Here is a 56,516-nt window from a genome sequence, read left to right on the forward strand (position 1 = left end):
TCGATCCGTATCCACCGCCGCGACGTGCAGGAGCGCGTGTTCAAGGTGATGGGGATCACCGCCGAGCAGGCGCAGGCGCAGTTCGGGTTCTTCCTCGACGCCTTCGTCTTCGGCGCCCCGCCGCACGGCGGCATCGCCTTTGGCTGGGACCGGATCTGCGCCCTGCTGGCCAAGACCGAGTCGATCCGCGACGTGATCGCGTTCCCGAAGACGGGCGGCGGCTACGACCCGCTGACCGGCGCACCGCCCCCGATCACCGCCACCCAGCGTATGTTGGCGGGCTTGCAGTTCTTCCCCACGCCCGCCGCTCCCACTCCCGCCTGACCGGACACGAAAAAAGTGGACCGTTACCGCCGAACGCGGGGGTCACGGTCCACTTTGGCGTGTGTCAGCGCAGGTCGTCGCCGTTGGGCAGGTCGTCGGTGGCGAGCAGGCCGTAGAGCTTGCGGCGGGTGTCGGCGAGCAGTCGGGACGCCGCCTCCAGCTGCGCGGGGGTCGCGTTGCGGGTGAGCTCCTTCGCCGCTCCGGCCAGGGACGCGAACTCGCGCCACATCTCGCGGACCTGGTCGGGACCCCAGCCGGACACGGCCTGGTTGACCATCTCCCACGGGGGAGTATCGACGCCGGCCGCCGCCTCCCGTCCGCTCTCGGTGAGCCGGAACGCCTTCTGGCCCTGGTTGTCGAAGGACTCGATCAGCCCCTCGTCCTCGAGTTGTGACAGTGCGGGGTAGACCGCGCCGGGGCTGGGCTTCCACACGCCCTGGGTGCGCTCCGCCAGGCTCTGCATGATCTGGTAGCCATTGAGCGGTTCGTCGGCCAGCAGCGCAAGGATCGCGCTCCGGACGTGCCCGCGGCGGCCGCGCCGCGCACCCGGACCGCCGAACGGTCCGCCGGCACCGAAGGGCCCGCCGGGGCCGAACGGGCCCCCGGGTCCGAAGGGGCCACCGGGGCCGAACGGGCCCTCGGGACCCATGGCGCCCATCGGGGGGACGCCGTGCCCGTGCCAGCCGCGGTGCCCGCCGCGACGCCGTCCCCGGGGACCGTCGCCCCAGGCCTCACTGTCATAGCGATCGTCGTTCATCATGATTCTCCCTGTATCGTCGTAACGTATTCGATATATCGATGATAGGCACACCGGTGTCGCTACGCAACACCACCGAGAGCCGGGTTAGGGTGAGCGGGTGTCCAGAACCGCCGGCGGAAGACTGGGCCCGGCGTTCACCAACCTGTGGGTGGCCAGCCTGGCCAGCAACCTCGGCGACGGCATCGCCCGCACGGCGATGCCCCTGCTGGCCGCACGCCTCACCGACGACGCGCTGCTGATCTCGGGGATCGCCGCCCTGGCGATGCTGCCGTGGCTGCTCTTCGCGCTGCCGTCGGGCATCGCCATCGACCGGATGGACCGTCGGCTGGCCCTCGCTCTGGCCCAGGCCGTCCGCGTCACTCTCGGGATCCTCCTGATCGTGCTCACGGCGAGCGGCGCGCTGACGATCTGGTGGCTGTACCTGGTGATCTTCGTCTACGGGGCGTTCGAGACCCTGTACGACGGGGCGGCCCGTGCGATCCCGCCGAGCATCGTCGACACCGCCGACCTGCCCCGCGCGAACGGACGGATCGAGGCCGGCGAGCAGGTGATGCAGAGCTTCGTGTCCGGACCGTTCACGTCGGCGCTCTTCGCCGTCTCGGTCCTCATCCCGCTCGGCACCAACGTCGCTGCGTTCGCCCTCGCCGGGGTCCTCGCCCTCCTGCTGCCGCGCGCCGCGTCCGGACGGCAGCACGTGCATCCCGACGATGCCGGCGTCGCGTGGTACCGGCAGTTCGCGGACGGCTGGCGCTTCCTGCGCGCCAACCGGATGCTGGTGGTGCTCTGGCTCACGTCCACCGCTGCGGGCATCTTCGTCCAGCTGGCCTTCGCGAGCTTCGTGCTGTTCGTGCTCGGGCCGCTGGGAGTGCCGGAGGCGTGGTTCGGCCTGTTCATGCTGAGCGGGGCCGTGGGCGGCATCGCGGGCTCGCTGGTCACCGACCGCCTCAAGCGACGCTTCCACAGCGGCCCGGTCATGGCATGGTCGACGCTGTTCACCGGGCTCGCGCTGCTGGTGATGGGCCTGTGGCCGAACGTGTGGGTGGTGGTCGCGGCCAACGCCGTCGTGGCCGGCGCGATCGTGTGCTGGAACGTCCTGGTCATCTCCCTGCGCCAGGCGATCATCCCGATCCGCCTCTTCGGACGCGTGCAGGGCACCTGGCGGACGCTGCTGTGGGGCGCGATGCCCGTGGGCAGCCTGCTCGGGGGACTCATCGGCCGCGTCGACCTGGCGCTCCCGTTCGTGGTCGGCGGGGGCCTGACGGCCGTGCTCGCGCTGGCCGCCTTCCCGTTCTACCGCCGCCTGCCCGATCCGGAGGACGTCGTCGCCGCCGGCACGGTCGGCCCGGCGGTGTAGCGTCGCAGCCGTGGACACCGACCTCTTCGGCAACCCCGTTCCCGCACCCGGCGGCGCGGGGGCGGACGCGCCCGTCCCGGGCGGATCACTGAGCACCGCGGGGCACGTCGACACCCCGCTCGCGGTGAGGATGCGTCCGCGCACCGTCGACGAGATCGTCGGGCAGGACCACCTGCTGGCTGCCGGTTCGCCGCTGCGCCGGCTGGCAGGGGGCCGGACCGCGATGTCGGTCTTCCTGTGGGGTCCGCCGGGGGTCGGCAAGACGACCATTGCCGCGGTGGTGTCCGCCTCCGGCGAGCGCCGGTTCGTGGAGCTGTCCGCGGTCACCGCCGGCGTCCGGGAGGTGCGCGCCGCGCTGGCCGACGCCCAGCGCGAGCTGGCCCGCGGGGTGGGCACGGTGCTGTTCGTCGACGAGGTGCACCGGTTCTCCAAGGCCCAGCAGGACGTCCTGCTGCCGGCGGTCGAGAACCGCCTGGTGACACTGATCGCCGCGACCACGGAGAACCCGTCGTTCTCGGTGATCTCGCCGCTGCTGAGCCGCTCGCTGCTGCTGACGCTGAAGCCGCTCACCGACGCCGACATCGGCCTGCTGCTGGACCGGGCGCTCTCCGACGAGCGCGGGCTGGCCGGGCAGTACCGGTTGAGCACGGACGCCCGGTCGGCGCTGCTGAGGTTCGCCGGTGGGGACGCCCGGCGCGCCCTCACCTACCTGGAGGAGGCGGCCGCGGGCGCCGCTGCCCAGGGAACGCAGGAGATCGGCTCCGAGACCGTGTCCGCGGCGGTCGACAAGGCGGCCGTCCGCTACGACCGCGCGGGCGACCAGCACTACGACGTCATCAGCGCGTTCATCAAGAGCCTGCGCGGGTCGGACGTGCAGGCGGCGCTGCACTACCTCGCGCGGATGATCGAGGCGGGCGAGGACCCCCGCTTCATCGCCCGCCGGCTGGTGATCCTCGCCAGCGAGGACATCGGCCTGGCGGCGCCGTCGGTGCTCCAGACCTGCGTCGCGGCAGCCCAGGCCGTCCAGCTCATCGGGATGCCCGAGGCGAGGATCAACCTCGCCCAGGCGGTGATCGCCTGCGCACTGGCGCCGAAGTCGAACGCTGTCATCACCGCCGTCGACGCGGCGATCGCCGACGTCCGGCAAGGAAGGATCGGCACGGTGCCGCCGCACCTGCGTGACGCGCACTACCCGGGCGCGCGGAGCCTCGGGCACGGCACCGGCTACCAGTACGCCCACGACGCGCCCCACGGTGTCGCAGCCCAGCAGTACCTGCCGGACGAGCTGACCGGCGCCCGCTACTACACGCCCACCGAGCACGGCAACGAGGCCGCCCTGGCCGAGCGGTTGCGGGTGCTGGAGGGCCTGCTCGGTCGTGATGGGGATGACGCCGCCACCACCGGCTGAGACCCGGCGAGGAACCGCGCGCCGTGCCTGCGAGATCGGGCCGGAATGAAACCGGCGACGCGGAGGTTGCCCGAGGACGTGACTCCTGCTTCCCGACCCTGGCCGGCCCTGTGGGCGCTGGTGGTGGGCTTCTTCATGATCCTGGTGGACACGACGATCGTCTCCGTGGCCAACCCCCGGATCATGCAGGGGCTGGACGCCGACATCAACTCCGTCATCTGGGTGACCAGCGCCTACCTGCTGGCCTATGCCGTCCCCCTCCTGGTCACCGGACGCCTCGGTGACCGGTTCGGACCCAAGCGGATCTACCTGATCGGGCTCGTGGTCTTCACCGTGTCCTCGGCGTGGTGCGGCCTGGCCGGTTCGATCGAGATGCTGATCGCCGCGCGCGCCGTCCAGGGCCTGGGGGCCGCGCTGCTGACCCCCCAGACGATGGCCGTGATCACCCGGACGTTCCCTCCGCACGACCGCGGCCGCGCGATGAGCCTGTGGGGCGCCACCGCCGCGGTGGCCACCCTCGTGGGGCCGGTGCTGGGCGGCCTCCTGGTGGACAGCCTGGGCTGGGAGTGGATCTTCTTCGTCAACGTCCCCGTGGGCATCGTCGGCTTCCTTCTGGCCTGGCGCCTGGTGCCCACCCTCGAGACGCACAGCCACCAGTTCGACATCCCCGGGGTCGTGTTGTGGGCGATCGGCATGTCCTGCCTCGTCTTCGGCATCCAGGAGGGTGAGACCTTCGACTGGGGCACGATCTGGGGCCCGGTGAACGTGTGGAGCCTGATCGGCCTCGGCGTCGCCGTGCTCGGGGTGTTCCTGTGGTGGCAACGGCGCGGACGCGGGGAGCCGCTGCTGCCCCTGAGGCTGTTCTCCGACCGCAACTTCTCCCTCGGCAACGCGGCGATCGCCATGGTCGGCATCGCGGTGACGTCCAACGCCCTTCCGCTGGTCTTCTACTACCAGCTCGTCCTCGGGTTCACCCCGACCAGGGCCGCGCTCCAGCTGGTGCCCATGGCCCTGTTCTCCGGAGTGCTGGCGCCCGTGGTGGGGCGTCTGGTCGACCGGGTGCATCCGCGCTACCTCGCCACGGCGGGGCTGCTGATGATGGCCGCGTCCATGCTGTGGTACGCGGTCTGGCTCGTCCCCGACGAGTCCCTGTGGTGGCGGCTGCTGTTCCCGAGCGCGCTGATGGGCATCGGCAGCGCGTTCACCTGGTCGCCGATCGGGACGACCACCACCTACAACCTCGCACCGGCGGACGCGGGCGCCGGCTCTGGCGTGTACAACTCGGTGCGGCAGGTGGGTTCGGTGCTGGGCAGCGCGGCGATCGCCGCACTGATCCAGGCCCGGCTGGCGGCCAGCCTGCCCGGCGGCGCGGCGGCGGGGGCGAGTGCAGAGACCAGCGGGCAGCTGCCGGAGGCCCTGCGGGCGGGCTTCACCTCCGCGATGGCCACCAGCATGCTCCTGCCGGCCCTCGCTGCGCTCGCGGGGGCGCTGGTGAGCGCCTTCTTCGTGCGGCGCACCACCACCCACGCCTGGGGCACGGCTCCCCGCGCGAGCGTGGCACCGGCCGGGGCCGACGCCGCCCGCTGACCCGCCGCGCTGCACCCGCGCATGCCGGGACGCGCAGCCGGTACTCTTGCCGAGGTACCAGTCGACCAGACAGCGAGGTAGCCCATGTCCGCCGGAGAGATCGCCGGCCTGATCGCAGCGGTGGCTGCGGTGGCGTTCGTCGTGTTCTGCGCCGTCCCGCTGCTGAAGCTCGGTCGGGTGCTCGAGGAGGTGCGGCTCGCCGTGCGCGACCTGGGCCACAACTCGGTGCCGATCCTCCAGGAGCTGAAGGGCACGGTGACCGCGACGAACACCGAGCTGGGCAAGCTCAGCGTGGTGACGGAGGACGTCGCCAAGGTGAGCGCCCACGCCACGGTCGTCAGTGAGAACGCCGCCCAGCTGTCCACGCTCTTCGCCTCCACCCTCGGCGGGCCGCTGATCAAGACCGCCGCCTTCACCTACGGGGTGCGCCAGGCCGTCACCGGCCAGCGGAAGAAGGCCCGCTGATGGGCAAGCGCCTGTTCTGGTTCGCCGTCGGGGTCGGGCTCACCGCCCTGGTCGTGATCAAGGGACGCGAGTACTACGAACGCTTCACCCCCAAGGGTGTCGCCGACCAGCTGGAGAAGACCCGTGAGGGCCTCATCGACCGGGTCGGGGAGTTCCTCTCCACCATGGGCGACGCCATGGACACCCGCGAGTCGGAGCTGCGCGAGGCTCTCGGCCTGGACGAGTGAAACCCGTTCGTCCAGGAGACCCGAACCGGACCCTCACCCGCAGTACCGGCGCTGAGCGCCGTCTCGACAAGGACAGACAACCATGAAGACTGCTGACATCCGCCAGCGCTACCTCGACTACTTCGCCGCCCGCGGCCACGCGGTCGTGCCGTCCACGCCGCTGGTCTACAACGATCCGACCCTCCTGTTCGTCAACGCGGGCATGGTGCCGTTCAAGCCGTACTTCACCGGCGCGGAGGACGCTCCGTTCGACCGGGCGGTGAGTGTGCAGAAGTGCGTGCGCACCCTCGACATCGAGGAGGTCGGCAAGACCACCAGGCACGGCACCTTCTTCCAGATGAACGGCAACTTCTCCTTCGGCGACTACTTCAAGGAAGGCGCCATCAACTACGCCTGGGAGCTGGTCACCGGCAGCCAGGCCGACGGCAACTACGGGTTCGACCCCGACAAGGTGTGGGTCACGGTCTACCTGGACGACGACGAGGCGGCCGCCCTGTGGCGCAAGGTCGGCATCCCGGAGGAGCGCATCCAGCGTCGAGGCCTGAAGGACAACTACTGGCACATGGGCATCCCCGGCCCCGGTGGCCCGTGCAGCGAGATCTACATCGACCGCGGCCCGCAGTTCGGTCCCGACGGCGGCCCGATCGTCGACGAGGACCGCTTCCTCGAGATCTGGAACCTGGTGTTCCAGACCGAGGAGCTGTCGGCCGTCCGTGCGAAGGACGACTTCGACGTGCTCGGCCCCCTGCCCAGCAAGAACATCGACACCGGCATGGGCCTGGAGCGCACGGCGTACCTGCTGCAGGGCGTCGCGAACATGTACGAGATCGACGAGATCTTCCCCGTCATCACCAGGGCGGCAGAGCTCGCCGGCACCACCTACGGCAAGGACGCGCAGGACGACATCCGGCTGCGCGTCGTGGGCGACCACGTCCGCTCTGCCCTGATGCTGATGACCGACGGCGTCACTCCCGGCAACGAGGCGCGCGGCTACGTGCTGCGCCGCCTGCTGCGCCGCAGCATCCGTTCGATGCGCCTGCTCGGCGTCCACGACCCCGTGCTGCCCGAGCTGCTGCCGGTGAGCCGCGACCTGATGGCGGCGTCCTACTCCGACGTCACCGACCAGTGGGCCCGGGTGAGCCAGGTCGCCTTCGGTGAGGAGGACGCGTTCCGCCGCACGCTGGCCGCGGGCACCCAGATCTTCGACCTCGCCGCCGGGCAGGCCCGGGAGGCGGAGTCGACCGAGATCTCCGGCGACCGTGCGTTCGCCCTGCACGACACCTACGGCTTCCCGATCGACCTCACCCTGGAGATGGCGGCCGAGCAGGGCCTCAGCGTCGACCAGGCCGGCTTCCGTCGCCTCATGCAGGAGCAGAAGGAGCGTGCCCGCGCCGACGCGAAGGCCAAGAAGGGTGCGACCGCCGCGACCGAGGCGTACCGGACGCTGCGCGCCGATGGCGAGATCCCGTTCCTCGGCTTCACCGACCTGGTGGCGGACGCGAAGGTGCGCGGCATCGTCTCCGACGGCGCGCTGGTCGATCGCGCCGTGCCCGGTGACGTCGTCGAGGTCGTGCTCGACCGGACGCCGTTCTACGCCGAGTCCGGTGGCCAGGATGCCGACTCCGGCCTGATCACCGGTGACGGGCTCAGTCTCGAGGTCCTGGACGTCCAGCGGCCCGTGCAGGGGCTGATCGTGCACAAGGTGCGGGTCGAGGACGGCGAGCTCGCTACCGGATCTGCGGTCGTCGCGGCCGTCGACGCCCAGGCCCGCGCGGGCGCCTGCCAGGCCCACACCGCGACCCACATCGTGAACGCCGCGCTGCGCCAGCTGCTCGGCGCGTCGACCCACCAGGCCGGCTCGTACAACAAGCCCGGTTACCTGCGCTTCGACTTCAACGCCTCCGGAGCGCTCAGCCACGCGCTGAAGGAGGAGCTCGAGGGCGTCGCCAACGAGGCCATCCGCGCCGACTACGAGGTGAGCGCGACCGAGATGCCGCTGGCGAAGGCGAAGGCCCTCGGGGCGCAGGCGATGTTCGGCGAGAAGTACGGCGACGTCGTCCGGATGGTCGAGCTCGCCGGCCCGTGGTCGCGCGAGCTGTGCGGCGGCACGCACGTCGAGCGGACCTCGCAGATCGGCCTGCTCAGCCTGCTGGGGGAGTCGTCTGTGGGCTCGGGCCTTCGCCGGGTGGAGGCGTTCGTCTCGGCCGACGCGTTCGCCCACCTGGCCCGGGAGCGGGCCCTCGTCTCCGGGCTGGCCGACCTGCTGAAGGTGCAGCCGGACCAGCTCACCGACCGCGTCGCCAAGCTGGTCGCGCAGGTGAAGGCGGCCGAGAAGGAGATCGCGAGCATGCGCACCAGGGAGCTCCTTGGCACCGTGCCGTCCCTCGTGGCCGGCGCCGAGACCGTGGGTGGCTACGAATTGGTCGCCCGCCACCTGCCCGGCACCCCGGCGGACGACCTGCGCACCCTCGCGCTGGAGGTGCGCAACGCCTTCGGCGGGCGCCCCGGCGTGGTCGCCCTGGTGGGCGGCGACGCCAAGCCGGTGCTGCTGGTGGCGACCACGGAGGCCGCGCGCGGTCTCGGGGCGAAGGCCGGCGCGCTGGTCGGCGCGGGCGCGGTGGCGCTCGGCGGACGCGGTGGCGGCCGTGATGACCTCGCCCAGGGAGGCGGCACGTCGGCAGAGGCGGCGCCGCAGGCACTGGCCGCGATCCGCTCGGCCCTGGCCGGCTGACAAGGTGCGCACCGGCGTCCGGCTGGCCCTCGACTGGGGCAGGGCGAGGATCGGGGTGGCCGCGAGCGACCCGTCCGGGATCCTGGCCCACCCGGTGGAGACCGTGCCCTCGGACGCCCGGGCCATCGCCCGGATCCAGGCGCTGGTGGCCGAGTACGAACCCCTCGAGGTCGTGCTCGGGCTGCCCCGGAACCTCGCCGGGGCAGAGGGTCCTGCGGCGATCGCCGTCCGCGAGGTGGCGGCCGGACTCGCCGCGAGCCTTCCCGGCGTGCCGATCCGCCTCGTCGATGAGAGACTGACCACCGTCACCGCGTCCCGGCAGCTCTCCGGTGCGGGCCGCAACACCCGGCGGCAGCGCTCCGTGATCGACCAGGCGGCCGCCGTGGCACTCTTGGAACAGGCACTGCAGCACGAACGGACGACGGGACGGGCACCAGGGGAGTTGCTCCTGCCCCCCGTCCAGGAAAGGACGCCGGCGGATGAGTAACCGCTACCCGGGCGAGATCAAGGATCCCGAGACCGGGAAGGTCGACCTCAAGGAGGTCTGGTACAAGGTCCGTTCCGCGTTCGCCGTCCTGCTGTCGCTGGCCGTGTTCGTCGGCGGCGGCTGGTTCATCTACAGCAAGGCGCAGGCCGCGTGGATGGACTTCCGGACCGCGGAGGACTACATCGGCGAGGGTGTGGCCCCCGTCGAGGTGACGATCCCCGCAGGTTCCACCACCACCCAGATCGCGTCGATCCTCGTGCAGGCGGACGTGGTCAAGACCGCCAAGGCGTTCACCCGCGAGGCCGCGGCCAACCCCGATTCCGCCAAGATCCAGGCCGGGCGCTACAACCTGCGCACGCAGCTGCCCGCGAAGGTCGCGCTGGCGATGCTGCTCGACCCGAAGAACCAGGTGCACAACCGCATGACCCTGCGGGAGGGGCTGCGCCTGGAGCAGGCGGTGACGACCATGAGCAAGGCCAGTGGGCTGCCGGCCAAGGACTTCACCAAGGCACTGAAGGACTGGAAGAAGCTGGGGCTGCCGAACTGGGCGGAGCGGGGCGCGGAGGGCTTCCTGTTCCCCGACACCTACGAGCTCCCCGACAAGCCGACCACCAAGACCATCCTGAAGTCGATCACCGACCGGTTCAACCAGATCGCCAACGGCCTGGACTTCGAGACCGGCGCCGAGACGCTCGGCTACAGCCCCTACGAGGTGCTGGTGATGGCCAGCATCATCGAGAAGGAGGCCGGTCCGAGGGAGGAGGACCGCGCCAAGATCGCGCGGGTGTTCTACAACCGCCTCGAACAGGGGATGCAGCTGCAGTCCGACGCGACGGTCGCCTACGCCAACAACGTCACCGGCCGGGTGTCCACCACGGCCGCCGAGCGCAAGCTCAAGTCGCCGTACAACACCTACTACGTCAAGGGTCTCCCGGTCGGTCCGATCGCCTCGCCGTCGAAGGCGTCCATGGACGCCGCCCTGCACCCGGCGGACGGCGACTGGCTCTACTTCGCTGTGGTGAACCTCGACACCGGCGAGACCGAGTTCAACGCGGACAAGGCCGGACACGACGCGAGCGTCGCGAAGTGGCGGGCCTGGTGCGCCGCCAGCGACGCGAACAAGAAGAAGTGCTTCGGCTGAGCGTGACAGACTGACGCCCATGCTCCGTTACCTGACCGCGGGCGAGTCCCACGGACGCGCGCTGGTGGCCACGATCGAGGGCATTCCGGCACATGTCCGGCTGACCTCCGACGACGTCTCCGCCGCCCTCGCCCGGCGGCGGCTCGGCACCGGCCGTGGCGCGCGCATGAAGTTCGAGGCCGACGAGGTGACCCTGCTGGCCGGCGTCCGCCACGGGGAGACGCTCGGCTCGCCGGTCGCGATCATGGTCGGCAACTCCGAGTGGCCGAAGTGGGAGACGGTCATGTCGCCCGACCCGGTGGACGCCGACGAGCTGGACTCCCTGGCCCGCAACGCGGCCCTGACGCGGCCGCGTCCGGGGCACGCCGACCTTCCGGGCATGCAGAAGTACGACTGGGACGAGGCACGCCCGATCCTGGAGCGGGCCTCGGCGCGCGAGACCGCGGCCCGGGTGGCGCTCGGACGCGTCGCCGCGAACTTCCTCGAGCAGGCGGTCGGCATCCGGGTGCTGAGCCACGTGGTCCGCATCGGCGGCGCGGAGAGCGGGTCGTCGCTGCTGCCCGGCCCCGACGACCTCGCGGCGATCGACGACTCGGAGGTGCGCTGCTTCGACGCGTCCGCCGAGGGAGCGATGCTGGCGGAGATCGCCGCGGCGAAGACCGAGGGGGACACCCTCGGTGGCGTGGTCGAGGTGCTGGCCTACGGGCTGCCGCCCGGCCTGGGCTCCCACACCCAGGGCGACCGCCGGCTCGACGCGCGGCTGGCCGGAGCGCTCATGGGCATCCAGGCGATCAAGGGCGTCGAGGTCGGTGACGGGTTCGCCCTCGCCGCCACGCGCGGCAGCCTCGCCCACGACGAGATGCTGCCCGGCGGGGGTGGCGTCCACCGCCTGTCGAACCGTTCCGGTGGGACCGAGGGCGGGATGAGCAACGGCGAGGTCCTGCGGGTACGCGCAGCGATGAAGCCGATCGCGACCGTCCCGCGCGCCCTGCGCACCGTGGACGTGGCCACCGGCGAGGCCGCGCAGGCCCATCACCAGCGCTCCGACGTCTGCGCCGTGCCGGCGGCCGGTGTTGTCGCGGAGGCGATGGTCGCCCTCGTGCTGGCCGAACTGGTACTGGAGAAGTTCGGGGGCGACTCCGTGGCCGAGACGCGGCGCAACCACGCCGCCTACCTCGCCCGCCTGGGGGAGAGGAACCTCGGTTGAGCCGACCCGCCCTCGTGCTGGTCGGGATCCCGGGTTCGGGCACATCCACCCTCGCCCGGCTGGTCGCGGCCGACCGGGGTCTGCCCGCTGTCGACGTGGACGAACTGGTCGAGGAGGCCCTCGGCGCGCCGGTCGCGGAGTACTTCGCGACGGCCGGGGAGGCCGCCTACCGGGAGGTCGAGGAACGCGTGAGCCTGACCGCCCTCCGGGGTACGGGGGTGGTGGCCCTGGGAAGCGGGGCCGTCGACTCCGCAGCCGTCCGGGCGGCGCTCGCCGGGCTCCCCGTGGTGTGGCTGCGGACGTCGGTGCCCACCGCGACCCGGCGGCTGGGCATGAACAGCCTCGGGATGGGTGCACTGGTCGCCATCCGGAACCGCATGGGTGAGATGCTTGCGTCTCGGGCACCCTTCTACGCGGAAGTGGCGCAGACGGTGGTCGACACCGACCGCCTCACCGCCGAGCAGGTGGCGGCGGCCATCGGGGAGCAAGGAGAGCGATGAGCTGGGAGCCGATCGACGTGGCGACCGAGCAGCCCTACCAGGTGCTGATCGGGTCCGGGGTGTCCCGGCTGCTGCCCGAGTTCCTGGACGGCGTCGACCGCGTCGCGATCATCCACCCGCCCGGCCTGGCGTCCCTGCTGCCGGCGATCACCGCGGGGCTCGAGCAGCAGGTGACAGCGATCCGCGTCCCCGAGGCGGAGGCGGGCAAGACCGCCGAGGTGCTCCAGGGGTGCTGGGAGGCCCTCGCCGGCGCCGGCTTCACCCGCTCCGACGCCGTGCTCGGCCTCGGCGGGGGAGCCACCACCGACCTGGCGGGGTTCGTGGCTGCCACCTGGCTGCGCGGCGTGCGCTACATCGCCCTGCCGACCTCCCTGCTCGCGATGGTGGACGCCGCCGTCGGCGGGAAGACCGGCATCAACCTCAGTGCGGGCAAGAACCTCGTCGGCGCCTTCCACGAGCCGTTCACCGTGCTCGGCGACCTCGACTTCCTCGAAACACTGCCGCCGGACGAGCTCCGCTCGGGGCTGGCCGAGGTGCTCAAGTGCGGGTTCATCGCCGATCCGGCCATCCTCGACGAGTTCGAGGCGGCGCCGGCGGAGGCCATGAGGCCCGGGAGCGACCTCCAGGCAAGGCTCATCCGCCGGGCCGTCTCTGTGAAGGCTGCCGTGGTGTCGGCCGACCTGCGCGAGCGCACCTCGGACGGAAGCCAGATCGGCCGGGAGGCCCTGAACTACGGGCACACGCTGGGCCATGCGATCGAGCGCCAGCAGCACTTCCAGTGGCGGCACGGCGAGGCGGTCTCCGTGGGCATGGTGTTCGCCGCGGAGCTGGCCCGGCGGCTCGACCTGATCGGGCCCGACCTGGTGGAGCGGCACCGCAGCGTGCTGGGCACGGCGGGGTTGCCGACGCGCTACACCGACGGCGCCTGGCTCGACCTGCGTGCCTCGATGAGCCTGGACAAGAAGTCCCGGGGCTCCCGGCTGCGGTTCGTGCTCCTGCGTGCGCTCGGCGTCCCGACCATCGCGGCCGACCCGTGCGAGGGCGTGCTCGCCGACGCCTTCCTCGGCCTGAACGAGGCCTGATGTACGTCCCCGCCCACTTCGCGATGTCGGCCGAGCAGGTGGCCGAGGTGCTGGCCACCGCACCGGCCGGCGACCTGGTGACCGTCGGCCCGGACGGCCTCGTGGCGACCTACGTCCCCATGCTCTTCGACGCGGACGCCGGTGTGCACGGCAGGCTCGTCGGGCACCTCTCGCGGGTCAACGACCAGTGGCGGCCCGCTGCCGCGCCGGGTGGGGTCGACGCCCTGTTCATCGCCCACGGCGCCGGCGACTACGTCGAGGCCGACTGGCTCAGCACGCCGGAGGCGCAGAGCGTCCCGACCTGGAACTACGTCACCGTGCAGGTGTGGGGACGACTGGTCGTCCACGACGACCCGGCGTGGATGCTCGAGGCCGTGCGCCGGCTCAGCGCCGCGCACGGGGACGCCACCGTCGACACCCTGCCGGCAGCGGAGGTGGACGCGCTGCTCCGCGCGGTGGTCGGGGTGGAACTCCAGATCACCCGGGTGGCAGGCAAGGCCAAGATGAGCCAGAACAAGTCCCCGCAGGTGGTCCGCTCGGTGATCGACGGCCTGCGCGGGGCGGGGGGCGACGACACCGCCGCCTGGATGGAGGAGTACTCGCTGCCGCGGGCGCAGGCCAAGGCCGACCTCCTGGCCGGGATCCGGGAGCGGCGACAGGGCTGAGCGGGGGCGTTTCGCGGGATGCCCTGCCGGGCCGCTAGACTGAGCGGTCGCGATAACACGACGTACTGAAAGCGGGCGTTCCAGTGGCAACGGTTTCCACCAACGATCTCAAGAACGGCATGGTCCTCGACCTCGACGGCCAGCTGTGGACCGTCATCTGGTTCCAGCACCACAAGCCGGGCAAGGGCAACACCGTCGTTCGCAGCAAGCTCAAGCACGTCCTCACCGGCAAGGTCGTCGACCGGACGTTCAACTCCGACACCAAGGTGGAGACGGCCAGCGTCGATCGCCGCGAGATGCAGTACCTCTACCACGACGGTGAGAACTACGTGTTCATGGACACCGACACCTACGACCAGCTGAACCTGGCCGAGGACGTGGTCGGCGATGCGAAGAACTACCTGCTCGAGAACGGCGTGGCCACCGTCGCGCTGCACGAGGGCAACCCCCTGTTCATCGACATGCCGACCTCGGTCGAGCTGGAGATCACCTACACCGAGCCGGGACTGCAGGGCGACCGCTCGACCGGCGGCACCAAGCCGGCCACGGTGGAGACCGGCCTGCAGATCCAGGTGCCGCTGTTCATCACCACCGGCGAGCGCGTCAAGGTCGACACCCGCGACGGCAGCTACCTCGGCCGGGTCTGATCGGGTGGACGCCACGCCCAAGCGGATCACCAAGCCGGACGGCACCGTCCTCGAGCTCGTCGAGACCATTCCCGCCGACGCCCACGGGCGCCGGCCGAGCCGCACCAAGGCGCGGAAGCAGGCCCTCGACCTGCTCTACGCCGCCGAGCTGCGCGGGCTGAGCCCCGCCCAGGTGCTGGCCGAGTCCGAGGAGGAGCTGCGTCCGTTCGCCGCCGAGCTCGTCACGGCTGTCGAGGAGCACGCGGAGCAGATCGACGCCCTGCTGGTGAAGGCGCTCGCCGCGGACTGGTCGCTGGAGCGCATGCCGCGGATCGACCGCTGCCTGGCCCGCCTGGCCGTCGGCGAGCTGCTGAGCGGAACGGTCGCGGCAGAGGTCGCCGTGGAGCAGGCGGCCGCCCTGGCCACCGAGCTGTCGACCGACGACTCCGCGGCCTTCCTCAACGGCCTCCTCGCCGCCGTCCGCCGCGGGCTCTGACCCCTGCCGGCGGGCGTCCGCCGTCCGACGTGGCGCCCGGGCACCCCGGACGGGGCTGGTAGGGTCTCCTGCTGGATCAGCCCCCGCTCTGCGAAGGATGCCCATGCCCAGTAGTTACCACGCACGTCCACTGACTGAGGCATTGTTGGTCCTGGAGGACGGGCGGTGGTTCCGGGGCATCTCGTTCGGCGCCGAGGGCGAGACCTTCGGCGAGGCGGTGTTCGCCACCGGCATGTCGGGCTACCAGGAAACCCTGACCGACCCGAGCTACCACCGGCAGGTCGTCGTCGCGACCGCGCCCCACATCGGCAACACCGGCTGGAACGACGAGGACGACGAGTCCGGGCGCATCTGGGTGGCCGGCTACGTCGTGCGGGACCTGTCCCGCGTCCGCTCGAACTGGCGCTCCAACCGGTCGCTCGACGAGGAGCTGCGGGCCCAGGGAGTGGTCGGCATCGCCGAGATCGACACCCGCGCGCTCACGCGCCACCTGCGCGAGGGCGGGGCGATGCGGGTCGGCATCTCCACCGTCGAGCTCGACCCGGCGAAGCTCCTCCAGCGCGTGCTCGAGACCCCGCCGATGGCCGGGGCGCACCTCGTCGCCGACGTCACGGTGTCGGAGCCGGAGGTCGTCCCCGCGGTGGGGGAGAAGCGGTTCACCGTCGCCGCGGTCGACCTCGGGATCAAGGACATGACCCCCACCCGGATGGCCGAGCGCGGCATCGAGGTGCACGTCGTGCCCGCCTCGGTCACCATCGACGACCTCCGGCGGCTCCGCCCGGACGGGGTGTTCTTCTCCAACGGCCCCGGCGACCCCGCCGCTGCGGACGACGCCGTCACCCTGCTGCAGGAGGTGCTCGACGCGGGGATGCCCTACTTCGGCATCTGCTTCGGCAACCAGATCTTCGGCAGGGCGCTCGGCTTCGGCACCTACAAGCTGAAGTACGGCCACCGAGGCATCAACCAGCCGGTGATGGACCTCACCACGCGCAAGGTGGAGATCACCGCACAGAACCACGGGTTCGCCGTCGACGCGCCGCTCGACAGAGCCACACCGACACGCTGGGGGGAGGCGAGGGTCTCCCATGTCTGCCTCAACGACGACGTGGTCGAGGGGCTTGAGCTCCGCTCCGCCGACGGCGAGCTGCTCGGCTTCTCTGTGCAGTACCACCCGGAGGCGGCGGCCGGACCGCACGACGCCGCCTACCTGTTCGACCGGTTCGTGGACATGATGGCTGCCCGCACGGACGCGCCGGCCGGGGAGGGGAACGCCTGATGCCTCGGCGCACGGACATCCAGTCCATCCTGGTGATCGGCTCCGGCCCGATCGTGATCGGCCAGGCCTGCGAGTTCGACTACTCGGGGACGCAGGCCTGCCGCGTGCTCCGCGAGGAGGGCTTCCGGGTGATCCTGGTGAACTCCAACCCGGCCACGATCATGACCGACCCGGAGTTCGCCGACGCCACTTACATCGAGCCGATCCAGCCCGAATACCTGGAGAAGGTGATCGCCGCGGAGCGTCCGGACGCCCTGCTGGCCACCCTGGGTGGCCAGACGGCGCTCAACGCCGCCGTCGCGCTGCACGAGTCCGGGGTGCTGGAGAAGTACGGCGTCGAGCTGATCGGCGCCTCTATCGAGGCGATCCAGAAGGGCGAGGACCGCGAGAAGTTCAAGGAGATCGTCGCCTCCCTCGACGTCCCGGGAGTGAACCCCGAGGTGGCCCGCTCGGCCATCTGCCACACCATGGGCGAGGTGTTCGCCGCTGCGGACCAGCTCGGCTACCCGGTCGTGGTGCGGCCGTCCTTCACCATGGGCGGGGTGGGCTCCGGCTTCGCCCACGACGAGACCGAGCTGCGCCGCATCGCCGGCAGCGGGCTGTCGGCGTCCCCGGTGACCGAGGTGCTGATCGAGGAGTCCGTGCTCGGCTGGAAGGAGTACGAGCTCGAGGTCATGCGCGACAAGGCGGACAACGTCGTGATCGTGTGCTCGATCGAGAACCTCGACCCCATGGGCGTGCACACCGGCGACTCGATCACCGTCGCGCCCGCGATGACCCTCACCGACCGGGAGTACCAGGCGATGCGCGACGTCGGCATCGCGGTGATCCGCGCGGTCGGCGTCGACACCGGTGGCTGCAACATCCAGTTCGCGATCAACCCCGACAACGGCCGGATGATCGTCATCGAGATGAACCCGCGGGTGTCGCGGTCGTCGGCCCTGGCGTCGAAGGCCACCGGCTTCCCGATCGCCAAGATCGCGGCGAAGGTGGCCGTCGGCTACACGCTGGACGAGATCCCCAACGACATCACCGCGGAGACGCCGGCGTCCTTCGAGCCCACGCTCGACTACGTGGTCGTCAAGGCGCCCCGCTTCGCCTTCGAGAAGTTCCCCACCGCCGACTCCACGCTCACCACCCACATGAAGAGCGTGGGCGAGGCCATGGCGATCGGCCGGAACTTCACCGAGGCCCTGGGCAAGGCCCTGCGCTCGCTCGAGGACGCAAAGGCCGGCTTCGACTTCACCTCGCCGCTGGAGTCCACCCTGGACGAGGTGCTGGAGGCCATGCGGCGTCCGCACGACGGGCGCCTGAACGTGGTCATGCAGGGGTTCCGGCTGGGCGCGACGCCGGCCCAGATCCACGACGCGACCCATATCGACCCGTGGTTCGTCGACCAGCTCCAGCTCGTGTTCGAGGTCGCGGAGGAGGTGCGGACGGCCCCGGAGCTGACCGCGGGGCTGCTGCGCCTGGCGAAGCGGCACGGCCTCGCCGACACCCAGATCGCGAAGCTGCGCAACCTCTCCACCGACGTGGTGCGCGGCGTGCGGTGGGCCCTCGGCGTCCGCCCGGTGTACAAGACCGTGGACACCTGCGCCGCCGAGTTCGCCGCCCGGACCCCGTACCACTACTCGTCCTACGACGAGGAGAGCGAGGTCGCGCCGCGCTCGAAGCCGGCGGTGCTGATCCTCGGCAGCGGCCCGAACCGGATCGGCCAGGGGATCGAGTTCGACTACTCCTGCGTCCACGCCGCGATGGCGCTGCAGGAGGCCGGCTACGAGGCCGTCATGGTGAACTGCAATCCCGAGACGGTCTCCACCGACTACGACACCTCCGACCGGCTGTACTTCGAGCCGCTGACCCTGGAGGACGTGCTGGAGGTCGTGCACGCAGAGACCCTCGCCGGGCCGGTGGCGGGCGTCATCGTCCAGCTGGGCGGCCAGACGCCGCTGAAGCTCGCGCAGGCGCTGAAGGACGCGGGCGTGACCATCGTCGGCACCCCGCCGGAGGCGATCGAGCTGGCCGAGGAGCGCGGAGCCTTCGGCCGGGTGCTCACCGAGGCCGGTCTGCCGGCGCCGCAGTACGGGATGGCGGAGTCGTCGGCGCAGGCCCTCGACATCGCGCACGAGATCGGCTACCCGGTGCTCGTCCGGCCCTCCTACGTGCTCGGCGGGCGTGGCATGGAGATCGTCTACGACGACGCGTCGCTGGCCGGCTACATCGAGCGGGCCACCGACATCACCCCGTCCCACCCGGTGCTGGTCGACCGCTTCCTCGACGACGCCATCGAGATCGACGTGGACGCCCTGTTCGACGGCACCGAGCTCTACCTGGGCGGCGTGATGGAGCACATCGAGGAGGCCGGCATCCACTCCGGCGACTCCGCGTGCGCGCTGCCGCCGATCACTCTCGGCAACGAGGTCATCGAGGAGATCCGGCAGTCGACACGGGCCATCGCGCAGGGCGTGGGCGTGCGGGGACTGCTGAACATCCAGTTCGCACTGCTCGGCGACATCCTGTACGTCCTCGAGGCGAACCCTCGCGCCTCCCGCACCGTCCCCTTCGTCTCGAAGGCCACCGACACGCCGCTGGCGAAGGCGGCCACCCGGATCTCCCTCGGCGCGACGATCGCCGAACTCCGCGCGGAGGGCATGCTGCGGGCCGAGGGCTGCGACGGCACCACGACCCTCAGCTCCGCGCCGATCGCGGTGAAGGAGGCGGTGATGCCGTTCAACCGGTTCCGCACCGCCGACGGCTCGTGGGTGGACACGCTCCTGGGCCCGGAGATGAAGTCGACCGGTGAGGTGATGGGCCTGGACGTGACCTTCGGTACGGCCTTCGCCAAGAGCCAAGCGGCCTCCTTCGGTGCGGTGCCGACGACCGGGACGGTCTTCGTCTCGGTCGCCAACCGCGACAAGCGGCACGCGATCTTCCCCGTGAAGCGGCTGGCAGACCTCGGCTTCACCGTGCTCGCCACCGAGGGCACCGCCCAGGTGCTGCGCCGCCAGGACGTGGAGGTCACCACGATCCGCAAGGCGTCCCAGGGGCCGGGGCCGAACGGGGAGAAGACGGTCGTGCAGGCCATCCTGGACGGCGAGGTCGACCTGATCTTCAACACCCCGCACGGGCAGTCCAAGGACGGCAGCCCCCGGCGGGACGGCTGGGAGATCCGCTCGGCCGCGATCCTCGCCGACGTGCCGTGCGTGACCACCGTCCAGGGCCTGTCCGCCTGTGTGCAGGGGATCGAGGCGCTGCGACGCGGCGCGGTCGGCGTCCGCTCCCTCCAGGAGTGGAGCGCGGACGTCCGCGACGAGCTGGCGAACCTCGACTGATGGGCCTGCCCGCCGGCCTGCTGGACGCGGGCTACACCCGCCTGGTGCGGCCGGTGCTCTTCCGTAGCCACGGGGGAGACCCGGAGGCGATCCACGAGCAGCTCATCTCACTGCTCGCCGGCGTCGGCTCCGCGGGTCCCGTCCGCGCCCTCACCCGGCTGCTCGCCGGGAGTGCCGGCCGATCGGCGCGGGTGGCCGGCATCGACTTCCCCTCGCGCGTGGGGCTGGCCGCGGGGCTCGACAAGGACGCTTCGGCCGTCCTCGCCTGGCGGGGGCTGGGCTTCGGCTTCGCCGAGCTGGGCACGGTGACCGGGCGTGCCCAGCCCGGCAACGCCCGTCCGCGGGTGTTCCGCTTGCGGGCGTCCCGGGCGCTGGTGAACCGGATGGGCTTCAACAACCCCGGCGCCGCGGCCGTCGCGGCCACGCTGGCCGCACGGAACGTCTACCGCGGCAACGGCGCGGCCGGTCTGCCCGTGGGCATCTCCATCGGCAAGACGAAGGTCGTCGACCTCGCTGACGCGGTGGAGGACTACCTCACCTCGCTGCGGCTGCTCTCGCCGCACGCGGACTACGTCGCTGTGAACGTCTCCAGCCCGAACACCCCGGGCCTGCGCAGCCTCCAGGACGCCGGCGCGCTCTCCGGCCTGCTGACCGCCCTCGTCCGCGAATCCGCAGCGAGGGCCAGCCTTGCGGCCGAGGGCTCGTCCCAGGGTGCTGGCCCTCGGCCAGAAGGCTGGCCCTCGGCGGGGGAGGGGGCCGAGCCGGCGTCGGCGGACGCGACCGGGCCGGCGTCGGGGGACGTGGCCGGGCCGGTGCCGGTGTTCGTGAAGGTGGCGCCGGACCTGACCTGGGGGCAACTGGACGAGGTCCTGGCCACGTGCGAGGACGCGGGTGCCGCCGGGCTGATCGCGACGAACACGACGCTCGCCAGGGAGGGGCTGGCTCCGGCCGACCAGCACCTGGCCGGCGAGGCGGGTGGCCTGTCCGGCGCGCCGCTCACGGCCCGCGCCCGCGAGGTCGTCGGCTACGTCGCAGCACACACCGCGCTGCCGGTGATGGGCGTCGGCGGCATCATGACCGCGGACGACGCGATGGCCCTGTTCGACGCCGGCGCCGACCTCGTCCAGCTTTACACTGGCTTCATCTACGGCGGCCCCGGTCTGGCGGCGGCCGTGAACGCCCGCGACACCGAAAGGCAGGAACCGTGACCACCTACTGGCGCCGGCTTCGCGAGGTGGTCGCCGACCGCGGGCCCCTGTGCGTGGGCATCGACCCCCACGCGTCCCTGCTCAAGGCCTGGGGCCTGGAGGTGTCCGCCGCGGGCGCCGAGCGCTGCGCACGCACCCTGGTGGAGGCGCTGGGCGACCGGGTGGCTGCGTTCAAGCCGCAGTCGGCCTTCTTCGAGGCGTACGGCTCGGCGGGCATCGCCGCCCTGGAACGTGTCCTCGCCGACATCGCCGGCACCGGGGCCCTCAGCATCCTGGACGTGAAGCGCGGCGACATCGGGTCGACGATGGAGGCCTACGCGGACGCCTACCTCGCGGACGGCTCGCCGCTCGCCGCCGACGCCATCACGCTGTCGCCGTACCTCGGCTTCGGCTCGCTGGCCCCGGCGTTCGAGCGGGCCCACCGGTACGAGCGCGGCGTCTATGTGCTGGCCCGCACCTCGAACCCCGAGGGCGGCCAGGTGCAGCTGGCGCTCACCCAGGACGCGTCGGTCGTGCAGTCGATCATCGACGCGGCGACCGAGGTCAACCATGCCTCGCGCCAGAAGGCGATCGGGCTCGTCGTCGGCGGCACGCATGCCAGCCTCGGCTGCGATCTCAGCGACTTCAACGGCTCCATCCTCGTGCCCGGGATCGGGGTGCAGGGCGGCCGGATGGAGGACCTCCCCGACCTGTTCGGGGACGCCGTCGACCAGGTCCTCGCGGTCGTCGGACGCGGCGTCATCTCCGCCGGGCCGGACGCCGCCGCGCTGCGTGGCAAGGTGGCCGAGTTGCTCAGCCGCGCGGCGAACTGAACCCCGTTCGGTTTGCGCGCGGCTTTCGTCCATCACTCCTAGTGCCGAACATGTGCGTTCAGGTGACGAGGGGCGCCGCAGCCCGCTAGGTTGAGATTGCTAGGCAAGCCATCCGACTCCAGAAGGCACACCTGTGACCATCCCCCAGCTCACCACGGAGCAACTCGAAGCCGCACGCGCTGCGGCGACTGAGGCGCGGCGCCGCCGCGCCGACCTGAAGAGCAAGGTCCGCACCGGCGAGATCAGCCTGAGCCAGGCCCTGGACGTCGCCGCCACCGACGACGTGCTCGCCCACGTGAAGGTCGTCGACCTGCTGAAGGCCCTCCCCAGGGTGGGGGAGAAGCGGGCAGGGGTGGTGATGACCCGTCTCGACATCGCGCCGAACCGGCGCATCCGCGGGCTCGGCCGCCATCAGGTGGCCGGCCTGAAGGCCGAGTTCAGTGAGCGGTGACGTCACCGTCATCTCCGGTCCTACCGCGGTAGGCAAGGGCACCGTCGTCCAGGCCCTCCGCGAGCTCCATCCTGAACTCTGGGTGTCGGTCTCGGCCACGACCCGCTCGCCGCGTCCCGGCGAGGTCGAGGGCCAGCACTACCTGTTCGTGAGCGACGAGGAATTCGACGAGCTCATCGCCTCGGGCGGGCTGCTGGAGTGGGCGCTCGTCCACGGCACCGACCGCTACGGCACCCCCGCGGCCCCCGTGCGCGCCGCCGTGGCCGCCGGGCGCCGGGTGATCCTCGAGATCGAGGTGCAGGGCGCACGGCAGGTCAAGGCGAACCTGCCGGAGGTGCGCACGGTGTTCATCGCCCCGCCGTCCTGGGACGTGCTGCGCGAACGGCTGGTCGGGCGGGGCACCGAGACCCCCGAGCAGATGGCCCGCCGCCTGCGGACGGCGGAGGACGAGATCGCCGTCTCGCGCGAGTTCGACCACGTCGTGGTGAACGACGATTTGGGCACCGCGGTGGGGCAGTTGGTAGAGTTGTTGGGTCTGTGACGGCTGCTGGGTTCTCCGCGGCCGCGCCCTTTCGATCAGGAAGCCGAATTTGAGCACTCACACTCCCGAGGGGATCACCAACCCGCCGATCGACGAACTGCTGAGCAAGGTCGACTCGAAGTACCGGCTGGTGCTGTTCGCTGCGAAGCGTGCCCGGCAGATCAACGCCTACTACTCCCAGCTCGGCGAGGGCCTGCTCGAGAACGTCGGTCCCCTGGTGGACATCGGCATCCAGGAGAAGCCGCTGTCGATCGCGATGCGGGAGATCAACGCCGACGTGCTGGAGTGCACCGAGATCGACCCGGAGGCGGAGGCCGCCGCGCGCGCCGAGGCCGCTGCCGATCCGGACTTCTCCCTCGACCCGTTCGGCACCGACGACCTGGGCTGAGCCCGGCCGATGAGCCGGATCGTCCTCGGCGTGGCCGGCGGGATCGCCGCCTACAAGGCCTGCCTGCTGCTGCGCCGCTTCACCGAGGCGGGCCACGACGTGCAGGTCGTGCCGACAGCCAACGCCTTGTCCTTCGTGGGCGAGACCACGTGGGCGGCCCTCTCCGGACGCCCCGTCGCCAGCGACGTGATGGCCGACGCGCACCTGGTGAACCACGTGCGGCTCGGACGTGAGGCCGACCTCGTCGTGGTCGCGCCGGCGACCGCGGACCTGCTCGCGCGGGCCGCGTCCGGACGGGCCGACGACCTGCTGACCAACGTGCTCCTGACCGCGACGTGTCCGGTGGTGATGGCCCCGGCGATGCACACCGAGATGTGGCAGCACGCGGCCACCCGTGCCAACGTGGCGACGCTCCGCTCCCGCGGGGTCGTGGTGCTGCGTCCCGCGGAGGGACGGCTGACCGGCCCCGACACCGGCCCCGGGCGCCTGCCCGAGCCGGAGGACATCGAGGCGTCGGCCCTCGCCGCGCTGGACTCGCCCGCGACCGCGGCGGCGATGGCGTCCCAGGACCTGGCCGGGCTCCATGTCGTCGTCAGCGCGGGTGGCACCCGCGAGCCGCTCGACCCGGTGCGCTTCGTCGGGAACTCCTCCTCTGGCCTGATGGGGGTCGCGCTGGCCCGCGCGGCCGTCCAGCGGGGCGCTGCGGTGACCCTCGTCGCGGCGAACGTCGCCGTCGAGGCTCCGGCCGGGGTGGACGTGGTGCGCGTCGGGACGACGTCAGAGCTCGCGTCCGCCATGACGGACGCCGCTGCCGGCGCCCACATCGTGGTGATGGCCGCGGCGCCCGCCGACTTCACGCCGGTCAGCCCCAGCCCGACCAAGCTCAAGAAGTCGGGCGACGCCGGACTCTCCGTCGAGTTCGCCCAGACCACCGACGTGCTCGCCGGGCTGGCGGCCCGACGACCGGCCGGACAGGTCGTCGTCGGCTTCGCAGCGGAGACCGCGGTCGACGAGGCGGAGCTCGTCGCTCTCGGCACGGCGAAGCTGGCCCGCAAGGGGTGCCAGCTGCTCGTCCTCAACAATGTCTCCGGGGGTGCCGTGTTCGGCGCCGCCGACAACCAGGTCCTGCTCCTCGCGCCGTCCGGGGTGACCGGTCGCGCGGCCGGGAGCAAGACCGTGGTGGCCCACCAGATCCTCACCGCCGCCGCAGACCAGCACGAAAGGACCGCCGAGTGAGCCGGCTCTTCACTTCCGAATCCGTTACCGAGGGGCACCCGGACAAGGTCGCCGACGCGATCTCCGACGTCGTCCTCGACGAGCTGCTGCGGCAGGACCCGACGTCACGCGTGGCGGTGGAGACCCTGGTCACCACCGGGACGGTCGTGGTGGCCGGCGAGGTGACCACCAACGCCTACGCGGAGGTCGACCGGCTCGCCCGGCAGCGCATCGTCGAGATCGGGTACGACTCCTCGTCCAAGAGCTTCGACGGCAACTCCTGCGGCGTCCTGGTCTCTCTCGGCGTGCAGTCGCCGGACATCGCCCAGGGCGTCGACCACGCGGAGGAGCAGCGGGACGGCGGCTCGGTGGACGCGCTCGACGCGCAGGGGGCCGGTGACCAGGGGCTGATGTTCGGCTACGCCTGCTCGGACACCCCCACCCTGATGCCGCTGCCCATCGACATCGCCCACCGGCTGTCCGAGCGGCTCGCCGAGGTGCGCAAGAACGGTGAGCTCGACTTCCTGCTGCCCGACGGCAAGACGCAGGTGACCATCGAGTACGCCGGCGACACGCCCGTGCGGGTCGACGCCGTCGTGGTCTCCACCCAGCACCGCGCGTCGGTGACCCAGGCCACGATCGCGGCCGAGGTGCGTGCCCGGGTGATCGACCCGGTGCTCGCCCGGTACCCGATCTCCGCCGAGGGGCTGAAGACCTACGTGAACCCGACCGGGAAGTTCGTGGTCGGCGGGCCGATGGGCGACGCGGGCGTCACCGGCCGCAAGATCATCGTCGACACCTACGGCGGCATGGCCCGCCACGGCGGCGGGGCCTTTTCCGGCAAAGACCCGTCCAAGGTGGACCGTTCGGCGGCCTACGCGATGCGCTGGGTGGCCAAGAACGTGGTGGCCGCTGGCCTGGCGGAGCGGTGCGAGGTGCAGGTCGCGTACGCGATCGGGCGCTCGCACCCGATGGGCCTGTACGTGGAGTGCTTCGGGACCGAGACCGTCCCGGTCGACCGGATCACCGACGCGGTGCTCGGGGTGTTCGACCTGCGTCCGGCCGCCATCATCCGTGACCTCGACCTCATCCGTCCGATCTACTCCCAGGTGACCAACTACGGTCACTTCGGCCGCGAGCTCGACGCGCTCACCTGGGAGCGCACCGACCGCGCGGAGGCGCTGGCCGCCGCGATCAGGGGCTGACCGGACCGCTCAGGGCTCGACCTCGGCATAGAGGCCGAGGAGGTTGCCGTCGGGGTCGGGGAACTCGAAGTACTCCAGCACGCCCTCGACCTGTTCGAGCGGGCCGACGGCGACCCCGGAGGCCCTCAACCGCGCGCGTTCCGCCGCGACGTCCGGGACGCCCAGCCGCACGACGGCGGCACCGGGGACCGGGAGGTCGCCGGAGACCAGTTGGAGCCACACCGCCCCCACCTTGAACTCGACCACCCCCTCGGCGGGCTCGAGGTCGGGCTCGTCGAGGTCCAGCGCCGTCCGGTACCACTCGACGCTGCGGGCGAGGTCCGAGACGCGAAGGCAGATCGTGATGCTCTGCACCTTCATCCCGCCATTCTCACGGTGGCCCGATCGCCGCGGGAGGGGGCACGGCGGGGACGGACGAACGACCCGCGGCCCGCGCCGTCGCCGCACGTTCGTCCAGCCGATGTCCGGGCCGGCGCCTACGATGCCGCCATGGAACGACCGGTGGCGAGGGTGGCGGTGGACGTGCCGCTGGCCAACCTCGACCGGCCGTTCGACTACGCGGTGCCCCCTGAGCTGGACGAGGCGGCGCAGCCAGGGACGCGGGTGAGGGTCCGCTTCGCCGGGCAGCTGCGCGACGGTTTCGTGCTCGAGCGCGTGGCGGAGGGCGAGCGCGGCGACCTCTCGCCGCTCCAGAAAGTCGTCTCCGCCGAACCGGTGCTGTCGCCCCGGGTGGCCGAACTCGTCCGCGCCGTGGCCGACCACTACGCCGGAGGATTCGCCGACGTGGTCCGCACCGCCGTGCCGCCGCGCCACGCGGCGACGGAGAAGGCGGCCCCGCCGGACCACCCTGCGCCCGTGAGCGCACCGCTGCCTCCGGTCACGCTCGCCGCCTACCCGGGTTCGGAGCGCCTCCTGTCGGGCCTCGCCGGGGGTGGGCGCCCGCGGGCGGCATGGACGGTCCTGCCGACGCCCGCTGCGGAGGGCGACTGGGCGGCGGGCTTCGCGGAGGCCGCCGCCGCCACGCTGGCGTCCGGGCGCGGGGCGCTGCTGCTGGCCCCGGACGCGCGGCACCTCGCCGTGCTCACCCGCACCGTCACCGAGCGGTTCGGACGCGGCAGCGTCGCCGTCCTTGCCGCGGACGCGGGCCCCGCCGCGCGCTACCGCAATTTCCTCGCGGTCTCCCGCGGCGCCGTCCGGCTGGTCGTGGGCACGCGAGCGGCCGTGTTCGCCCCGGTGCACGACCTGGGCCTGGTCGCGCTGTGGGACGACGGCAACGACGCGTGGGCGGAGCCGCACGCCCCGTACTGGCACGCCCGGGAGGTGGCCGCGCTGCGCGCGCACGCGGAGGGGGCTGGGCTGCTGCTCGCCGCCCACGCACGGACGGCGGAGGTGCAGCAGCTCGTCGCCCGGTCGTGGCTCGCCGAGCTCACGCTCCGCCCGGTGGAGGCGCGGCGCAGGGCCGCGGCCGTGCGCGCGACGGCCGCGGTGACCGACCGGGACCCGAACGCCGCGGTGGCCCGGCTCCCGCACGACGCGTTCGCCGTCGTCCGCGCCGGCCTGGCCGCGGGGCCGGTGCTGGTGCAGGTGCCGCGGGCCGGCTACCTGCCCGTCCTGGTCTGCGCGGACTGCCGCACGGCCGCCCGGTGCCCCCGGTGCGGCGAGGGACTGAGCCTGCCCGGCGGCAAGGAGGCGGGCGCGCCCCGGTGCCGCTGGTGCGGACCGCTGCTCACGGGGTGGCGGTGCCCGGAGTGCGGGGGGCGCCGGCTGCGGACGCCCGTGGTCGGCGTGGCACGGACGGCGGAGGAGTTCGGAAAGGCCTTCCCGGGAACCACGGTCCTCCAGGCCTCCGCCGACAAGCCGCTGGCCGGCGTCGGCTCCGAGCCGGCCCTCGTCCTGGCCACCCCCGGCGCGGCACCGCCGGCGAGGGGTGGGTACGCCGCGGCCCTGCTGCTGGACGCGGAGCTCATGCTCGGCCGGCCCGACCTCCGGGCGGGGGAGGAGGCTCTGCGGCGCTGGCTGGCGGTCGTCGCGCTGGTCCGGCCCGCCGCGGAGGGGGGCACGGTGATGGCGGTGGCCGACGCGGGCCTCCGCGAGGTCCAGGCGCTGGTGCGCCTCGATCCGGCCGGCCACGCAGAACGCGAGCTGGCCGACCGCGCGTCGGCGGGGTTCCCGCCCGCCGTGAAGCTGCTCACCGTCGAAGGCGCCCCCGCGGCCGTGGACGCGGCGCTGGCCGCGCTCGAGCTGCCGCCGGGGGTCCAGGTGCTGGGGCCGTTCGACGTCCCGTCCGACGACCCGCTCGCGCGCCTGACGCTCCGGTGCCCGCTCGACCGTTCCGGCGACCTGGTGGCCCGCGTGCGCACGCTCCTCTCCGTCCGCGCTGCCCGCAAGGACCCACCGCTGCGGGTGCGGGTGGACCCCCAGGTCCTCGGCTGAGGCGATGGCTAGCATGCTGGCGTGAGCACCGTCCGGATCGCCCTGGCCGCGCTGCCGTTCCCCGAGAGTCCGGACGCCGCCGTCGCGGCCGCTGTGGAAGCGATCGCTGCGGCCGCCGACGCCGGCGCCGACCTGGTCTGCTTCCCCGAGTGCTTCGTCCCCGGCTACCGCGCCCTCGGAGCGCCGGTGCCGCCGGCGACGGACGCCTGGCTCTCCGCCGCCCACCGGACGGTCGCGGACGCCGCCGGCCGCGCCGGCATCACCGTCGTGCTCGGCACCGAGCGGTTCGTCGAGGGGGCGCTGCGCATCACGGCCCTGGTGATCGGGCCGGACGGGCGTCCGCTCGGCTGGCAGGACAAAGTGCAGCTGGACCCGACGGAGGACGCGCTCTACGAGCCCGGCTCCGGCCGCGGCGTCTTCACCGTCGGCGACCTCACGTTCGGCGTGGTGATCTGCCACGAGGGCTTCCGCTACCCGGAGACGGTGCGCGCGGCCGTCCTCGGCGGCGCGCAGCTCGTGCTGCACCCGCACTACTCCGAGCCCGAACCGGGGTCCTTCCGGCCGACCGCGTACGCCCAGCCGGAGAACACCTTCCACGAAGCGGCCGTGCTGTGCAGGGCGGCCGAGAACGGCTGCTGGTTCGCGACTGTCACGTGTGCCGTCGACGGGTCACCGACGACGACGGCGATCGCACGGCCCGACGGCAGCCTGCTCGCGTGGCAGGCCCATGGGCGTTCCGGCCTCCTCGTCGCCGACCTCGATCTCGCCACGGCCACCCGCTCCCTGGCGCTCCGGTTGCGCGAGGCGCCGCCCGGACGCCGCCAGTAGGCTGCGGCCCATGCGTCTCGTCTTCGCCGGCACCCCGCAGGTCGCGGCCGACACCCTGGCCCACCTGCTCGACCGCGGCAGGCACGAGGTGGTCGCCGTGCTCACCCGCCCGGACGCCCCGAAGGGGCGCAGCGGTCGACCGGTCCCCAGCCCGACCGCGGCGCTGGCGCTGGAGCGCGGGATCGAGGTGCTGCGCCCCGCGCGGGCGGGCGACCCGGACCTCGCCCGGCGGCTGGCAGAGCTCGCCCCCGACTGCTGCCCCGTGGTCGCCTACGGCGGGCTCATCCCGCGGCCGCTGCTCGAGATGCCCCGGCACGGGTGGGTGAACGTGCATTTCTCGCTCCTGCCGCGCTGGCGTGGCGCCGCGCCGGTGCAGCACGCGATCCTCGCCGGGGACGAGGTCACCGGGGTGACCGTGTTCGAGCTGGTCGAGGCTCTGGACGCCGGCCCGGTGCTGGCCGCGCAGGAGTACCGGCTGGGCGAGGAGGAGACGGCCGGGGAGGCACTGGCCGCGCTCCAGGGGAGGGGAGCGGAGCTGCTGTGCCAGACGCTGGATGCGCTCGCCGACGGGACCGCGTCCCTGACCCCCCAGCCGACGGACGGCGTGACGCTCGCCCCCAAGCTGACGGCCGAGGGCGCCCGCATCGACTGGACGCGGTCCGCCGCCGGGATCTCGCGGCAGGTGCGGGCGAACAACCCGTCCCCGGTCGCCTGGACCGAGTTGGACGGGGAGCGCTTCCGGGTGCTGGCGGCCGTGCCGCGGGCCGACGAGGGCCTGGCCCCCGGCGAGGTGCGTGCCGGCAGGCGGGAGGCCGTGGTCGGCACCGGCGACGGATCGTTGGAGCTCCGCCAGGTGCAGCCGGCCGGACGGCGCGCGCTCGCCGGCGCCGACTGGGGCCGCGGCCTGCGCGGCCCGGGGCGGTTCACGTGAGCGGGTCGCGCCGCCGTCCCCGGCGAGCGGACCCCGCGCGCAGCACCGCCTTCCGTGTGCTGCGGGCCGTCACGGCCGACGGCGCCTACGCCAACCTGGAGCTCGCCCGCCGCCGCGGCGACCTCGGTGGTCAGGACGCGGCCTTCGCCACGGAGCTCGTCGCCGGTACGTGCCGCGCGATGGGCGGCTACGACCGGGTGATCGAGTCCGCATCGGGCCGGGCCTTGCGTACGCTCCAGCCGGCGGTCGTCGACGTGCTGCGGCTCGGCACCCATCAGCTGCTCGGCATGCGGGTGCCCGCGCACGCCGCCATCGCCACGAGCGTCGACCTCGCCGCCCTCGAGGTGGGGGAGCGGGTGACCGGCCTGGTCAACGCGGTCCTTCGGCGGGTGGCCGAGCGGGACTGGCCCGGCTGGCTGGCCGAGCTGTCCTCCGGCGAGGACGAACTCGGCCGTCTGGCGCTGGCCAGCCACCACCCCCGGTGGATCGTCGAGGCGTGGTCGCGCGTCCTGCCCACCGCGGAGCTCGAGGACGCGCTGGCCGCCGACAACGTGGCCCCGGTGCCGAACCTCGTGGTCCGCCCGGGCCTCGCCGACCGCGCGGAACTGGGCGGGACCCCCGACCGGTGGTCGCCGTTCGGGGCGCAGCGCGACGGCGATCCCGCCGACGTCGCGGCCGTCGTCGAGGGACGGGCCGGCGTGCAGGACGAGGGCTCGCAGCTGGTGGCCCTCGCGCTCGCCCGCGCCGAGGCGCCCGGAGGCCCCTGGCTGGACGTGTGCGCGGGCCCGGGAGGAAAGTCCGCGCTGCTCGCCGGGCTGGCGCGCGAGGCGGGCACCCGGCTGGTCGCCTCGGAGCTCCAGCCGCACCGCGCCCAGCTGGTGGCGGCCAACCTTCGTGCCTACGGGCCGCCGAACCAACCGGTCACGATCGTCGCGGACGGCACGCGCCCCGCCTGGCGTGCCGGCACCTTCGCCCGGGTGCTGGCCGACGTGCCGTGCACCGGGCTCGGCGCTCTGCGCCGGCGCCCCGAGAGCCGCTGGCGCCGCAGCCCGTCCGACCTGCCCGGGCTGGTGGGCCTGCAGCGCCGGCTGCTGGCGCGGGCGATCGAGGCCGCAGCACCCGGCGGGGTGATCGCCTACGTGACGTGTTCGCCCCACCCGGAGGAGACCGCCGCCGTGGTCGCGGACGCGTGCGGCGTCACCCTCCTCGACGCCGCGGCGCACCTCCCGGAGGTGCCCGACGCGGCGGCCGGGAACCTCGTCCAGCTGTGGCCCCACCGGCACGGCACGGACGCGATGTTCCTCGCGCTGCTGCGGCGCGGGGGAGGCCCCGCGGATCGGTAGAGTTCGGCCCGTGGGTATCCGAATCACGCCGAGCATCCTGAATGCGAACCTCGCCGACCTCAACGCGGAGATCGCCCGGATCCCGAGCGCCGACGGCGTGCACCTGGACGTCATGGACAACCGGTTCGTGCCGAACCTCACCTTCGGCCTGCCGATGGTGGAGTGCGTCCGCGCCGGCACCGACAAGCTGCTCGACATCCACCTGATGATCGCCGAGGTGGACCGCTGGGCCCCCGGGTACGCGGAGGCCGGGGCGGAGTCGGTCACGTTCCACGTCGAGGCCTCCGACGCCCCGGTGAAGCTGTCCCGGGAGCTCCGCGCGCTCGGCGCGCGGGCGTCGATGGGACTGCGTCCGGCCACCCCCATCGAGCCCTACGCCGACCTGCTGCCCGAACTCGACATGGTGCTGCTGATGACCGTCGAGCCCGGGTTCGGCGGCCAGTCCTTCCTGGACGTGATGCTGCCCAAGATCCGCCGCACCCGCGCCCTGCTGGACGCCCACGGCGGCGACATCTGGCTCCAGGTGGACGGGGGCATCTCCGAGCAGACGATCGAGCGGTGCGTGGAAGCCGGCGCCGACACGTTCGTGGCGGGTTCCGCGGTCTACCGCGCCGACGATCCCGACGCCGTCGTGCGCGCCCTGAAGGTGCAGGCCGAGGACGCAGCGGCACACCGGGCCTGAGCCCGACTCTCCACCCGGGTGACACCCGGACGGGAACTTATCGCCGTGCCGCCCGGGCTGGGAGGATTCACCACGTGAAGACCGCCATCTTCGCCGCAGCCACCGTCATCGAGGTCATCGCGTGGGCCGCCATCGCCGGCTCGCTCCTGCTCCTCTTCGACGGATGGGCCGCCTGGCTCGCCGTGTCCGCCGTGTTCGCCGGCTTCGTGTTCCTGTGGGCGTCCGCCGTGCTGCCCAGGGCCCGCTGGCCCCTGCCCGCAGCGTGGCGCCTCACCTGCAAGGTGCTGACCTACCTGTTCGCGGCGGAGGTGCTGTGGGTCGTCGCGGAATGGGCCGGGGTGACCTTCGCGGTGGCGGCGGTGTCGGTGGAGGTCCTCCAGTACCGGCTCGACCGGGAGCAGGCGGGCCAGAGGCTGGCCGCGCTCAGCCACGCCGCCGATCTCGACGCCTGAGGTAGCGCTCGAACTCCGCGGCGATCACGTCCCCGCTGGGTGCAGGCGTGGCCTCGTCCCTGCGTTCCTCGAGCGCGCTGACGTAGTTGGCGATGTCGGGGTCGTCGGCGACGAGCTCGTCCACCTGCTCCACCCACTGCGCGGACTCGGTGGCGAGCTGGCCCGGATCGAGCGGCAGGTTGAGCACGTCCTCCAGGCGCACCAGCAGCGCGAGCGTCGCCTTCGGGTTGGGCGGCTCGGCGACGTAGTGCGGCACGGACGCCCACAGCGACACCACGGGGAACCCCGCCCGGTCGCACTCGTAGGACAGCACGCCGACGATCCCGGTCGGCCCCTCGTAGTCGGACAGCTCGAGGCCCAGCTCGTCGGCGAGCCCCTGGCTGCTGGCCGTGCCGCTTACCGGCACCGGACGGCTGTGCGGCGCGTCGGTGAGCAGCGCGCCGAGGAGCACCACCACCTCGGGCTGCACCGAGCGCAGCATCGACAGCAGGCGGGACACGTAGTCCTGCCAGTGGAAGTTCGGTTCGGGGCCCCCGATCAGCACCAGGTCGCGCTCGGGCAGGTGGGCCACGAGCACCTCCGTGGTCGGCCACTCGATGGTGCGGATGCCGTCGACCAGCCGGGAGGTCGGGCGGTTCACCTGGAAGTCGTAGAAGTCCTCAGGGTCGATCGCGAACTCGAGGTCGGCCTTGTAGTGGTCGACCAGATGGTCGATCACTCCGCTGGCCGCCTCACCGGCGTCGTTCCAGCCGCCGAACGCCGCGATCACGGCGGGATTGCGCAGCCCCCTGAGCCCACGAGCCTCTGCCATGGCGACCACTGTAGGCCGACTCGCCTATTCTGCTCCCCATGACCCGCGATCTGCGCACGGCCCTGGCGACCCGCGTCCTCGTGGCGGACGGGGGCATGGGCACGATGCTGCAGGGGTACGACCTCGGCCTGTCCGACTTCGAGGGACTCGAGGGCTGCAACGAGATCCTGAACGTGACGCGTCCCGACGTGGTGGGGGCGATCCACGCCGCCTACCTGGACGCCGGCGCCGACTGCATCGAGACCAACACCTTCGGCGCGAACCTGTCGGCGCTGGGGGAATACGACATCCCCGAGCGGATCGCGGAGCTGGCGGGGGCGGGGGCCCGCATCGCGCGCGCCGCGGCCGACGCGGCGTCCACGCCGGAACGTCCCCGCTACGTGCTCGGCAGCATGGGCCCGGGAACGAAGCTGCCCAGCCTGGGCCACACCACGTACGCCCGGCTGCGGGACGCCTACCAGCAGCAGGCCGAGGCGATGATCGCCGGCGGCGTCGACGGCTTCCAGGTGGAGACGTGCCAGGACCTCCTGCAGGCCCGTGCCGCGGTCAACGGTGTCCGGCGCGCCCGGGAGGCGGCCGGCGTCGACCTGCCGGTGTTCGTCAACGTCACCGTGGAGACCTCCGGCAGCATGCTGCTGGGCAGTGAGATCGGCGCGGCGCTGACCGCCCTCGAGCCGCTGGGGATCGACGCGATCGGCCTCAACTGCGGCACCGGCCCGACCGAGATGAGCGAGCACCTGCGGCACCTGTCACGGCACGCGGGGATCCCGCTGGTGTGCATGCCGAACGCCGGCCTGCCCGAGCTCACCCCCGAGGGCGCCCGGTACCCGATGGGTCCCGAGGAGTTCGTCCGCTACGTCGAGCAGTACACCGCCGAGTTCGGGCTCGGCCTGGTCGGCGGCTGCTGTGGCACCACCCCGGAGCACATCGCACTGCTGGCACGGGCCGTGCACGGACGGACACCCTCCCCGCGCACCCCCGAGCGCGTGGACGCCGTGTCGTCGCTGTACGCGGAGGTCCCGCTGCGCCAGGACACCGCCTACCTGTCGATCGGTGAGCGCACCAACGCGAACGGCTCGAAGGCGTTCCGGGAGGCCATGCTGGCCGAGAACTGGGGCGACTGCCTCGACATCGCCAAGCAGCAGAGCCGCGACGGCGCCCACCTGCTCGACCTGTGCGTCGACTACGTGGGACGTGACGGCGTGGCCGACATGGCCGAACTGGCGTCCCGGATCGGCACCGGGGTGTCGCTGCCGATCATGCTCGACTCCACGGAGCCGGCCGTGCTGCGCGCCGGGCTGGAGCGCCTCGGCGGGCGCTGCGCGATCAACTCGGTGAACTACGAGGACGGCGACGGCCCGTCCTCGCGCTTCGCCCAGGTGATGCCGCTGGTGAAGGAGCACGGCGCGGTCGTGGTCGCGCTGACCATCGACGAGGAGGGCCAGGCCCGGACGGCGGACTGGAAGGTCCGCGTCGCCGAGCGGCTCATCGCCGCCCTGACCGGCGAGTGGGGGCTGGCGATCGAGGACATCATCGTCGACTGCCTGACCTTCCCGATCGCCACCGGGCAGGAGGAGACCCGCAGGGACGCGATCGAGACCATCGAGGCGATCCGCCGGCTGACCACAGCCCACCCCGGGGTGCACACCACCCTCGGCGTCTCCAACGTGTCGTTCGGCCTGAACCCCGCCGCGCGCCAGGTGCTGAACTCTGTGTTCCTGCACGAGTGCGTCGAGGCCGGCCTGGACTCGGCCATCGTGCCGGCCGCGCGCATCGTGCCGATCTCGCGCATTCCCGAGGAGCAGCGCCGGGTGGCCGAGGACCTCGTCTACGACCGGCGCAGCGACGGCTACGACCCACTCACCCGGTTCCTCGAGCTGTTCGAGGGCGTCACCACGACGTCGACGAAGGAGGCGCGGGCCGCGGAGCTGGCCGCGCTGCCGGTCAACGAGCGGCTCCAGCGCCGGATCGTCGACGGCGACGCCAAGGGGCTGGAGGCCGACCTCGATGAGGCGCTGGCGACCACGCCGGCCCTCGACATCATCAACGACGACCTGCTCGCCGGCATGAAGGTGGTCGGCGAACTGTTCGGTTCCGGACAGATGCAGCTGCCGTTCGTGCTGGCCTCCGCGGAGGTGATGAAGTCCTGCGTCCGCTACCTCGAGCCCCACCTGGACAAGGCGGACGCCGGCGGCAAGGGCACGATCGTGATCGCCACCGTGAAGGGCGACGTCCACGACATCGGCAAGAACCTGGTGGACATCATCCTCACCAACAACGGCTACACCGTGGTGAACCTGGGCATCAAGCAGCCGGTCAGCGCGATCATCGAGGCGGCCCTCGTGCACAAGGCCGACGCGATCGGCATGTCCGGCCTGCTGGTGAAGTCGACGGTCGTCATGCGGGACAACCTCCAGGAGCTGAACAGCCGCGGGCTCAGCGAGTTCCCCGTGCTGCTCGGCGGCGCGGCCCTGACCCGTGCCTTCGTCGAGGAGGACCTGAACGACCTCTACCACGGCGAGGTGCGCTACGCGCGGGACGCCTTCGAGGGGCTGTCGCTGATGGAGAAGGTCGTGGCGGTGAAGCGGGGCGAGCCGGGAGCGGCACTCCCCGAGCCGCGGCGCCGCAGGGTGGTGGCGAAGCCGCGCGCGTCCGCGGACGAACCGGACGAGGAGCCGTCCGGGCGGTCCGACGTCGCGCGCGGCGGGCCCGTGCCGACCCCGCCGTTCCTCGGCAGCCGGGTCGTCAAGGGCCTGAAGCTCGCCGACATCTCGGGCTGGCTCGACGAGCGCGCCACCTTCATGGGGCAGTGGGGCCTGCGCGGCGCCGCCGGCGGGCCGAGCTACGAGGAGATGGTGGAGACCGAAGGGCGGCCCCGGCTGCGCTACTGGCTCGATCGCCTGCACACCGACTCGCTGGTGGAGCCTGCGGTCGTCTACGGCTACTGGCCCTGCCACTCCGAGGGCAACACGCTCATCCTGGGCGACCCGGAGGACCCGTCGCGGGAGGTGACCCGCTTCGACTTCCCCCGCCAGACCCGCGACCGCCGGCTGTGCCTGGCCGACTTCTTCCGCGACGCCCGGGAGGCCGCCGACCTCGGCCCGGACGTGATCGCGCTCCAGCTGGTGACGATGGGCTCGGTGGTGGCGGAGGCGACGGCGAAGCTGTTCGCCGCTGACGCCTACCGGGACTACCTCGAGCTGCACGGGCTGAGCGTCCAGCTCACCGAGGCGCTCGCCGAGTACTGGCACGCCCGCGTGCGCGCGGAGCTCGGCCTCGGCGGGGACGGCGACGTGGACGCGATGATCCGCGACCAGGCCTACCGCGGGTCGCGCTACTCGTTCGGCTATCCCGCCTGTCCCGACCTGGCGGACCGGGCAAAGCTGGTCACCCTGCTCCGGCCGGAGCGGATCGGTGTGCAATTGAGCGAGGAACTTCAGCTCCACCCCGAGCAGTCCACGGACGCGCTCGTCGTGCACCACCAGGAGGCCAAGTACTTCAATGCGCGCTGACCATCACCCCTCTCGCGCACCCCGGCGCCGGCTGGCGCTCCTGCTCGCCGGCTCCCTCTGCGTGCTGGCCGCCTGCACGCCTCCGGCCGTCGAGCCGACGCTCACCCCGACGCCGAGCCCGACCCCGCGTCCCTTCACGGTGATCACCACCGGCCAGATGACCACGGCCGATCCGGCGGTCGCCACCGCGGACACCGACTCGATCCTGGTCACGAGCATCTACCAGCGGCTGATGGTGGTGCTGCCGGAGTCCGGCGAGCTGAAGCCGGACGCGGCCACCGACTGCCTGTTCACGTCCACGCTCACCTACGAGTGCACGCTGCCGGAGGAACTCTTCTTCCACAACGGCGACGTGCTCGACGCCACGGACGTGAAGTTCAGCATCCAGCGCGCGCTGCGCATGGACACCCCCGGCTCCTCGGTCGGGCTGCTGTCGGCCCTCAAGCGGATCGACGTCCCCGACGCGCACACGGTGCGCTTCCAGCTCTCCTGGCCGGACAACCAGTTCGGCTACGCGCTGGCCGGACAGGCGGCGTCCATCGTGGACGCCGGGACGTTCGACCCCGACACCGCGCTGCCGCTGGAGACGCTCCCCGTCGGATCCGGCCCCTACCAGGTCGACGCCCTCGACCCCGACGCGGCGACCTTCACCCGCTTCGAGAAGTACGTGGGGCCGAAGAAGGGGCTCCTTGCGGCGCTGAAGCTCCAGATCGTCCCCGACTCGGTGGCGGCGGAGGAGGCCATCGACAAGGCCACCGCGGAGGTGGTGTGGCGCAGCCTGGACAACGCCGCGCTCCAGCGCGTGACCGACAAGATCGCCGGCAGCCCGGACAGGACGACGGAGAGCGGCTTCTCCCGCCTGCCGCTGCCCGGCCTGCGGGTCGCGCAGCTGGTCTGGAACCCCGCGTCCCCCCTGCGCAAGGACGCCAAGCTGCGCGAGGGCGTCGCCAAGGCGTTGCAGGGCGACCGGACGCTGGACTCGATCGTCCCGGTGGGCGTGGAGGACCACGCCGCGTCGTTCGACCTCGGCGGACGCCCGCGCCTGCCGAAGCTCGGCGGGGGGCGCACCAACCTGACGCTCGGCTACAGCCGCACCGCACCCGGGCACGCCGACCTGGCCAGCCTGCTGCGCGACCGCATCGAGGAGCTGGACGGGGTGAGCGTCCGGCTCGTCACCACCAGGGACGCCGACCTCTACCTCACCGACCGTCCGGCCTGGGTGAACAACGCCACCGGCTGGCTCCAGCGCTACCTCGCCGACCCGCTGCCGGGCAGCCGCAGCAAGCTGGAGATGCTCGGCCAGCGCGCGCGCACCACCAGTGGCACGGCGCGCACCGCTGCGCTGACCGAGATCCAGCAGCAGGCCGCGGCCGACAACACCGTGCTGCCGATCTCGCAGTCCGACGGCATCATGTTCGTGGCGAAGGGAGTGACCATGGTCGGCGAGCCGTTCGGCAGTGGACAGGTGCTCGGATTGTGGGGACTCACCAATGGATGACCTGACGGCGGCCCCGGAGGCCACCACGCACCGCGAGCCGAGCGGGGTCCGCACCGGGCCGCTCGCTGCGGGCGAGCGGGTGACGCTCAGCGACCCGAAGGGGCGCCGGCACTCCGTGCTGCTGGTGCCCGGCGGGGTGTTCCACACGACCAAGGGCGGCATCAGCCACGACGACCTGATCGGAGTGCCGGAGGGCAGCGTCGTGATGTCGGCCGGCGGGGTGGCCTACCTGGCCTTTCGTGCCCTGCTGGAGGAGTTCACCGTCACGATGCCCCGCGGCGCGACGGTGGTCTACCCCAAGGACGCCGCGCACATCCTGGTGCAGACCGACATCTTCCCCGGTGCGCGGGTGCTCGAGGCCGGCGCCGGTTCGGGCGCGCTGAGCATCTTCCTGCTGCGGGCGATCGGCACCACCGGCCGCCTGTACTCCTACGAGCGGCGGCCGGACTTCGCTGCCATCGCGAAGAAGAACGTCACCGCGTTCTTCGGCGCCGAACACCCGGCCTGGACCCTGCGCATCGGCGACCTGGTCACCGACCTCCGGCCGGAGCCGGTCGACCGGGTCGTGCTCGACATGCTGGCGCCGTGGGAGTGCGTGGATGCCGTCGCCGGCGTGCTCGAACCCGGCGGGCTGCTGTGCTGCTACGTGGCCACCACCACCCAGCTCGGGCGCACCATGGACACCCTGCGCGCCCACGGCGGGTTCACCGAGCCGGACGCCAGGGAGTACTCCGCGCGGGAGTGGCACGCCGAAGGCCTGGCGATCCGCCCGGGACACGGCACCAGCGGCCACACCGGCTTCCTGGTCTTCAGCCGACGCCTGGCCCCGGGCGTCGTGGCCCCGCTGCGTCGGCGGCGTCCCGCCCCCGGAGCGTACGGGCCCGACTACAGCGGTCCGCGTCCGGCGGGGGTGAGCCCGGAGCCCGGAGATGCCTGAGCCGGCAGAGCTCGCCCGCGAGCTGGCCCGGGCGAACGAGCTCCTGGAGTCGCGAGCCCGCGCCCTCGACCTGGCCGAACGACGCCTGGCCGACGCCAGGACCGACGCCAGGACGCTGGCCGCCACCAACGAGCGGCTCAACGCCACGCTGGCCGACGCCAGGGAGTCCCTGGTGTCGCTGCGGGCGGAGCTGGAGGCGCTCGGCACGCCGCCGAGCTCGTTCGGGGTCGTGCTCGAGCCGGGGGACGAGACGGTCGACGTGGCCACCGGGGGCCGGGTGCTGCGCTGCGCGGTCCGCCCCGACCTCGACCCCGACGTCCTGCGCCCCGGGGCGCGCGTGCTGCTGAACGAGGCCCTGCTCGTCGTCGGTGTCGTCGCCGACCTGCCCGCGGGGGAGACCGTGCGGCTGGTGGAGGTGCTCGACGACGGTCGCCTGCTCGCGGCGGGAGCGTCGGGAGACGAGATGGTGCTGCTGGCCTCCGCCGCCCTCGACGTGGCGGCGCTCCGGCCCGGCGTGACGTTGCTCGCCGACCGCCGGGCGCTCCTGGCGTCCGCCCAGGTGCCGCGCAGCGAGGTCGCCGACCTGACGCTGGAGGAGGTGCCGGACGTCAGCTACGCCGACATCGGCGGGCTGGGGGCCCAGATCGAGCAGATCAGGGACGCCGTCGAGCTGCCGTTCCGACACCGGGAGCTGTTCACCGAGTTCGGGCTGCGTCCGCCGAAGGGCGTCCTGCTGTACGGACCGCCGGGCTGCGGCAAGACCATGATCGCCAAGGCGGTCGCGAACTCCGCCGGCAGTCACTTCCTCAACATCAAGGGCCCCGAACTGCTCGACAAGTACGTGGGCGAGACCGAGCGGCAGATCCGCGCGATCTTCACCCGGGCGAAGGAGCACGCCACCTCGGGCCGCCCGGTGATCGTGTTCTTCGACGAGATGGACGCGCTGTTCCGCACCCGGGGCAGCGGGGTGTCCTCCGACGTGGAGGCGACGATCGTGCCGCAGCTCCTCAGCGAGATCGACGGCGTGGAGGGGCTGGCGAACGTGATCGTCATCGGGGCCACCAACCGCGAGGACCTGATCGACCCGGCGATCCTGCGTCCGGGCCGGCTGGACGTGAAGATCAAGCTCGACCGTCCCGACCGCGACGGCGCGGCGGAGATCCTCGCGCGCTATCTGACCGCGGAGACCCCGCTGAACACCGGAGGCCGCGAGCCGGAGGAGTTCCGCAGCGCCCTGGTCGCGGCGATCGTCGACCGGCTGTATGCCCGCAGCGAGGAGAACCGGTTCATCGAGGTCACCTACGCCGGCGGCGACCGCGAGGTGCTGTACGTGGCCGACTTCGTCTCCGGCGCCATGCTGGCCGGGGTCGTGGGACGGGCGAAGAAGGCGGCCATCAAGGACCTGATCGACGGGGGAGAGCGCGGGGTGAGGCTCGACCACGTGCTGGCGGCCTGCGCGGCCGAGATCGGCGAGAACGAGGAACTGCCCAACACCACCAACCCCGACGACTGGGCCCGCGTCTCCGGGCGCAAGGGCGAGCGGATCGTGTTCCTGCGCACGCTCGTCGGCTCCCGCCAGCTCACCCCGTGACCCCGCCGATCCCCGACCACGGTCCGGTCGGCGTCCCGCCAGCCGACCGTCCTCGTCGCGCCGCCGGCGGCGGTGCCGCCTGGGCCCCGTCGGGGCCGTCCGCAGCCGTGCCGCGGGTCATGGGGATCGAGACCGAGTACGGGATCCTCGCCCCGTCCGTACCGCACGTGCACCCGTCCGCGCTGAGCGCAGCGGTGGTCGCCGCCTACCCCGGGACGGCCACCGGCACCACGCTGGACTGGGTCGACCCCATCCCGATCGAGGACGCCCACAACCGGATCCTCGCCAACGGCGCCCGCCTCTACGTCGACCACGCGCACCCCGAGTACTCGGGGCCGGAGGTGACCACCGCGCGCGCGGCGGTGGCCTACGACCTGGCGGGCGATGCCGCCGTGGTCGCCGCCGCGGGCGCCGCGTCCCGGCAGCTGGGCGTCGAGATCGGCATCTTCAAGAACAACACCGACTCCCACGGCGCGTCCTATGGCTGCCACGAGAACCACCTGCTGCCGCGCTCGCTGCCGTGGGCACAGGTCGTCGCGCTGCTGCCGGCGTTCCTGGTCTCGCGGACCGTGCTCACCGGTGCCGGACGCGTCGGCATCGGGCAGGACGGGCGGGTCCCGGGCTTCCAGCTCAGCCAGCGCGCGGACTTCTTCGAGACGCTCGAGGGCATCCAGACCACCCGCCGCCGACCGATCGTGAACACCCGCGACGAGCCCCACGCCCCGCCCGCGGCCTACCGGCGCCTCCACGTGATCACCGGCGATGCGAACCGCACCCCGTACACCACCTGGCTGAAGGCAGGGATGCTGTCGGCGTTCCTGACGGCGCTGCGGGCCGGCGTCCTGCCCGAGGTGCGCCTGGCCGATCCGGTCGCAGCCTTCCACGACACCAGCCACGATCCGGGGTTGCGCGTGACGCTCAGGCTGGACGACGGCCGCCGGCTGACGGCACTGGAGCTCCAGGAGCTGTTCCACGCCGCGGTCAGCGCCGACGCGGCCCGGCGTCCGGACGACTACGAGGCCGACGTGGTCGCCGCGTGGGGCGAGGCCGTGGACGACCTGCGGACGGACCCGGCGCGCTGCGCGGACCGCCTCGACTGGGTGGCCAAGCTGGCCCTGCTGGACGCGTTCGCCGCGCGGCACGGCCTGGACTGGGCGAGCGCCCGCCTCGCCCAGCTCGACCTCGCGTGGGCCCGGCTCGACGTCCCCGGCCCCTGGGACGCGCTGGACCGCGCCGGGCGGTTCCGTCCGGTCGTCACCGCCCAGGAGGTGGACCGCGCGGGCGTCGAACCGCCGGCCGACACGCGGGCCTGGCTGCGGGGGAGCGTCGTCGGCGCGGCCCCGGAGCGTGTCACCGGCGGTTCCTGGGACTGGCTGCGGGTTCGCGACGACGCCGGCCGGGAGCACCAGCTCGACCTGTCCGAGCCGGCCCGCGGCACGCGGGCGGACGTCGGCGTGCTGGAGGGCCCCGGCGCGGTCGATGCGCTGCTGCGCCGTCGTGGGTGAGTAGGCTGTCCGGCGCCCGAACAGATCAGGAGGACCGGTGGCCGAACGCGTGCAGCGGGAACGGACGCCCCAGCGCGAGGACGAGGTGGCCGAGGCCGCCCCGCTTCCGGCACGGTCGGTGGACTACGACGCGATCCTCGACCAGATCGACGCGGTGCTCGAGGCGGACGCCGAGGAGTACGTCCGCTCGTTCGTGCAGAAGGGCGGCCAGTGACCAGACCTGAGCTGTCCCCGGCGCTGGTGATCGGCACGGGCCTGGTCGGGGCGTCCGTGGCCCACGCGCTGACCCGGGCGGGCCTGACCGTCCACCTCCAGGACAAGGTGTCGAGCCACGCCCGCGTGGCCGCGTCCCGGGGTGCCGGGACGACCGCAGCGCCCGATCCGGGGGCGGTCCGCCTGGTGGTCGTCGCCGTGCCGCCGGAGGCACTGCCGAAGGTGATCGCGCGGTCGCTGGCCACCTACCCGCACGCGACGGTGACCGACGTCGGCTCGGTGAAGGGGACGGTCCTCTCCGCGCTGCGGCGGACCGATGCCGACCTGTCCCGCTACGTCGGCTCGCACCCGATGGCCGGCTCGCAGCACGTCGGCCCGCTGACCGCACGGGCGGACCTGTTCGTGGACCGCACCTGGGTGATCACCCCGCACGACACCTCCGCAGCCCAGGCGGTGCTGGACGTGCAGGAGCTGGCGTCGCTCTGCGGCGCACGACGGGTCACGATGGGCGCGGCCCACCACGACGAGGCCGTCGCCCAGGTGTCGCACCTGCCGCACCTGGTGTCCGTCCTCGTCGCCGGGCGCCTCACCGAGGTGCCGGCCGAACACCTCCGGCTGGCCGGCCAGGGACTGCGCGACGTCACCCGCATCGCCGGATCGGACCCGGGGCTGTGGCAGCAGATCATCGGCGCCAACGCTGTCGCCGTCCGTTCCGAGCTCGTGGCCCTCCAGGCCGACCTGGCCGACCTGATCGCCGGGCTCGAGGCCGGCGACGTGGGCCCGGCGCTCGAGCGCGGGCTGGACGGCACGCGCGCGCTCCCCGGCAAGCACGGGCTGAGCTCCACCAGCTACGCCCACGTGGTGGTCGAGATCCCGGACGCCCCCGGCGCCCTGGCCCGGCTCTTCCGCGACATCGAGACCGCGGGGGTCAACATCGAGGACCTGTCGATCGACCACGACCTCGAGCGCGAGGTGGGCTGGCTGTCGGTGCAGGTCGCCCCCGAGCGGGCCGACGAGCTCACGGCCGCCATGACCGACGCGGGCTGGACCGTCCGCGACCGCGAACCCCAGTTGTAGACCCGGAGGAAGCAATGACCACAGAACGTCTCGTGATCGCCGTCGACGGGCCCAGCGGCTCCGGGAAGTCGTCCACCTCGCGCGGGGTGGCCAAGGCCCTCGGGCTGGCCTACCTCGACACCGGCGCGATGTACCGGGCGGTGACCCGCGCGTTCCTGGACGCCGGCGTGGACCCCGCCGACGCGCCCGCCGTGATCGCGGTGACGGTCGGGGCCGACCTCGAGATCAGCACGGACCCCGACGACCAGTGGGTACGGGTGAACGGCCGCGACGTGACGACGGCGATCCGGGAGCCGGAGGTGTCCGCGAACGCCAGCGCCGTCTCGACCGTGCCGGAGTGCCGCGCCAACCTCGTCGCCCGCCAGCGGGCGATCATCGACGCGGCCCCGAACGGCATCGTCGCAGAGGGCCGCGACATCACCACCGTGGTGGCCCCGGACGCGCCCGTCCGGCTGTTGCTCACCGCCGACCCGGAGATCCGGATGGCGCGCCGCAAGGCCGAACTCGGCGACAAGGTGGACGACGCGCAGCTGGCCGACCAGATCCTGCGCCGCGACGCCGACGACTCCCGGCTGGTGAACTTCACCACGGCCGCCGACGGCGTGACGCACCTCGACTGCACCTACCTCACGCTGGAGGAGACGATCGACGCCGTGCTCGGGCTGGTGGCGCGGACGGCGCGCTGACGCCGACCAGCCAACCCGGGAGTCCGCGGCCGGCGACGACGCGGCGCACCGCGACCCACACCAGGGCGGCCAGCACCAGTGGCGCCACCTGCACGCGCGTGAGCGACGCGAGGGCCGTGGCCAGCGCAGGCAGCAGCCAGGCGGCCACCAGCACCTCCCGGTCGCCGCGACGCCACCCGTTCTCGAGGCCGTACACCGCCAGCCAGGCGATCGGGAACGCGAGCCAGACCAGGTCGTAGTCGAAGGCGTAGGGGTTCGCCAGGAACGTCGCGGCCATCAGGACGGCCCCGCGCAGCGGGAGCGCGTCCGTGCGTCGCCAGACCACCCACACGGCCACCGCCGCTGCGATCGCGACGACGGCGTGGACGGCGTACGCCCACGGCACCGGGGTGCCGAGGAGCCGCAGCAGGGCGAAGGTCGAGGGCATCTTCGCCCACGGCAGGTAGCCGTTCTCCGTCGCGAGGCGCGCGAACTGGAGGCTGTCGAGCCAGGCACCCAGGACGCCGGGACCGAACACCAGCAGGCTCGCTGCAAGGAAGGCCACTGCTGTCGCCGCAGCGCTGGCGAGCGTCCGCCAGGCGCGGGCCGCGACGAGCGCGACGGCGAAGAGCACGGCCAGGTGCGGCTTGATCGCCAGCAGGCCCAGGAGGACGCCGGCGAGCACCGGCTTGCGCCCGTGCAGGAGGAGGGAGCCCCCCGCCAGCGCGGCCGTCAGGAGGCCGTTCTGACCGTGGGCCGCGCAGACCCAGAGCCCGGGAAAGGCCGCGATCAACCAGCCGGCGCCTGCCCGCGCGACCGCGCTCCGGAGGGCGACCAGCCACGCGGCGGTCGTGGTCGCGACGAAGCCGGCAAGGGCGGCCAGGTACGGCACGAGCGCGAGCGGTGCGATCACGAGGAGAAACGTGGGCGGATAGAACCAGGCGAACAGCTCCCCGGTGAAGCCGGGGAAGACCGCCTTCTGGGTGGCGTTGAGCACCGCGTAGTCGAACACGGAGGCCCCCCGGCCCGAGAGGACGAGGACGGAGGCGCTGTAGAAGGTCACGAAGTCGGTGCCGAGGGGCTGTCCCTTGAAGTCGAGGCCGTCGTGCAGCGTGAGGGCATAGGCCACCACGGCGAACAGGTAGGCGGCGACGAAGATCCGGGGGTAGACGCGCAGGCGTTCGTCATCCAGCCAGTGCCGGCCAGCCTCCACGCGTCCTCCCTTCGCCGGTGGCCAGTCTGTCACCACACCCCGGCTCCGGCCGGGAGCCGGGCGTGCGGTAGCCTGATCAGTCGCACGTACAGCAGAGGGGACCCCCATGACCGAGACCACCGGGACCGAGCAGGTGAAGCCCGTCGTGGCCGTCGTCGGACGTCCCAACGTGGGCAAGTCGATGCTGGTGAACCGGATCATCGGTCGCCGCGAGGCCGTCGTCCAAGACCTGCCCGGTGTCACCCGCGACCGCGTGAGCTACGACGCGGAGTGGAACGGGCGCGAGTTCGTGATCGTCGACACCGGCGGCTGGGCCCCGGACGCCAAGGGCATGGCCGCCCAGATCGCCGAGCAGGCCGAGCTGGCCATCGCGGCCGCGGACGTCGTGCTGTTCGTCGTGGACGCCACCGTCGGCACGCAGGACGTGGACGAGGCCGTCGTCGACGTGCTGCGCCGCAGCCGCAAGCCGGTCGTGCTGGCCGCGAACAAGGTGGACGACCTCCGGCAGGAGGCGGACGCCGCCTCGATGTGGAACCTCGGGCTCGGCGAGCCGCACCCGGTGTCCGCCATGCACGGGCGGGGGACCGGCGACCTGCTGGACGCGATGCTCGAGGTGATGCCGGAGGCGCCGCGCGCCGGTGAGGCCGAGATCGGCGGCCCGCGCCGGGTCGCCATCGTCGGGCGTCCGAACGTCGGGAAGTCGTCCCTGCTGAACCAGCTGGCGAACGCCCGGCGCGTGGTGGTCGACAACGTGGCGGGGACCACGGTCGATCCGGTCGACGAGCTCGTCGAGGTGGGCGGGATCCTGTACCGCTTCATCGACACCGCCGGCCTGCGCCGCCGGGTGAAGGAGGCGTCCGGGCACGAGTACTACGCCGCGCTGCGCACCCAGAGTGCGATCGAGCGCGCCGAGGTGTGCGTGGTGGTGCTGGACGCGTCGGAGACCATCAGCGACCAGGACCTGCGCATCCTGACCATGGTCGAGGAGGCCGGCAAGGCCCTCGTGATCGCGTACAACAAGTGGGACCTCACTGACGACGAGCGGCGCCACTACCTGGCGCGCGAGGTGGAGCAGGACATCCGTGCCTTCGCCTGGGCGCCCGGGGTGAACATCTCCGCGCTGACCGGCCGCAACGTCGACAGGCTGTCGAAGGCGATCGAGGAGGCCCTGGAGGGCTGGGAGACCCGGGTCTCCACGGGCAAGCTCAACGCGTTCCTCGGACGTCTCACGGCCGCGCACCCGCACCCGGTGCGGGGCGGCAAGCAGCCGCGCATCCTGTTCGGCACGCAGGCCCACAACTGCCCGCCGACGTTCGCCCTGTTCACGTCCGGCCAGTTCGACCCGCAGTACGTCCGCTTCGTCGAGCGCCGCCTGCGCGAGGACTTCGGCTTCCGCGGGTCGCCCGTCCACGTCGAGGTCCGGGCGCGCGAGAAGCGCAAGGATCGCTGATCACTCCGATCCCGGACGGAGTTCCGACGGGACCGGGGCGGAGCGAGGGTAGCCCCGCTCAGCCCTGGGGTGGTGCGGGCGGCTGCCAGCCACCCGGCTGGCCCGGTGCGGGCGGTGCCGGCGGCGGGTACCCCTGGCCGGGCTGCTGCTGCCCGTAGTACTGTCCCGGGGGCGCGTAGTAGCCGGGCTGGGGGGCCTGGTGGCCGTACGCCGGAGCGGGCGGCAGCTCGGAGCGCCGTACCTGGTCGATGAACATGTAGGTGGTGTAGGCGTGCAGGAACGGCTGGGTGACCAGCTGGACGGCCACCTGCAGGAGGATCACCACGAGGTAGAGCGGCAGCAGCACCATCATGGCTGCGGCCACGCGGCCGGGATCGTTGGTGCTGCCCTCCACGCTCATGGCGGCCGGCATCATCACGATCTGGGACGCCCCACTCACGACCATGCCGACGGCGGCGACGGCGAGCGACGCGACGATGGAGTAGCCGAAGGTGCGCCAGAACGCGCCGCGGGTGAGGCGCCAGGAACGCTTCATCCCGTCGATGCCGCCGACCTGCTCGAGGGCGATGGCCGGCACCGTGTAGAGCAGCTTGATCTGGAGGAAGATCGTCACCGGGATCATGGCGAGCACCAGCAGCACCATCAGTGCGGCGGCCCCGGCCGCGCGTCCGCCGGAGCTGCCGTCCAGGGCACCGACCATGGCGAAGACGATCCCCAGGACGAGGCCGTAGGCGAGGAGGACCGCGCCGAGGAAGATCGCGATCACCGGCGCCATGCGGGGAAGGAAGCCTCGCGTCCGGGTCAGCAGACCCCGCAGGTCGGGGTGCTGGCCCTGGGCGATCTCGTAGGCCCCGAGGGACATCATGCCCTGGGCCTTCACCTGGGCCAGGACGGTCGCGAGGGCACCGATGATCGCGACGGCGATGCCCACCAGGATCCCGGCGGTCATGCCGCGGGATCCTGCGGCCACCGTCGCCGAGAGGGCGATGACGACGCCGCCGCCGATCACGACGAGGCCCACGAGGGACGGGAACAGGGCGATCAGGACGAACAGGCCGAAGCGGCGCTTGAGCGCGGCGAAGCTTCCGGCGAACAGGTCGCCGATGTCGAGCGGACTGGGCCGCAACAGGGGTGTGGGTGCGAGCACAGGATGAGCGTACTGTCGCGGGCCGACAGCGCGCGGGTGTCCGTCCCCGGCGTGGCGGTCAGACGGTGCGCGGCACCTTCCCGGTGAGCTTCAGGATCGCGCACATCACCTTGTGCGCGCCGTCGGCCGTCGGATCGAACATCAGCGGGCACCCGCCGTCGATCACGAGCAGGCCGTGCTCGCGCCCGTAGGCGACCGCCTCGGGCGAGACGCTGCCGGCGTCCACCGAGCGGTGCATCCAGACCTTCGTCACGCCGAGGTCGACGGCCTGCTTGACCGTGTCCATGGCGTGCTCGGGACGGGTGCCGATGACGACCGCGTCCACGCCGCCGGGGATCGACGCGAGGTCCGGGTAGGCGGGACGGCCGCCGATGGTCTCTGCGTGGGGGTTGATGGCGAACACCTCGTACCCACGGTCCACGAGCCGGTCGTAGACGGTGTTGCTGCCGTGGCCCTGCGGGTTGCGGGACACGCCCGTGACCGCGATCCGCTTGCCGGCAAGGAACGACTGGGCTGCCTCCGCGAGCTTCACTGCCCTCTCCTCTTCTCCACCCCGGGCACGCCGCCTGCGGCGTCCGTTCGGGTCACCACTCAGGGTAGGACGCGCCGGTCGAGCGCGCCGGAAGACCGGGGAACTGCCCCTCGGGACGCGGTGGCGCGAGCCGCCCGCGATTCGTAGTACAGTGTCCAGCCGGGCCTCACGGGGCCGACAACTGAAGAACGGGCTGTAGCGCAGCTTGGTAGCGCACTTGACTGGGGGTCAAGGGGTCGCAGGTTCAAATCCTGTCAGCCCGACGTGTGTTTGGCCTTGTCAGAGGCCACTTTTCGGTCAGTTCCTCGCTCGCGTGCAACTATCGTGCAATAAGCAATTCCAAGTCGATAGTGTCAGCCCACGCTCGCGACGGCGTTTCGCACAGTGGCGGCAGTGCCGCCGGCGAACTCGCAAGACGGGTGGTCGAGTGCTGCCGAAGCCGTCGTGATGTGCGCGTGTCTGCTGTTCGACTGCCCGAGTTGTCCGGATCGGGGGGTCCCCATCGGCTTAGTGGTTCAGGCACCACAGTCGAAGTGAGGAGAAGCCGACCATGTCAGCCAGTGCAGTCCCCAAGCCGGAGTACGTGTCGTTGCAGGACGCAGCCGTCATCTACGGTGTGAGCGTCGATCTCTTGCGCCAACGGATCCTGACCGGCGAGCTGCCGGCGGTTCATGCCGGACGTCGCTTGATCCGGGTTCGCCTGGAAGACCTCAAGCGCGTCTTCCAGCCCGTACCGTGCGTCAGCCGCAGACCCCGCACTCGCGTGTGGTGAGAATCCGGATCACTCCACCGGTCATGCGACTTCACAACCCGTCATGCGACCGATTGGAAGTGGACGCGCAGTCCCAGCGCTCGGGCTACTTTCACGACCGTCGCGAAGGTGGGGTTGCCGCCGGCCGACAGCGCTTTGTAGAGGCCTTCACGGCTGATGCCGGCTTGTCGGGCGATCTCGCTGAGGTTGCGGGAGCGGGCGATGGCTCCCAGTGCCTGGGTGATGACTGCGGGGTCGTCGTCGCCGTCTTCGATGACGGCTTCCAGGTAGGCGGTCACGTCTTCGAAGCTGTTCAGGTAGTCAGCCGGGTCGAAGGGGGCGAAGGTCTCGGTCGTGGTCATGATTGGGCTCCCTTCCCGTCGTGCCAGGCCTGAGCGATGGTGTGCGCTTGGCGGATGTCGGCGTCCTGGCTGGACTTGTCCCCGCCGGTGAGCAGGAGGATCAGCCGCTCGCCATCGCGCAAGTAGTAGACCCGGTAGCCCGGGCCGTAGTCGATCCGAAGCTCCGAGATCCCCGCGCCGACCGGTTTGACGTCCCCGGCGTTGCCGGCGATCAGTCGGTTGAGCCGGACCATGACACGTCCGGCGGCTCGACGGTCTCTGAGCTTGCGGAACCACCGATCGAACGTTGCGGATCTCACAACCTCGACCATGTGTCAACCGTAGTTCACAGTCGCCACTGTGACAAGGGACGCGCCTTCCATGATCCCGCGTGGCAGCAACTGTTCTGCCCTTGTCGCAGGCCATTGACGGCCAGAGTTATGCTGATTCTGCCCCACCCCCTCGGGCTGATCGGCCTTCCCGGGTGACTCGTCTCGTTGGTGTCGGGCTTACAACTGAAGCCGCGATCGTGCTCCCGGTCTACTTCTGATGTAGCAACTTCTGTCTGTTTGTCCGGATCGACCCCTCTTCATCGGCTTAGTGGGTTAGGCGAGGGAACGGAGGAGCCGGGATGGCAGGCGATGTCGAGCAGATCCGCGGACACGGGCCGCACGATCAGGAGACGGCAGACTCGATCCGGAGAGAAGCCGTCGAACGGATGCACCGGGAACTGGCAGCAAAGCTCGCTACGTTTGATGATCGTGACGTCTGGCAACAGTGGTTGAGGTTCGCCGGGAGCTTTCACCAGTACTCGTTCTCGAACACGTGCTTGATCCTGATGGCGAAGCCGGACGCGACACTAGTCGCCGGCTATCGGGCCTGGCAGACCAAGGGGCACCAGGTAAGGCGCGGGGAGCAGGCGATCAAGGTGTTCGCACCCGTCACCCGCAACGTTCCGCTCGAAGACGCCAACGGCAATCCCATCTTGGACGCGAACGGCCGGCAAACAACCCTCCGGCAGGTCGTGGGCGTGAAACTGACCAGCGTGTTCGACGCCTCCCAGGTCGAACCGCCACCCCAGATCCAACGGCCACAACCGACACTATTGACAGGCGACGCGCCGGCAGGGCTCTGGGACTCGCTGACTGTGTTCATCGCCAGCGAAGGGTTCACCGTGACCCGCGGTGACTGTGGCAGCGCCAACGGCATCACCGACTTCACCGCTAGAGAGGTCCGGATACGAGCCGACGTGGACGCCGCCCAGTCTGTGAAGTCCCTTTGCCACGAGGCTGCCCATCTACTCACCATGGATGCCGTCGAAATAGCTACCTACGGTGCACGGCAGTGTCGCGGAGTCGCGGAGGTGGTGGCGGAATCGGTCGCATACCTGGTCACTCAGGCCCACGGCCTGGACTCCCGCCAGTACACATTCAACTACGTCGCCGGCTGGGCCCTGGAGGCAGCGGGGAGAGACGCGCAGGCACGAAGTATCGATCAGGTCGTCAGGGAAACCGGCGACCGGGTGATCTCAGCAACCCACCGAATCCTGTCTCACACCCAACCGGCCATCGACCAGACCACGCCAACCCCCGCGGACGCGGTGGGCGCCTCGCCAGGGCTTGCGACCTGGGAGACAGTCGCTCCTCGCAATCGTCCTCACACGGAAGCCGTGAACCCTGTATCTCGATCTCGCTACCGCGGGACACCTGGACTCGTCAGGTAGCTCTCATGCAGACGATCGGGTGCGAGCAGTGGGGCGCCGTCTGCCGGGTGGGCCATGGAAACTGAACTCGCTCAGGCTCTAGGTCACCTCCGCCAGGCCTCGCATCAGCTTCTCAGTGCCGCTGACCCGAGTGGCCGGGCCCTGCTCCTCGCCGCGCAGATACTCGACCTCGAGGACCTCCTGGGTGAACTCGAGGTTGAGCCAGCCTACGAATCGGCGGCCGACACAGCCATGCAATCGCTAGTCAATGCGAGTTGGCATCTGATGCAAGCGGCTCCCCTTGTGCCCTCCAGCGTGTGGCCGACTCTGCGAAGCCTCCTCGCCAAGACGGACGTCCATGGCAACCGTTGACGCCCTGCTCGCCGCACTGCGCGAGCGCACCCAGGAGTTGGCGCTACAGCAGCACAACACTCCGGACCCATCCACTCTCGGCTGGCATCGTCTAGCCCGGAACTCAATGCGCATTCTCCAGACGGTCGGTACTCCGCCCGAACTGGCGCCAATCCTGCGAGCCGTCGTCGACGAAGCTGAGCCCGCGGATGGCCCCGTCAACGCGCCGATCACGGCAATGGGCTACACCCTGGGTGTCCTTGCTGACACGGTGAACTCTCACCCCGAGTTCGCAACGCTGGCCGGTCACGCAGACCGCGCGCATCTGCGCTTCTGCGTGCTCAGCGGCCTGCACGACGCCGCAACGGCCACGCTCACGGCAATGCATGCCACGAGCACCTCGACCCCGAGCAGGGATCTGATCCGTGCACTCGCCGAGGTGACAGAGGCCGCTTCCTACGTACCCTGGCGGCCCCTGCGCACGCCGTTAGGGCAACTTGCCCTCGGGGCAGGGCCTAGCGGCTTCGACGAGGTTGCGGCCGCTTGGGCGGCCAGCGCCATCGACGTACTCAGCAGCCGCACTCGCACCACCGGTTATGCCTTCCAGCGCACCGCGTTCAGCATTGCCCAGCTCTGCCAAGCGGCCGCCATAGCCTTCACATCCGAGCACGCGAAACCAACTGGTCCGCGGGTGGAAGCGGCGCTCACCTCAGCCCGCCAGGACTGGCAGCGGGCCGCCGATTGGCCACCCGAAGTTCGGCTTGGAGGCCACGCGACAGAACTTCGGCACCGCTCCCATGACCTCGACGAAGCCCTCGCTCCCGAACGCCTAGCCACGATGGACGACGGTTCACGGCTGGAGTCGGTGCGGTCCGCGTTGCTCTTGGCCACCGAAGTCGGCACTTCCCACGAATCCGCACTAGCCCGAGTCGTTCAGGGCCGAGAACTCTGGATCGTCGCTCAGGCACTCGGCCCCGCCTACCTCACCAGACATCCGGGAACCCACCGTACTGACTGGGTGCTCGACCCCGGCACGATCTACGGGCCGAAACTGATCCAAGCCGTCCATCGCGCCAACGCGGCTCTCGAGGATGCGGCGCAGCTCGTCGATGAGGTGCAGCGCACCGACGTCAGCGACCGTTTACGCGCGCCGATGCGGTGGGAAACCGTCACTGCGAGCACCCGTGCGGTGCAGGCGAGCCAGGCGGTACAGCAACGGCAGGGGAGAAGCATCGGACGGTAGCGCCATACCTATCGACTCGGTGGAGGTCTTGCCGCGGCGGGGAGGTTTGAGGGCGTCGCGATCCGCGGCGTCTCTGCCTAAGGGTCGGTTCAAATGGCAGACCGCAGATTGACGGCTAGGTCTTCCTGAGCAGGTCGCCCCGGATGAGAGTTTCAGTGGGTTGACCATCGGTGACGGTGATGACGCGGCCCCACCAGCCGTCTGCCGTTTGATGCCAGGCGGCCAACAATCCAGGCACCTCGGCCGCCTCGGCCCGGACCCACACGTGGACACCCGTCGATAGCAGTCGATCAGGATTGGCGTTGCGGGGTTCACCCGTCCGGTCAGTCAGGGAGCCGAAGTCCGAACGCTTGGTGGTCACAGGCCAATGCTCCCAGTCGGCCCCGACAGCGGCACGCCTGCTCGCGTAATGCGGCACGTCGGCGCTGGCGTCAATCGGGGAACGCGGGTTCGTCGCCAAGGATGGCAGCGGGCACGGCGTTGATACGGGCGATTCCGACGTGGTTGATGGAGTAGGACGGCCCGCTCAACGTCGCGCTGTCGGTAGCCCGGTACACGATCCGATCGCCGACGACTGTCCCCGCATACTGGCCGGCGGGGTTGTAGACCCTGCCGTTGCTTATGCGTCCGAGGTACTGACCCGATCGTGAGTAGAGCCGGTCACCGGACTGCTCGAGCGGGCGTCCATTCTTGGTGTAGAGGTAAGCCATAGGCCGTACTGTCTCAGCCCGGTCTGACAGACTCGGAAATCCCCTGTGCGGCTGTCCGAAGCCGTCAGCTAAGCCGGGCCAGTCCGGTGTCAGCTTGCGCCGCCCGGGTCTGGGACGTCGATGTACACAAGCAGGCGCCTGCCCAGATCGGTCGTAGACGGTGACCAAACCCCCTGCGCTGTCATCACAGTGTTGTAGTTGGCGACAGCCAGATCCCACCGACCAAGGTCTCCAAGGAGTCGTGTCAGGTGCTCTTTCTGCAAGGCCGAGAAGGCTGGGCCGAGGATCGAAGACTTACCACCGGAGAGGATGTTGGGCGCCTGGACATCTGGATGCTCGTCGTACCAACCACGCGGGTCGTTGAGGAATCTCAGCACCAGAAGGTGTGGGGGAGTCATTTCATCAATGATCCGGATGAAACGTAGCCGCAGGTCATCCTCGGGGGCGGTCGGCAGCAGGGAGTTGGCAACAGCGTTCCGGAGCGCTAGCAACTTCTCTTCGCGGCTTGTGCCTTGTGCGGCGCGTGTAGCGGCAACCAGCGTATCGAGGAAGTCGGGATCCTCCGCGAGTGCCTCGAGGTCAAGGGGCTTGTCCATTCGGTTCTGCAAGTCCGTGATCGCCTCGGCCACAGCGTCGCGCCACTGTTCCATACGCTTGTTGTAGCCGTAGCCCATCACGAGACCGAGGACAATGGCGATAGGTGACCCAACCACCGGAATCATGCCGGCTGCCCCATTTGCGAGTGTTTCGGCAACCTCACGACTTGAACTCTTCTTCGGCGCTCGTTCCATGCGGCCAACCTACGGTGAGAGTGAGGCCACCGACCGGCATTTCGGTCCACAGCCCACCGTCATGGAGACATTCCTAGGCCGGATGCTGGCGAGGGTCTCCAGGGCGTTGGGCTAGGCGGTTTCTTCCGCCGCCGGATCGCCTTCAGGCGTCGAGCGGGCCCGTTCGGAGTACCGGCGTGGCTCCCTTCGATCCGGTCCGGTGGAGTTAGGCACCCAAGTCCAGGAGCCCAGTTCGGGGCCGCCGCTTCGTCTAGTCAGTTCGTTCACGAGGACTGCGATGGGAACCCGTGACAAGTCGAACTCCTCACCGAGAAGCTCAAGCGCGACGGCGGCATCCTCCCGCTCGCACCGGCGGAACTGTTCAGGCGTCAGCTCCAGGGTTCGGGCCAACACGAGCAGCGTTCCTACCGACGGCTTTACCTCGATCGCTCGGCTGCCCTTGCCCCGGAGGCCGCTGAGGGCTTCCTGGATCGTGCCCATGGCGAGGCCGGACTCTCGGGCAAGCTGAAGGGCCGACCAGCGCCTCAGGTGGCGGGCCGCGTCAATCAACAGTGATTCCGACGGTGGGCTCATCACAACCAAGGTAGGGGTCCTCGGCCGCGAAGCGCGGTGACACGCGGCCTACGGTGCGTGCGAGCCGACGGGCGCAGGCTTCGCGACGCGGGTGGTCGCAGGGGCAGAGGTGTACTGCGAGATCGCTCCGCACATCGCGACTCGACCGTGGACGTTCAGTGACGAGATCGCCGCCTCCAGGTGCTCGCCGCCCACGTTGTCGAAGTAGACGTCGATGCCCTCGGGTGCTGCCTGCCTCAACTGGTCGGACACGGGGCCGTCGTGGTAGTTGAAGGCCGCGTCGAAGCCGAGCTCCTTCAACCTCTTCACCTTCTCGGCGGATCCGGCGCTCCCAACGACCAGCGAGGCGCCGCAGGCCTTGGCAATCTGGCCGACGATGGACCCGACCGCACCTGCAGCCCCGGAAACGAAGACGGCGTCGCCCTTCGTGAATCCGCCGGCGAACATCAGGCCGGTGTAGGCCGTCAGGCCGGTCATCCCCAGGACGCCGAGGAAGGCGGATTCCGCAGCGAGTGAGGGGTCGATGATCCTGACGGACGTGGCCGGGGCGACAGCGTGCTCTCGCCAGCCGAGGTTGTGCAGCACGGTGGAGCCCACGGGAACGGCGTCGCTGGTGGAGGCAATGACCCGGTGACGGTGGCGTGTCCGAGCCGGTTCATGAGTTCGGCGAGGGTGGCTCCGGTGTGGCGCAGGTCGTGCCAGCGCAGGTCGGGTCGTCCGGCGGCCGACCGTGCACGCCGGTACACCTTGTAGAGGGCGCCATGTTTCATGTGCCCTCCGGATTCGACGGCGGGGGACGGCAGCCCGTCCTTGCCGGGCGTGGCGTACTTCTCGAGGTGGACGAGGAGGGAGCGAGGATGTGGGGCGGGATCGCGACCTCCCTGGCGACAAGCCCGAGCACGTCGCGTTCACGTCCGCTGAGTTCCTCGCGCACCATGAGGTTGGGCCAGCCGGACGCCCTGCGAGTCGTCCGACGGCCAGTTGCGCATCCCCCACGGGTTCGGTATTCAGTCTGCGCGGGGCCAAGGCGTTTGGCTACGATCTGAGCATGGAGGTGCCTGAAGGGGGCCGCCTCCAACGACGCGCGGCCTCCGAGCGGTTGGTCGAGTCACTAGCAACCTCAGACGAACCGGTGATCGCCTACAGGGCCAGGCTGGTGACCGGCATGGATCCAGGCTCGGCCGAGGCCGCGTTGATGCGGAACCGGATCTCCGGCTCACCGATGGCCCTGGCACTACTGAGGGTGCTGGAGCAGGACGCCAAGACGCTCCACCACGTTTACCGCAAGTGGCAGGGTCCGCACTGGACACTGACCTGCCTGGCGATGATCGACTACCCGCCCGACGACCCGGCCCTACGTCCGCTGGCGCGCCTGGTCCACGACTGGCTGTTCTCCAGGCACTTCCTCGAGCCGCCGATGACAGCTATCTATCGCGGACAGGAGGAGCGGGTCCGGCACTGTGCGTCAATGGACGGCAACGCGATCTGGTACTCCGTCCGGCTCGGGCTGGAGGAGGACCGCACCCGCGAGGTGGTTGATCGGTTGATCGGCTGGCAGTGGCCCGACGGCGGATGGAACTGCGACAAGCGACAGGAGGCTGCGCATTCCTCGTTCCAGGAGTCGCTGATTCCCGCGCGCGGGTTGTGGGCGTACGGCACTGCCCACGACTACGCGCCGGCCATCGAAGCGGCGCAGCGGGTGGCCGACCTGGTGCTCCAACGGCGGCTGCTCTGGCACCGTGCTGA

54 protein-coding genes, 1 tRNA gene and 2 pseudogenes (2 of these 57 cut by a window edge) are annotated in these 56,516 nt (G+C 71.5%); 44 read left to right on the forward strand and 13 right to left on the reverse strand.

The window, feature by feature from the left end; translation table 11 throughout:
• A protein-coding gene (gene aspS / locus ACFQQJ_RS17195) for an aspartate--tRNA ligase (protein WP_377108447.1) crosses the window boundary here: on the forward strand, window positions 1-324 show its end. The gene continues 1,467 nt to the left of window position 1, outside the view; 324 of the gene's 1,791 nt are visible here — the last part of the coding sequence; the start codon falls outside the window, past its left edge; it ends in the stop codon at window positions 322-324.
• A gap of 64 nt (window positions 325-388) precedes the next feature.
• On the opposite strand, the gene ACFQQJ_RS17200 is transcribed toward aspS, so the two are convergent.
• A complete protein-coding gene (locus tag ACFQQJ_RS17200; protein ID WP_377108449.1) occupies window positions 389-1,084 on the reverse strand; it encodes a PadR family transcriptional regulator in 696 nt (231 codons plus the stop codon).
• Window positions 1,085-1,181: 97 nt separating this feature from the next.
• Here ACFQQJ_RS17200 and ACFQQJ_RS17205 point away from each other — a divergent pair, with 97 nt between their 5' ends.
• The 23 genes from ACFQQJ_RS17205 to metK all read left to right on the forward strand — a co-directional run bounded on the left by ACFQQJ_RS17205 (window position 1,182) and on the right by metK (window position 25,488).
• Entirely contained in the window at window positions 1,182-2,438 is a 1,257-nt protein-coding gene (locus tag ACFQQJ_RS17205; protein WP_377108450.1) for an MFS transporter, read from the forward strand.
• Window positions 2,439-2,448: 10 nt separating this feature from the next.
• Window positions 2,449-3,846 carry a replication-associated recombination protein A gene (locus ACFQQJ_RS17210; protein WP_377108452.1) on the forward strand — a complete coding sequence of 466 codons (1,398 nt, stop codon included), beginning with the start codon at window positions 2,449-2,451 and terminating at the stop codon, window positions 3,844-3,846.
• Between the two features lie 78 nt (window positions 3,847-3,924).
• Window positions 3,925-5,433 carry a DHA2 family efflux MFS transporter permease subunit gene (locus tag ACFQQJ_RS17215; protein WP_377108454.1) on the forward strand — a complete coding sequence of 503 codons (1,509 nt, stop codon included), beginning with the start codon at window positions 3,925-3,927 and terminating at the stop codon, window positions 5,431-5,433.
• Between the two features lie 84 nt (window positions 5,434-5,517).
• The gene (locus ACFQQJ_RS17220) at window positions 5,518-5,898 is read left to right on the forward strand and encodes a DUF948 domain-containing protein (RefSeq protein ID WP_377108455.1); all 381 of its coding nucleotides are present in this window, start codon (window positions 5,518-5,520) and stop codon (window positions 5,896-5,898) included.
• A complete protein-coding gene (locus ACFQQJ_RS17225) occupies window positions 5,898-6,125 on the forward strand; it encodes a hypothetical protein (RefSeq protein ID WP_377108457.1) in 228 nt (75 codons plus the stop codon). The genes ACFQQJ_RS17220 and ACFQQJ_RS17225 overlap by 1 nt, the downstream gene beginning before the upstream one ends.
• Before the next feature lie 82 nt (window positions 6,126-6,207).
• Window positions 6,208-8,856: an alanine--tRNA ligase gene (alaS, locus tag ACFQQJ_RS17230; protein WP_377108458.1), complete on the forward strand. Its 2,649-nt coding sequence runs from the start codon at window positions 6,208-6,210 to the stop codon at window positions 8,854-8,856.
• Window positions 8,857-8,860: 4 nt separating this feature from the next.
• The gene (gene ruvX / locus ACFQQJ_RS17235) at window positions 8,861-9,343 is read left to right on the forward strand and encodes a Holliday junction resolvase RuvX (RefSeq protein WP_377108460.1); all 483 of its coding nucleotides are present in this window, start codon (window positions 8,861-8,863) and stop codon (window positions 9,341-9,343) included.
• A complete protein-coding gene (mltG, locus tag ACFQQJ_RS17240) occupies window positions 9,336-10,484 on the forward strand; it encodes an endolytic transglycosylase MltG (RefSeq protein WP_377108461.1) in 1,149 nt (382 codons plus the stop codon). Before ruvX ends, mltG begins: the two co-directional genes overlap by 8 nt.
• 19 nt (window positions 10,485-10,503) lie before the next feature.
• The gene (aroC, locus tag ACFQQJ_RS17245) at window positions 10,504-11,691 is read left to right on the forward strand and encodes a chorismate synthase (RefSeq protein ID WP_377108463.1); all 1,188 of its coding nucleotides are present in this window, start codon (window positions 10,504-10,506) and stop codon (window positions 11,689-11,691) included.
• Entirely contained in the window at window positions 11,688-12,191 is a 504-nt protein-coding gene (locus tag ACFQQJ_RS17250; RefSeq protein ID WP_377108464.1) for a shikimate kinase, read from the forward strand. Before aroC ends, ACFQQJ_RS17250 begins: the two co-directional genes overlap by 4 nt.
• Entirely contained in the window at window positions 12,188-13,273 is a 1,086-nt protein-coding gene (gene aroB / locus ACFQQJ_RS17255) for a 3-dehydroquinate synthase (protein ID WP_377108465.1), read from the forward strand. Before ACFQQJ_RS17250 ends, aroB begins: the two co-directional genes overlap by 4 nt.
• Entirely contained in the window at window positions 13,273-13,938 is a 666-nt protein-coding gene (locus tag ACFQQJ_RS17260) for an FMN-binding negative transcriptional regulator (protein ID WP_377108467.1), read from the forward strand. The genes aroB and ACFQQJ_RS17260 overlap by 1 nt, the downstream gene beginning before the upstream one ends.
• 83 nt (window positions 13,939-14,021) lie before the next feature.
• The gene (gene efp / locus ACFQQJ_RS17265) at window positions 14,022-14,585 is read left to right on the forward strand and encodes an elongation factor P (protein WP_377108469.1); all 564 of its coding nucleotides are present in this window, start codon (window positions 14,022-14,024) and stop codon (window positions 14,583-14,585) included.
• 4 nt (window positions 14,586-14,589) lie between these two features.
• A complete protein-coding gene (locus ACFQQJ_RS17270) occupies window positions 14,590-15,060 on the forward strand; it encodes a transcription antitermination protein NusB (protein WP_377108471.1) in 471 nt (156 codons plus the stop codon).
• Between the two features lie 97 nt (window positions 15,061-15,157).
• Window positions 15,158-16,336: a glutamine-hydrolyzing carbamoyl-phosphate synthase small subunit gene (carA, locus tag ACFQQJ_RS17275; protein WP_377108472.1), complete on the forward strand. Its 1,179-nt coding sequence runs from the start codon at window positions 15,158-15,160 to the stop codon at window positions 16,334-16,336.
• Window positions 16,336-19,668 carry a carbamoyl-phosphate synthase large subunit gene (gene carB / locus ACFQQJ_RS17280; protein ID WP_377108474.1) on the forward strand — a complete coding sequence of 1,111 codons (3,333 nt, stop codon included), beginning with the start codon at window positions 16,336-16,338 and terminating at the stop codon, window positions 19,666-19,668. The genes carA and carB overlap by 1 nt, the downstream gene beginning before the upstream one ends.
• Window positions 19,668-20,876 carry a quinone-dependent dihydroorotate dehydrogenase gene (locus ACFQQJ_RS17285; protein ID WP_377108476.1) on the forward strand — a complete coding sequence of 403 codons (1,209 nt, stop codon included), beginning with the start codon at window positions 19,668-19,670 and terminating at the stop codon, window positions 20,874-20,876. The genes carB and ACFQQJ_RS17285 overlap by 1 nt, the downstream gene beginning before the upstream one ends.
• Window positions 20,873-21,688 carry an orotidine-5'-phosphate decarboxylase gene (pyrF, locus tag ACFQQJ_RS17290; protein ID WP_377108477.1) on the forward strand — a complete coding sequence of 272 codons (816 nt, stop codon included), beginning with the start codon at window positions 20,873-20,875 and terminating at the stop codon, window positions 21,686-21,688. Before ACFQQJ_RS17285 ends, pyrF begins: the two co-directional genes overlap by 4 nt.
• A 133-nt stretch (window positions 21,689-21,821) precedes the next feature.
• Window positions 21,822-22,139, forward strand: a complete 318-nt coding sequence (mihF, locus tag ACFQQJ_RS17295) for an integration host factor, actinobacterial type (RefSeq protein WP_377108479.1) — start codon at window positions 21,822-21,824, stop codon at window positions 22,137-22,139.
• On the forward strand, window positions 22,129-22,680 hold the full coding sequence (gmk, locus tag ACFQQJ_RS17300; RefSeq protein ID WP_377108481.1) for a guanylate kinase: 552 nt from the start codon (window positions 22,129-22,131) through the stop codon (window positions 22,678-22,680). Before mihF ends, gmk begins: the two co-directional genes overlap by 11 nt.
• Before the next feature lie 49 nt (window positions 22,681-22,729).
• Window positions 22,730-23,068, forward strand: a complete 339-nt coding sequence (gene rpoZ, locus ACFQQJ_RS17305) for a DNA-directed RNA polymerase subunit omega (protein WP_377108483.1) — start codon at window positions 22,730-22,732, stop codon at window positions 23,066-23,068.
• Between the two features lie 9 nt (window positions 23,069-23,077).
• The gene (coaBC, locus tag ACFQQJ_RS17310) at window positions 23,078-24,304 is read left to right on the forward strand and encodes a bifunctional phosphopantothenoylcysteine decarboxylase/phosphopantothenate--cysteine ligase CoaBC (protein WP_377108485.1); all 1,227 of its coding nucleotides are present in this window, start codon (window positions 23,078-23,080) and stop codon (window positions 24,302-24,304) included.
• Window positions 24,301-25,488: a methionine adenosyltransferase gene (metK, locus tag ACFQQJ_RS17315; protein WP_377108487.1), complete on the forward strand. Its 1,188-nt coding sequence runs from the start codon at window positions 24,301-24,303 to the stop codon at window positions 25,486-25,488. Before coaBC ends, metK begins: the two co-directional genes overlap by 4 nt.
• 9 nt (window positions 25,489-25,497) lie before the next feature.
• On the opposite strand, the gene ACFQQJ_RS17320 is transcribed toward metK, so the two are convergent.
• The gene (locus ACFQQJ_RS17320) at window positions 25,498-25,848 is read right to left on the reverse strand and encodes a VOC family protein (RefSeq protein WP_377108489.1); all 351 of its coding nucleotides are present in this window, start codon (window positions 25,846-25,848) and stop codon (window positions 25,498-25,500) included.
• Between the two features lie 129 nt (window positions 25,849-25,977).
• Here ACFQQJ_RS17320 and ACFQQJ_RS17325 point away from each other — a divergent pair, with 129 nt between their 5' ends.
• The 6 genes from ACFQQJ_RS17325 to ACFQQJ_RS17350 all read left to right on the forward strand — a co-directional run bounded on the left by ACFQQJ_RS17325 (window position 25,978) and on the right by ACFQQJ_RS17350 (window position 32,157).
• Window positions 25,978-27,921, forward strand: a complete 1,944-nt coding sequence (locus ACFQQJ_RS17325; protein ID WP_377108491.1) for a hypothetical protein — start codon at window positions 25,978-25,980, stop codon at window positions 27,919-27,921.
• 21 nt (window positions 27,922-27,942) lie between these two features.
• Window positions 27,943-28,749, forward strand: coding sequence for a carbon-nitrogen hydrolase family protein (locus ACFQQJ_RS17330; protein WP_377108493.1), 807 nt, complete (start codon window positions 27,943-27,945; stop codon window positions 28,747-28,749).
• Window positions 28,750-28,759: 10 nt separating this feature from the next.
• A complete protein-coding gene (gene fmt / locus ACFQQJ_RS17335; RefSeq protein WP_377108495.1) occupies window positions 28,760-29,680 on the forward strand; it encodes a methionyl-tRNA formyltransferase in 921 nt (306 codons plus the stop codon).
• Window positions 29,677-31,023, forward strand: coding sequence for an RsmB/NOP family class I SAM-dependent RNA methyltransferase (locus ACFQQJ_RS17340; protein ID WP_377108497.1), 1,347 nt, complete (start codon window positions 29,677-29,679; stop codon window positions 31,021-31,023). Before fmt ends, ACFQQJ_RS17340 begins: the two co-directional genes overlap by 4 nt.
• 10 nt (window positions 31,024-31,033) lie before the next feature.
• On the forward strand, window positions 31,034-31,705 hold the full coding sequence (gene rpe, locus ACFQQJ_RS17345; RefSeq protein WP_377108499.1) for a ribulose-phosphate 3-epimerase: 672 nt from the start codon (window positions 31,034-31,036) through the stop codon (window positions 31,703-31,705).
• 74 nt (window positions 31,706-31,779) lie between these two features.
• Window positions 31,780-32,157, forward strand: a complete 378-nt coding sequence (locus tag ACFQQJ_RS17350; protein ID WP_377108501.1) for a hypothetical protein — start codon at window positions 31,780-31,782, stop codon at window positions 32,155-32,157.
• Here the strand turns inward: ACFQQJ_RS17350 and ACFQQJ_RS17355 are convergent.
• Window positions 32,129-32,968, reverse strand: a complete 840-nt coding sequence (locus ACFQQJ_RS17355) for a PAC2 family protein (protein ID WP_377108502.1) — start codon at window positions 32,966-32,968, stop codon at window positions 32,129-32,131. The genes ACFQQJ_RS17350 and ACFQQJ_RS17355 overlap by 29 nt on opposite strands.
• A gap of 38 nt (window positions 32,969-33,006) precedes the next feature.
• On the opposite strand from ACFQQJ_RS17355, the gene metH reads away from it, so the two are divergent.
• The 8 genes and pseudogenes from metH to cmk all read left to right on the forward strand — a co-directional run bounded on the left by metH (window position 33,007) and on the right by cmk (window position 43,987).
• The gene (metH, locus tag ACFQQJ_RS17360) at window positions 33,007-36,480 is read left to right on the forward strand and encodes a methionine synthase (protein ID WP_377108503.1); all 3,474 of its coding nucleotides are present in this window, start codon (window positions 33,007-33,009) and stop codon (window positions 36,478-36,480) included.
• On the forward strand, window positions 36,470-37,978 hold the full coding sequence (locus ACFQQJ_RS17365) for an ABC transporter substrate-binding protein (protein WP_377108505.1): 1,509 nt from the start codon (window positions 36,470-36,472) through the stop codon (window positions 37,976-37,978). Before metH ends, ACFQQJ_RS17365 begins: the two co-directional genes overlap by 11 nt.
• A gap of 55 nt (window positions 37,979-38,033) precedes the next feature.
• Window positions 38,034-38,915: pseudogene (locus tag ACFQQJ_RS17370) on the forward strand (tRNA (adenine-N1)-methyltransferase); the annotation flags it as partial.
• The gene (gene arc / locus ACFQQJ_RS17375; RefSeq protein ID WP_377108507.1) at window positions 38,908-40,506 is read left to right on the forward strand and encodes a proteasome ATPase; all 1,599 of its coding nucleotides are present in this window, start codon (window positions 38,908-38,910) and stop codon (window positions 40,504-40,506) included. The pseudogene ACFQQJ_RS17370 and the gene arc, both read left to right, overlap by 8 nt.
• Window positions 40,503-42,011, forward strand: coding sequence for a proteasome accessory factor PafA2 family protein (locus tag ACFQQJ_RS17380; RefSeq protein ID WP_377108509.1), 1,509 nt, complete (start codon window positions 40,503-40,505; stop codon window positions 42,009-42,011). Before arc ends, ACFQQJ_RS17380 begins: the two co-directional genes overlap by 4 nt.
• A 37-nt stretch (window positions 42,012-42,048) precedes the next feature.
• A complete protein-coding gene (locus tag ACFQQJ_RS17385; RefSeq protein ID WP_377108511.1) occupies window positions 42,049-42,225 on the forward strand; it encodes a ubiquitin-like protein Pup in 177 nt (58 codons plus the stop codon).
• Window positions 42,222-43,301, forward strand: coding sequence for a prephenate dehydrogenase (locus ACFQQJ_RS17390; protein ID WP_377108513.1), 1,080 nt, complete (start codon window positions 42,222-42,224; stop codon window positions 43,299-43,301). The genes ACFQQJ_RS17385 and ACFQQJ_RS17390 overlap by 4 nt, the downstream gene beginning before the upstream one ends.
• A gap of 14 nt (window positions 43,302-43,315) precedes the next feature.
• Complete coding sequence (cmk, locus tag ACFQQJ_RS17395) at window positions 43,316-43,987, forward strand: (d)CMP kinase (RefSeq protein WP_377108515.1); 672 nt, start codon at window positions 43,316-43,318, stop codon at window positions 43,985-43,987.
• Here the strand turns inward: cmk and ACFQQJ_RS17400 are convergent.
• On the reverse strand, window positions 43,929-45,179 hold the full coding sequence (locus ACFQQJ_RS17400; protein WP_377108516.1) for a glycosyltransferase family 87 protein: 1,251 nt from the start codon (window positions 45,177-45,179) through the stop codon (window positions 43,929-43,931). The two genes, cmk and ACFQQJ_RS17400, sit on opposite strands and share 59 nt — an antisense overlap.
• Window positions 45,180-45,285: 106 nt before the next feature.
• Here ACFQQJ_RS17400 and der point away from each other — a divergent pair, with 106 nt between their 5' ends.
• Window positions 45,286-46,629 carry a ribosome biogenesis GTPase Der gene (der, locus tag ACFQQJ_RS17405; RefSeq protein ID WP_377108518.1) on the forward strand — a complete coding sequence of 448 codons (1,344 nt, stop codon included), beginning with the start codon at window positions 45,286-45,288 and terminating at the stop codon, window positions 46,627-46,629.
• Window positions 46,630-46,687: 58 nt separating this feature from the next.
• On the opposite strand, the gene ACFQQJ_RS17410 is transcribed toward der, so the two are convergent.
• Together ACFQQJ_RS17410 and ACFQQJ_RS17415 are read right to left on the reverse strand one after the other, a co-directional pair.
• On the reverse strand, window positions 46,688-47,776 hold the full coding sequence (locus tag ACFQQJ_RS17410) for a glycerophosphoryl diester phosphodiesterase membrane domain-containing protein (protein ID WP_377108520.1): 1,089 nt from the start codon (window positions 47,774-47,776) through the stop codon (window positions 46,688-46,690).
• A 58-nt stretch (window positions 47,777-47,834) separates the two neighbouring features.
• Window positions 47,835-48,308, reverse strand: a complete 474-nt coding sequence (locus ACFQQJ_RS17415; RefSeq protein ID WP_377108521.1) for a CoA-binding protein — start codon at window positions 48,306-48,308, stop codon at window positions 47,835-47,837.
• Between the two features lie 189 nt (window positions 48,309-48,497).
• Here ACFQQJ_RS17415 and ACFQQJ_RS17420 point away from each other — a divergent pair.
• Window positions 48,498-48,571: transfer RNA gene (locus ACFQQJ_RS17420), tRNA-Pro, on the forward strand.
• 287 nt (window positions 48,572-48,858) lie between these two features.
• The gene (locus tag ACFQQJ_RS17425) at window positions 48,859-49,080 is read left to right on the forward strand and encodes a helix-turn-helix domain-containing protein (protein ID WP_377108523.1); all 222 of its coding nucleotides are present in this window, start codon (window positions 48,859-48,861) and stop codon (window positions 49,078-49,080) included.
• 41 nt (window positions 49,081-49,121) lie between these two features.
• Here the strand turns inward: ACFQQJ_RS17425 and ACFQQJ_RS17430 are convergent, their stop codons facing one another.
• Together ACFQQJ_RS17430 and ACFQQJ_RS17435 are read right to left on the reverse strand one after the other, a co-directional pair.
• The gene (locus ACFQQJ_RS17430; RefSeq protein WP_377108525.1) at window positions 49,122-49,421 is read right to left on the reverse strand and encodes an addiction module antidote protein; all 300 of its coding nucleotides are present in this window, start codon (window positions 49,419-49,421) and stop codon (window positions 49,122-49,124) included.
• On the reverse strand, window positions 49,418-49,732 hold the full coding sequence (locus ACFQQJ_RS17435; RefSeq protein WP_377108526.1) for a type II toxin-antitoxin system RelE/ParE family toxin: 315 nt from the start codon (window positions 49,730-49,732) through the stop codon (window positions 49,418-49,420). The genes ACFQQJ_RS17430 and ACFQQJ_RS17435 overlap by 4 nt, the downstream gene beginning before the upstream one ends.
• Before the next feature lie 299 nt (window positions 49,733-50,031).
• On the opposite strand from ACFQQJ_RS17435, the gene ACFQQJ_RS17440 reads away from it, so the two are divergent.
• Both ACFQQJ_RS17440 and ACFQQJ_RS17445 read left to right on the forward strand, forming a co-directional pair.
• The gene (locus ACFQQJ_RS17440; RefSeq protein WP_377108528.1) at window positions 50,032-51,123 is read left to right on the forward strand and encodes an ArdC family protein; all 1,092 of its coding nucleotides are present in this window, start codon (window positions 50,032-50,034) and stop codon (window positions 51,121-51,123) included.
• A 337-nt stretch (window positions 51,124-51,460) separates the two neighbouring features.
• Complete coding sequence (locus ACFQQJ_RS17445) at window positions 51,461-52,696, forward strand: hypothetical protein (protein WP_377108529.1); 1,236 nt, start codon at window positions 51,461-51,463, stop codon at window positions 52,694-52,696.
• Window positions 52,697-52,811: 115 nt separating this feature from the next.
• Here the strand turns inward: ACFQQJ_RS17445 and ACFQQJ_RS17450 are convergent, their stop codons facing one another.
• The 5 genes and pseudogenes from ACFQQJ_RS17450 to ACFQQJ_RS17470 form a co-directional block, all read right to left on the reverse strand.
• Complete coding sequence (locus tag ACFQQJ_RS17450) at window positions 52,812-53,057, reverse strand: hypothetical protein (protein ID WP_377108530.1); 246 nt, start codon at window positions 53,055-53,057, stop codon at window positions 52,812-52,814.
• 70 nt (window positions 53,058-53,127) lie between these two features.
• Window positions 53,128-53,406 carry a hypothetical protein gene (locus tag ACFQQJ_RS17455; RefSeq protein ID WP_377108531.1) on the reverse strand — a complete coding sequence of 93 codons (279 nt, stop codon included), beginning with the start codon at window positions 53,404-53,406 and terminating at the stop codon, window positions 53,128-53,130.
• Window positions 53,407-53,495: 89 nt separating this feature from the next.
• A complete protein-coding gene (locus tag ACFQQJ_RS17460) occupies window positions 53,496-54,197 on the reverse strand; it encodes a hypothetical protein (RefSeq protein ID WP_377108533.1) in 702 nt (233 codons plus the stop codon).
• A gap of 111 nt (window positions 54,198-54,308) precedes the next feature.
• Window positions 54,309-54,770, reverse strand: a complete 462-nt coding sequence (locus tag ACFQQJ_RS17465; protein WP_377108534.1) for a hypothetical protein — start codon at window positions 54,768-54,770, stop codon at window positions 54,309-54,311.
• Window positions 54,771-54,875: 105 nt separating this feature from the next.
• Window positions 54,876-55,394 (reverse strand): annotated as a pseudogene (locus ACFQQJ_RS17470) (zinc-binding dehydrogenase); the annotation flags it as partial.
• A gap of 424 nt (window positions 55,395-55,818) precedes the next feature.
• On the opposite strand from ACFQQJ_RS17470, the gene ACFQQJ_RS17475 reads away from it, so the two are divergent.
• Window positions 55,819-56,516, forward strand: the 5' portion of a protein-coding gene (locus ACFQQJ_RS17475) for a hypothetical protein (RefSeq protein ID WP_377108536.1). Its footprint extends 343 nt past the window's final position; the window shows 698 of its 1,041 coding nt (coding positions 1-698); it begins with the start codon at window positions 55,819-55,821; its stop codon lies beyond the right edge, outside the window.

Origin of the sequence: Propionicimonas sp. T2.31MG-18 (genome assembly GCF_964266745.1) — a bacterium.
GTDB lineage: Bacteria > Actinomycetota > Actinomycetes > Propionibacteriales > Propionibacteriaceae > Propionicimonas.

Excerpts from the sequence above, each read along its gene's own strand:
- ACFQQJ_RS17225 (WP_377108457.1), top strand. The coding sequence starts at position 5,898 with ATGGGCAAGCGCCTGTTCTGGTTCGCCGTCGGGGTCGGGCTCACCGCC.
- aroB (WP_377108465.1), top strand. The coding sequence starts at position 12,188 with ATGAGCTGGGAGCCGATCGACGTGGCGACCGAGCAGCCCTACCAGGTG.
- mltG (WP_377108461.1), top strand. The coding sequence starts at position 9,336 with ATGAGTAACCGCTACCCGGGCGAGATCAAGGATCCCGAGACCGGGAAG.
- ACFQQJ_RS17320 (WP_377108489.1), bottom strand. The coding sequence starts at position 25,848 with ATGAAGGTGCAGAGCATCACGATCTGCCTTCGCGTCTCGGACCTCGCC.
- arc (WP_377108507.1), top strand. The coding sequence starts at position 38,908 with ATGCCTGAGCCGGCAGAGCTCGCCCGCGAGCTGGCCCGGGCGAACGAG.
- coaBC (WP_377108485.1), top strand. The coding sequence starts at position 23,078 with ATGAGCCGGATCGTCCTCGGCGTGGCCGGCGGGATCGCCGCCTACAAG.
- ACFQQJ_RS17285 (WP_377108476.1), top strand. The coding sequence starts at position 19,668 with ATGGGCCTGCCCGCCGGCCTGCTGGACGCGGGCTACACCCGCCTGGTG.
- aroC (WP_377108463.1), top strand. The coding sequence starts at position 10,504 with ATGCTCCGTTACCTGACCGCGGGCGAGTCCCACGGACGCGCGCTGGTG.
- ACFQQJ_RS17460 (WP_377108533.1), bottom strand. The coding sequence starts at position 54,197 with ATGGAACGAGCGCCGAAGAAGAGTTCAAGTCGTGAGGTTGCCGAAACA.
- carB (WP_377108474.1), top strand. The coding sequence starts at position 16,336 with ATGCCTCGGCGCACGGACATCCAGTCCATCCTGGTGATCGGCTCCGGC.
- metH (WP_377108503.1), top strand. The coding sequence starts at position 33,007 with ATGACCCGCGATCTGCGCACGGCCCTGGCGACCCGCGTCCTCGTGGCG.
- ACFQQJ_RS17220 (WP_377108455.1), top strand. The coding sequence starts at position 5,518 with ATGTCCGCCGGAGAGATCGCCGGCCTGATCGCAGCGGTGGCTGCGGTG.
- ACFQQJ_RS17465 (WP_377108534.1), bottom strand. The coding sequence starts at position 54,770 with ATGAGCCCACCGTCGGAATCACTGTTGATTGACGCGGCCCGCCACCTG.
- ACFQQJ_RS17200 (WP_377108449.1), bottom strand. The coding sequence starts at position 1,084 with ATGATGAACGACGATCGCTATGACAGTGAGGCCTGGGGCGACGGTCCC.
- ACFQQJ_RS17425 (WP_377108523.1), top strand. The coding sequence starts at position 48,859 with ATGTCAGCCAGTGCAGTCCCCAAGCCGGAGTACGTGTCGTTGCAGGAC.
- ACFQQJ_RS17260 (WP_377108467.1), top strand. The coding sequence starts at position 13,273 with ATGTACGTCCCCGCCCACTTCGCGATGTCGGCCGAGCAGGTGGCCGAG.
- carA (WP_377108472.1), top strand. The coding sequence starts at position 15,158 with ATGCCCATGCCCAGTAGTTACCACGCACGTCCACTGACTGAGGCATTG.
- cmk (WP_377108515.1), top strand. The coding sequence starts at position 43,316 with ATGACCACAGAACGTCTCGTGATCGCCGTCGACGGGCCCAGCGGCTCC.
- ACFQQJ_RS17455 (WP_377108531.1), bottom strand. The coding sequence starts at position 53,406 with ATGGCTTACCTCTACACCAAGAATGGACGCCCGCTCGAGCAGTCCGGT.
- ACFQQJ_RS17435 (WP_377108526.1), bottom strand. The coding sequence starts at position 49,732 with ATGGTCGAGGTTGTGAGATCCGCAACGTTCGATCGGTGGTTCCGCAAG.
- ACFQQJ_RS17445 (WP_377108529.1), top strand. The coding sequence starts at position 51,461 with ATGGCAACCGTTGACGCCCTGCTCGCCGCACTGCGCGAGCGCACCCAG.
- der (WP_377108518.1), top strand. The coding sequence starts at position 45,286 with ATGACCGAGACCACCGGGACCGAGCAGGTGAAGCCCGTCGTGGCCGTC.
- ACFQQJ_RS17430 (WP_377108525.1), bottom strand. The coding sequence starts at position 49,421 with ATGACCACGACCGAGACCTTCGCCCCCTTCGACCCGGCTGACTACCTG.
- ACFQQJ_RS17355 (WP_377108502.1), bottom strand. The coding sequence starts at position 32,968 with ATGGCAGAGGCTCGTGGGCTCAGGGGGCTGCGCAATCCCGCCGTGATC.
- fmt (WP_377108495.1), top strand. The coding sequence starts at position 28,760 with ATGCGTCTCGTCTTCGCCGGCACCCCGCAGGTCGCGGCCGACACCCTG.
- alaS (WP_377108458.1), top strand. The coding sequence starts at position 6,208 with ATGAAGACTGCTGACATCCGCCAGCGCTACCTCGACTACTTCGCCGCC.
- ACFQQJ_RS17440 (WP_377108528.1), top strand. The coding sequence starts at position 50,032 with ATGGCAGGCGATGTCGAGCAGATCCGCGGACACGGGCCGCACGATCAG.
- ACFQQJ_RS17365 (WP_377108505.1), top strand. The coding sequence starts at position 36,470 with ATGCGCGCTGACCATCACCCCTCTCGCGCACCCCGGCGCCGGCTGGCG.
- ACFQQJ_RS17325 (WP_377108491.1), top strand. The coding sequence starts at position 25,978 with ATGGAACGACCGGTGGCGAGGGTGGCGGTGGACGTGCCGCTGGCCAAC.